Source organism: Kocuria sp. SM24M-10, assembly GCF_001027955.1.
In the GTDB taxonomy this organism is placed as follows: domain Bacteria; phylum Actinomycetota; class Actinomycetes; order Actinomycetales; family Micrococcaceae; genus Kocuria; species Kocuria oceani.
Genome location: NZ_LDNX01000083.1, coordinates 1 through 50,257 on the forward strand (window position 1 = coordinate 1; position 50,257 = coordinate 50,257).

Below are 50,257 nucleotides of genomic sequence, written 5' to 3' on the forward strand. Positions count from 1 at the left end.
TTGCTAAAGATTCTGCCCATCCCGCCGTGACGAAGCACGTTCATGTCGTCGATCGAGTCCGCCCCGGCGAGCATCCCCGCCACCAGCGCCATCACCTTGCTGCCCGCGTTCGCGCCCTTATCCGACGGGACCGTCAACCGGACCTGCGCGAGCTGATCGAGCCCTGCGGTGCGGGCCAGGCGGAGCATCGGGACCAGCCCTGCGGCCGACACAAGATTCGGGTCATCGAACTTCGCTGACACCGCAGCGGGAGCATGCTTGAATTGCACCTACGAGATGCCTCTCGGATCGGTCGAACAGAATCTTTAGCAAGCTCTATTCTTCCTGATCAGAGGGGCATTTCTGCGTCACGGCACCCGCTTGTCACCCAAGCTCATCGGTGGATCGAGGCTAAATGTGCGGCGCTACCGTGCTCGCTGCGGAAAACACCGTGGTGGGCATTGGGCGCCGCAGTTTCCAGACGATCGACATGGGCTTGGATCCTTCGTGCGATACGTAGTCGACAGGACCCAAAAACACATATGGCGAGGTGCCCGCCTCCTGCGTCGGAGATTCGCGGACGAACAGCATGATGTGGCTGTCTTGCGCGGTGTGGTGCTGATACCGCTGTCCCGCTGCGGACTCCGGAGTGGTCTGGTTCTGCGACTCCCAGTGGAAGAGCGTCTCAGGGATCGCATAGTCCTTGTACATGGTGTTGGGCGAGAAGTCCTTCTCCGACTTGTGGAGCGTGACGAGAAGCGCCTCACAGCGGGATGACGGAATCCAGGACACTCCTTCGCGCACGGTGCCGGGAGTGCGTTGTCCCTCTTCCCCCATGCCCAAACCGGCCAGAAGCTCTTCCCGGGTGTAGCGCGCATGGGTTTGCAGGGGGATGTCGGCATACCCATTACCCAGCGGTCGCGGTAGGTTGCGCGCGTTGTCAGCGGTGACGTCGATGAGCTGCGTCAGCTCGTTCCGCAGGATGGCGTGGGATCGCAGCAGATGGAGACCGATTTCCAGGTCGCCCGGCCCGCCGCTTTTCGGGCCTTGCGGCCAGAAGGAGTAGTAAAGCATGCGTGCCATTCGCTGCTCCCTGAGCGGCAGAGACAATACCGGCGGTGCATCCAATTGAAGTAGGAGCTCATAGGACCGGAGGCGGGCAGGGTCATCCACATTGAGAAACGCCTTGGCGCGCTGCAACAAAGTAAGGACTTCAACCTCCTGATCTGCGGTGGGCCACAGCACATCGGGGACCAATCCACCGGCACGACGGAGGGTGTTCCAGGTTGTCGGTCGACCGTCGAACTTGCTCCGGCGGTAGATGTCCGATGCCTCGGAGAGAGAGTCCGCCAGATACTGGCGCAAGGTGTAGGACTCAGGCACAGGCTGCTGCGCCGCTAGGTCCTTGATCTCGTCGACCACCTGCCTTGTGGTTAGCCGTAGCTGCCGCTTGACGTTGTTGAGCACCACGGACTGGGCGACCGTATCGAAGACGATCTGCGTGCCAGAGGGGAGAAAGGAAAAGCCGTCTTCCAAGTCCTTGGCCAGACGCGTCCGGCTCGACCCCGTTACGGCTCGGTATTTAAGATCGAATCGGAACTCTCGGTGCTGAAACCCAATGAAGTCCAAAACGGTCAGTACCGGCTTGTCGGGAGCCAGTCGCAGACCACGTCCCAGTTGTTGCAGGAATAACGTGGAGGATTGCGTCGGTCGCAGCATGAGAATGGTATCGACTTGCGGAATATCGAGACCCTCATTGAACAGATCGACGGCAAAGACGGCGCGCAGTTCTCCACGCTGCAGCGCCTTAAGCACAGACCGTCGCTCGTCGCTGGAACTCTCTCCAGACAGTGCCGCGGACGGCAGTCCGGACGCTGTGAACTTACGCGCCATGTACTCCGCATGTTTGACGGAGACGCAGAAGCCGATTGCTTTCATCCGGTGCGGATCGAGCACCTTGTCGTTGAGGGCCTGCAGGACCTTGGCCGTGCGTGCGTCATTGCCCGTGTACACGGCATCCAGTTCTTTGTCCTCGTACCGACCCCGCCGGAACTGAAGTGAAGACAGGTCGACGCCGTCTGAGACACCGAAGTAGTGGAACGGCGTCAGCAACTGCTGATCGAGGGCATCCCACAGGCGCAGTTCGCTGGCAATGCGGCCTCCAAAAAACTTCTCTGCGACGTTGACGCCGTCGCCGCGCTCTGGCGTAGCGGTGAGGCCGAGGAGTTCCTGAGGTTGGAAGTGCTCAATGATCTTGCGGTAGGTCGGAGCGTCGGCATGGTGGAACTCGTCGATGACCACCACGTCAAAGGACTCAGGCGCGAAGCGGTCCAGGCTCTTGGCATTGAGGGATTGAATCGACGCAAAGACGTGCTTGCCTCGGACTGGCTGATAGCCGTCGACCATGAGTTCTCCGAAGGCGCCGTCACGCAGCACCGTGGCATAGGTCTGACGCGCCTGCTCGAGAATCTCTCGGCGGTGAGCCACAAAAAGCAGCGAGAGCTCGTTGAGGGCGCCTGCCTGTAGCCGACGATAGTCCAAGGCTGCGACGATGGTTTTCCCCGTGCCTGTCGCGGCGACCACGAGATTCCGGTGGCGGTCGTGAATGACACGCTCGGCCTCCAACTCCTGGAGCATTTGAGCTTGGTAGGGGTAGGGCTGGACATCCAGGTGCGCGATGGACACGTCCGAAGACATCCGCCCGCCGCCTTCAGCGAGGGCCCTCGCGAGACGCTCGCTGTCGTCGTCCGGGTTGTATTGCTCAAAGCTCTCCGACGCCCAGTAGCTTTCGAAGGTCGCCTCGAACTTTTGAAGGAGCGCCGGCGTCGCGACGGAGGAGAGGCGCACGTTCCACTCGAGGCCGTCGAGCATGGCGGCGTGCGACAGGTTCGAACTACCGACATAGGCCGTGCTGAAGCCGGTCTTGCGGTGAAACATCCACGCCTTAGCGTGGAGCCGCGTATTGCGGGTCTCGTAGCTGACACGAACTTCCGCGCCGTACTTGCGCGCCAGCGCGTTGATTGCCTTGGCGTCGCTGGCACCCATGTAGACCGTGGTGAGTACCCGGAAAGGAACGCCACGGTCCTTCAAATCCTGCAGCTCCTTGTCCATGACGTGGAGCCCGGACCACTTCACAAAGGCGATCAGGAGATCCACCCGGTCGGCGCTTTCTAGCTCCTTCGCGATTTCCCGGCCCACTTGTGGCTCGTGGGGAGTGTTGGTGAGCAGTGCCGCGTCTGACAGGGGCGTTGTTGGCCTCTGCAAAGGCTTGCCGGCCTTTTGGGAGACGGCAATCAATTGGCGAGGACCTGGGGCAATGTAGAACGCTTCATCCGCTCCTTGGTCAAAAAGTTCAAGAATGCGATTTGCCTCGTCGACGCGATGCCCTGCTGGAACAGACTGCAGGTGCCTATGAATGCGATGCGCCAGGTAGCGGCTCAAGACATGGGGACTGTCCGCATCATCGACATCGTCGAGCGTCACCCTTTCGGGCGCCAACGTCGCTAGTTGCTGAGTAAGCTGCTCATCCTCGAGATGCTCGTACAAACCGGGTAAGAGTCGCTCGTTGGTAGTGGAGGGGATTGGGCGCATAGGCGCAGCCTAGATGCGATACAAGGTCTGACCCCGTCGAGGACAGGCCTTCGAGTGTCGCGGCTACGGTGCCCGAACGGAATCTGGGAATTGCTCCAGTCCCGGTTTCCAGGGCCGGGTGATGTGCGTTGAGCGCTCACCCCGTAGTCGGGATGAGTCTGGGCACTTCCACCTATGCCATCCTGCAGATCGAGTCCGTAGCCAGTACGCACGGATGGCCACGCCCTAGGCCACCGTGGAGGAATGTCCCCATAAGTGCGATCACGCACGGGGCGACACGCCACCGCTATTTGCAGTCGTAATGCGAAGATAGGAACACGCCCCCGACGGCGCCTCACCCCCCATTCTGGAGGCCCCCGATGCTTTTCGGACTCTTTTCCCGTGCCCGCACTGCTATTTCCATATCGCCCGCTGCCGGTGGCCCGCACCGGGCGACCGCCGCCTCCGTGGTTGTGGCAGGACTGCTCCTCGCTGGTGGCGTGATGCCTGCAGAAGCCGCGGGTACCTACAGCGCCCCGTTGCGCACCGCGGTGAAGTCCCTGCCGGTGGCTGCGGAGAACAACGCCGGTTACGACCGGGATCGTCAGTTCGGGGACTGGAACGACGCGAACCGCGACTGCCAGAACACCCGGGCCGAGGTGCTGCAGAACGAGTCCAAGGTCAAAACCAGCTTCACCACCGCTAAGCGCTGCACCGTCAAGGGCGGGCGCTGGGTCACTACCTGGGACGGGCGCGTGCACACCTCAGCCACCACCGTGCAGATTGACCACACCGTCCCCGTCCACGAAGCGTGGGGCTCCGGGGCCCGGTACTGGACGAAGTCCAAGCGCGTGGCGTTCTACAACGACCTCGGGGACCACCGGGCCCTGAGCGCACAGACCTCCAAGCTCAACTCGGCCAAGCAGGCCCGCGGCCCCGAGGCCTGGATGCCGCCCAGGCACCGCTGCGCCTACATCGGGGAGTGGGTGGCAGTGAAGATCCGGTGGGGCCTCAAGGTAGACAGCGCCGAGAAGGCTGCACTGGCGCGGATTGCAGGCTCCTGCCCCAACGTCACTCTCACCGTCAGAAAAGCCTGATCGGCGAATGATGGCCGTTTCTGGGCGCCCTTCTCGCTGATTATCGGCGCGCTGGACACCTGCGTACCCAACACGGTGGAGCACCGGCGGAAGGCTGGGACGGTTCTCTTGGCCGCTTCGGCGAAGCGACCACCGCTGTATGGCATGGCCTGGAATCATGATCTCCACGACCACCCCGACCTCGAACACCCAGGAGAGCCCCATGGACGCCGTCGTCCTCGAACGCCAGCACGAGATCCAGATCCGGCCCGTCCCCACGCTGCGCCCGGTGGGCCCCGGCGAGGTGCGCATCGGCGTGCACACCGTGGGCATCTGCGGCAGCGACGTCCACTACTTCACGCACGGGCGGATCGGGCCCTACGTCGTCGAGGCTCCGATGGTCCTCGGCCACGAGGCCTCCGGCACGGTGCTGGAGGTGGGGGAGGGCGTGGACCACCTGGCCGTGGGGGACCGGGTCTGCATGGAGCCGGGCATCCCCAATCCGCGCTCGCGCGCCGCGCGGCTGGGCATGTACAACGTGGACCCGGACGTGCAGTTCTGGGCCACGCCCCCGGTGGACGGCTGCCTGCAGTCCGAGATCATCCACCCCGCCGACTTCACCTACCGGCTGCCCGAGCAGCTCTCGCTGGAGGAGGGCGCCTTGATCGAGCCCTTCGCGGTGGCGGTGCACGCGGTGACCAAGGCCGCCCTGGCGCCGGGCGACGTCGTCGTGGTGGTGGGCGCCGGCACCATCGGGGTGCTCACCGCGATCGCTGCCGCCGCGAGCGGGGCGTCCCGGGTGTACATCTCGGACGTGGCACCGGAGAAGTTCGCCAAGATCGAGGCGTATCCGACCATCCACGCCGTGGACGTCTCCCGACAGGACCTCGGCGAGGTGGTGCGCGAGGCCACCGACGGCTGGGGCGCGGACGTGGTGTTCGAAGCCAGCGGCAGCCCGCACGTCTTCGGCGGCCTGTGGGAGATCCCCGCCCCCGGTGGAACCGTGGTCCTGGTCGGCATCCCGGTGGACCCGGTGCCGCTGGACGTCGCCGCCGCCCAGGCCCGGGAGCTGCGGATCGAGACCGTGTTCCGCTACGCCAACTCCTACCAGCGGGCCATCGAGCTCGCCGGGTCCCCGGCGGTGGACCTGGGTGCCCTGATCAGTGCCACGTATCCGTTCGAGGAGTCCGTGGCCGCCTTCGAGCGCGGCGCCGAGGGCCGGCCCACCGACACGAAGATCCAGATCCGGGTGGCCGGAGCCTGACCGTGGCTGCCGCCGCACGGAGCACGACGACGGAGGACCCCACCTCCCCGGTCCGGAAGCTGGTGGTCCCGGACCCGTCGAGCTCCGTGCGGTGGCACGAGCACGACTGGCCCCACCCCCTGGCCCGCTGGCACTACCACCCCGAGGTGGAGGTGCACCTGATCCGGGAGTCCTCCGGGACGGTCATGGCCGGCGACTGGGCCGGGCCCTTCGGCCCCGGCCACCTCAGCATCATGGGCTCCCGCCTGCCCCACAACTGGATCTCCCACCCCAACGCGTTCTCGAGGCTGTTCGCCAAGGCCACCGGTGTGGGCTTCAACCGCACGGGCACCCGGATGCGGCTCACCGAGGCCTGCCGGCTGCTGCGCGGCACCGACCTGCCGGTCTCGGACATCTGCTACCGGGTGGGCTTCACCAACCTGTCCAACATCAACCGGCACTTCCGCGCCACCACGGGCACCACTCCGTCCCGGTACCGGCGGCTCGACGAGGTCTGAGCGCGGCCGGCCCGGTGCGCCGTGGCCGGCCCGCCGGTGCGAGGATGGTCCGCATGTACTGGCGTCCGCGGAACCCGAACCGCTCGACCGACCGGGCGAAGTCCCGCCGGCTGCCCCGGCGGCTCGTGCAGCTCTACGCCGGCCTGGTGCTCTACGGCATTACCATGGCGCTGTTCGTGCGCGCGGAGCTCGGCGTCATCCCGTGGGACGTGCTCCACCAGGGGATCTCCCGGCAGCTCGGGGTGAGCATGGGCACGGTCGTCATCGCCGTGAGCCTGCTGCTGCTCCTGCTGTGGATCCCGCTGCGCGAGCGCCCCGGCATCGGCACCGTCAGCAACGCGGTGGTGGTCGGGCTGGTCCTCGATCTGACCCTGGCGGTGCTGCCCCCCGTCGAGTCGCTGCCGCTGCGGGTGCTGTTCGTGCTGGCCGGCGTGCTCCTCAACGCCGTGGCGACCGCCGCCTACATCGGCGTGCATCTGGGGCCCGGCCCGCGGGACGGACTGATGACCGGCCTGGTGCGGCGCACCGGAGGATCGGTGCTGATCGTGCGCACCTCGATCGAGGTGACCGTGGTGCTCGCCGGGTGGCTGCTCGGCGGCACCGTGGGCCTGGCCACGGTGCTCTACGCGCTGGCCATCGGCCCGCTGGTCCAGGTCCTGATGCCCCGGATGAGCGTCCAGCTGCGCCGCTGACGTCGCCGCCCGAGTTCCAGGGTTCGCGGCCCCTGTCGGTGCCGCGGTCCGGAGCGCCGGATCCACGGTGCCGAACGGACGATCCCCGCAAAGGGTGGCGGAGGATCGCCGTGGGGAACAGAATGGCCCTGCCGCCGGGGAACTGCCCCGGCCGCGCCTCGTCCGTGGGGGAACGGAGACGCACCATGCACCCAGGAACTCGATCACTCGCGCGCCGCAGCCCGTGGCCTGCCCGCCGGGGGCGCCTCACAGGGGCTCTCCTGGCGCTGCTCCTCGCACTGGGTGGTTCCGGCGCGGCCACCGCGGCGCCGTCCTCCGCCGTCGAGGCCACCGATCCGGCGGTCACCCGCCTCCAGGCTGATCTGCAGGTCCTGGCCGCCCAGGTGCCGGGGGAGCTGGGGCTCGTGCTGCTCGACCCGGCCGGTGCGGAGGTGGTGTCCCGCAACCCGGACCGCCCCTTCACCAGCGCCAGCCTGTACAAGCTCTTCCTGGCCCATGCGGTCCTCGACCGGGTGGACCGGGGCCAGATCGCCCTGACGGACACGGTGCCGGGCACCGCCTTCACCGTCCGGGAGGCCGTGGAGCGGATGATCACCTGGTCGGACAACGTCTCCGGCGCCGCCCTCGGGCGATGGCTGGGGTGGCACGAGGTCCAGGCGTTCGCCCAGGGGCAGGGCTTCGAGTCCACGACCTACGACCCGGACACCGGGGAGGCGGGGACCGTGGCCATGACCACCACGCCGGACGACGTGGCGGACTTCCTCGACCGGCTGCGGACGGGTGATCTGCTCGCCGAGGCGTCGACCACCCTGCTGCTCGGCTTCCTCACGGCCCAGGAGCTGGACTACGCCCTGTCCACGGGACTGTCCCCGGACGTGGAGTTCGCGCACAAGACCGGCCTGCTGATCCAGGTCTCGCACGACGCCGGGCTCGTCCGGCTGAACGGCAAGGAGTACGTGGTGGCCGTGCTGACGGACGGCTGGTCCGGCTACGACGACGCCAGGCCCTGGTTCCGGACGGCCGGGCAGGCGATCGACGCCTACGTGCACGCGGCCACGGTCTGACCTGTCCCCGTCCGGCGCTCGCCGGATGCGGCGGCGCTCGACCGGCACCCCGGCCCGTCGCCGGGCCGGGTGGGCGTGACCGCAGGCCCGCCCGCGACAGCCGGGGCGGTGTCAGTCGCGACGGATCCTGGGCGCCGGGGTGGTGCCGCAGGTCGCCGCCCGGAGCGCCGACGGCAGGATGCGGTCCGGCTGCAGGATCTGCTGCGGGCCCCCGGCGCCCAGCCACTCGCGAAGGGCGTGGAACCGGCGGTGGTCCTCCAGGCCGCTGAACCACGCGAGCGGGCCGATCTGATCGTTGGGGCCGTCGCGGCGGGCCACGGCGGCCACGCAGGCCAGTTCGCACCGTCCCAGGCAGGGTGAGTTGATGAGCACGGCCCCGGGGGTGGCCCTGATGGTCGAGACGATCTGCTGCTCGTGGTCCTCTCCGTCGGCCAGGCGGCGCAGGCCTGCGCAGCGGGATCCGGTGCACCAGGCGAGCACCGGGCCGCTGGCGTCGGCCGGGGTCTCGTTCTTCAGCGGCTTACGGGGGCGGGCTGTGCGGCGTGACATGGGTGGCTCCTTCCGAGGCCGTGGCGGCCAGTGGTCACCTGGTGGGCGCCCGTCGTCGTGGTCCGGCTGACGGGCGCCCCTGTCAGGAACGCGTCGGCTCAGTGGTCGTGGCCCTCGTGGGCGTCCCCTGCGTGGTCGTGGTCCTCGTGCCCGGCCTCCGCGGTGGCGGGGGACTCGGGCTCGCCGTCGACCACGGCGATCTCGGTGGGGGTCTCGGGCAGGTCGAAGCTGCCCACCACGGTGCCGGCGGCGATGTCCACCACGTGCAGCTTCCGCGCCGCGGCGTCGGTGACGTAGGCGCGGTCCCCGGCGACCTTGACGGCCGGGCCGGGCTCCTGCCACTCCTCGGGCTCCTCCCAGGGCTCGACGACGGCGACCTCGTGCAGCACGTCCCCGGTGTCGGCGTCGAGGATGTTCAGCTGCCCGTCGTAGGTGAGCACGAGGGCCTCGCCCTCGGGCCCGCGGGCCAGGGAGCGGAACCAGTAGGCCGAGCCGACGTCGACCGTGCGGATCTCATCGGTGCGGGTGTCGATCAGCCCGATCCGGGTGGGGCGCTCCTGCTCGGCGTCCGCGTCGGTCTTGTAGTCGGCCAGCACGACCGGGGAGCCGTGGGAGCCGAACTGGTTGCCCGAGCGCTGGTAGTCCTCCTGGACGGCGACCTTGCTGAAGGCGCCGTCGCGGTAGACCACCGGGCCGTTCTCGCAGCCCAGGGAGATCACGTCGCCCTGCGCGGTGGGGGCGGCCGCGGCCTCGCCGTGCACCCCGGGGCAGTCGGTGGTCTCGGCCACGACCTCGCCCGCGGGCGTCACGACCTGGACGGTGTCGCGGCTCTCCTCGGTGCCCTGGGTGAGCAGCAGGTTCCCGTCCGTCAGGGGTACGGCCACGCCGTGGTGGGCCGCCTCGGTGGCGTGGCGCTCCACCTCGCCGTCCTCCACGGAGCCGTCGGAGAAGGCGGTGGAGTCCAGGACCTGGATGGCTCCGCTGCCGTCGGCGAACAGCGCGGTCTTCCCTTCGTGCACCACCACGTGCGCGGCCTCGGGGGCCTCGAGGGTGGTGTCCGTGAGGGCGGGGGCCTGCTCGTAGTAGTGGGAGTGGTCGCCGTGGGCCTGGTCGATCAGCCCGGTGTCGAAGAGCCGGAAGACGTCGCTGTCGCTGACCAGCACGTGCCGGCCGTCCCCGGCGTTGTTCAGCCGCAGGAAGCCCTCGTGCTCGGTGGTCCCGAGGATCTCCCCGGACTCGGCGTCGAGGGTCATCAGGCCGCCGTCGTAGCTCAGCACCACGCGGGGCGTGAGGGAGGCGACCTCCTGGCGTTCCGCCGAACCGCCCGAGGCGGACGGGGAGCTCGAGGCCTCGGCCGGGGTCGTCGCGGCGGCGGAGTTCTCGGCGGCGGGCTCGGCCTCGGCCGTGCCGGGGGAGCAGGCGGACAGCGCCAGCGCGGCGACGACGAGTCCGGAGAAGGTCAGGGTGCGGGACGAAGTGTGCATGCTCGAACCATAGACGAGAATGATACCCATTCTCAATAAACATCGACGACGGATCGAAACCGGTCGGCGTGCCGTTGTAAACTGCGAATGATAATCATTACTGTGAGACAGTTGACGAGTGCGACCCGAGGAGAGAGCGTGCGCAGTGCCGCCCGTGTGGAGGTGGGGGACCTCGAGGTCTCCGTGGCCGGACAGCCGTTGCTGCACCGAGTGGACCTCCGGGTGCAGCCCGGGCAGCGGGTGGCCCTGCTCGGGGCCTCGGGCTCGGGCAAGTCCCTGACGGTGCTGGCGCTGCTGGGACTGCTGGGGCCCCAGTTCCGCGTGCAGGGCACGCTGCGGGTCGACGGCCGTGAGCTGCCCTGGCGCCAGGCTCCGGGCAGGCGCCCCGGCATGGCGGCGGTCTTCCAGGACTCCCAGGCCGCGCTGAACCCCGTGGTGCGCCTGGACCGTCAGCTGCTGCCCGCCGTGGCCCGCCGCCGCCGGACCGGTGCGGCGGAGGCCGGCCGGGTCGTGGCGGACCTGCTCCGCGAGGTCGGCTTCGAGGACCCCGAGCGGATCCTGCACGCCCATCCCTCCCAGCTCTCGGGCGGGCAGCGGCAGCGCGTGTGCCTGGCCCTGGCCATGGCCGCGTCACCGGACCTGCTGGTGGCCGACGAACCCACCACGGCCCTGGACATGATCAGTCAGCGCCAGGTCGTCGAGGCCCTGCGCCGCTGCACGGGACCGGGGCGCAGCGCGCTGCTGTTCATCACCCACGACCTCGCGGTCGCCGCCGACCTCTGCGACGCGGTCGTGGTCCTGGAGCAGGGGCGGGTCGTGGAGGCCGGCCCGATGCAGCAGGTGCTCCGGTCGCCCCGGGCGGCGTTCACCGCGGCCCTGGTCGCGGCGGCCCGCGCCGGCCTCCGGCCCGCCGCGGCCCCGCAGGAGCGGAACCTCCGCCCCGGTCTCCGACCCGTCGTGGCCCCGCAGGAGCCAGAACTCCGCACCGGCTCCCGGCCCGTCGCCGCGCCGCTGGGCGCGGCCTCGTGACCCGGCCGGCAGGGCCGACGACGCTGCGCGGCACCGGACTCACCCGGACCTACCGGACCCGCTCCGGGGAGGTGACCGCGGTGTCCGGGGTCGATCTCGAGGTGCGCGAGGGTGAGGCGCTGGGCGTGGTGGGCCCCTCCGGATCGGGCAAGTCCACGCTGCTGTCCCTGCTGCTGGCCGTGGAGCGCCCGGACCGGGGTGAGGTCCTCTTCGACGACATGCCCCTGATCGGCCGGCAGCGGATCCGGCGTGCCCGGCAGGCCGTGCAGTACGTTCCGCAGGATCCGGCGTCGAGCCTCGATCCGCGGCGCAGCGTCGAGCGCCAGCTGCTCGAACCGCTCCGGCGATTCCGCGTCCCGGGCGACCATGCACAGTTGGTGCGGGACGCTCTGGAGCAGGTCGGGCTCGGCGCCGAGCACCTGGGCCGGCGCGCCCACGAGCTCTCCGGCGGCCAGGCCCAGCGCGTGGCCATCGCCCGGGCGCTGGTGACCCGTCCCCGGATCCTGCTGGCCGACGAGGCGGTCAGCGGCCTCGACCTGCCGCTGCGCAACCAGGTGCTGGACCTGTTGCAGGACCAGCACGTCCGCAGAGGTCTGGGGCTGCTGTTCATCTCCCACGACCTCACCGCGGTCCGTTCCCTGTGCGAGCGCGCGCTTGTGCTCGACCGCGGACGGGTGGTGGAGGAGGGGCCGGCCGGCCGGCTCCTCGAGAGCCCCCGGCACCCGATCACCCAGGAGCTGGTGGACGCCGTCCCGCGGCTGCCCGCCTGAACCCCCGTGCCCTGCCGGCCGTCACCTCGTGGGTCCTGCTGACCCCGCTCGCCCTGCTCCTCGCCGCCGCCCCGCCGCGGGTCCTGCCCGCGCTCCGCGCCCCTCAGCTGTCCGCTTCCCCGACCACCGCACGATCCACCGACCACCACGCCGAAAGGGCTTCCTGATGCCTCCTCGCTCCTCCGTTCCCGTCCACCGCTCCTCCCACCGGGCCACCGGTCTCGGGCTGGCCGCCGTGAGCCTGCTGCTGCTCACCGGCTGCTTCGCCGGGGGCTCCGGCGGGTCGTCCGCGGAGGGTGCCGGTGCCTCCTCCGACGCCCGGGTCGCACTCGCCATGCTCCAGCCGCCGCGCTCGGGGCTGTCCCCGCTCAGCGACGACGCGTTCAAGCTCTCCCGCTGGTCCACCGCCGAGACCCTGGTCCGGCTGGACGAGGCCGGGGACGCCCAGCCGATGCTGGCCACCGCGTGGGAGCAGGTCGACGACACCACCTGGTCCTTCACGATCCGCGACGGGGTCACCTTCCACGACGGCACCGAGCTCACCGCCGAGAACGTGGCCGCCTCCCTGGACCGGGCCGTGACGGCCGAGCCGGCCCCGCGCATCCTCGACGGGGTGGAGATGTCCGTGGCGGCGGAGGGCGGCACCGTGCGGGTCACCACCGCCGAGACCGACCCGCTGGTCCCGCAGCGCCTGTCCAGCCCGCAGCTGTCCGTCCTCGCCCCGGCCGCCTACGAGGGGGCCGCGGTGGACCCGGTGGGCCACGGCACCGGGCCGTTCGAGCTCACCGCGGTCGACGGCACCTCCGGCGCCACCCTGGAGCGCTACGAGGACCACTGGGACGGCGCCGCGGCCGCGGCCGGCATCGACGTGTCCTTCGTGCCCGACGGCACCGCCCGGGCGGCCGCGCTGCGCACCGGGGAGGCCGACGTCGTCGAGGCCGTGCCGGTGGGCCAGGCCGCCCAGGTCGAGGAGGACCTCCTGGAGGAGGTGCCGATGCCGCGCACGAACACCCTGTACCTCAATACCGAGGACGGCCCGTTCGCCGATCCCGCCCTGCGGGCGGCGGCGCGGGAGGCCCTCGACCCGCAGGGCGTCGTGGACGGGGTCTACGAGGGCCGGGCCGACGTGGCCGCCGGCCTGCTCGGACCCGCGCTTCCCTACGCGGCGGCCGGCCGGGACACCGACGAGTACCGGCAGGCGCTGGAGGGCCGGGCGCAGGCCGCGGACCCGCAGGGCCGGAGGATCACCATCGGCACCTTCACCGACCGCGCCGAGCTGCCCGAGGTGGCCGTCCAGCTCCAGCAGCAGCTGGAGGCGGCCGGGTTCGAGGTCGAGCTGGAGGTGCGCGAGTACCAGTACATCGAGGCCGACGCCCTGGACGGGGCCTTCGACGCCTTCATCCTCTCGCGGGCCACGGTGCTCGACTCGGGCGACCCGGTGGCCTACATGGTCAGCGACTTCGGCTGCGAGGGCTCGTTCAACATCTCCCAGTTCTGCTCCGAGACCGTCGACGACGCCCTCGCCGCGGCGGAGCAGACCGCGCCGGGTGAGGAGCGCCAGCAGGCGATCATGGCCGCCGAGGCGGCGATCCTCGCCGAGGACGCCGCGATCCCGATGCTCCACGAGCGGGTCATCCAGGGCGAGCAGAGCGGCGTGGCGGGCGCGGTCCGCGACCCGCGCGAACGCGAGCTGATCACCGCCGAGACCACCGTCGCCGAGTGAGCCGACGCGGATGGGCGGCGGCCCTGCTCTCCCGCGCGGCGGCCTTCGCCGCCGTGGTCGTGCTGATCGGCGCCCTGCCGTGGCTGTCGGGCAACAGCCCGGAGTACACCGTCCTGCGCGCCCGCTACGCCGACCGGCCGGCCACCCCGGAGGTGCTCGCCCAGATCCGCACCGAGCTGGGCCTGGACGGAGGCCCGGTGACCGTCTTCGCCGGCTGGGCCTCCGGAGTGCTCACCGGGGACTTCGGGACCTCCTGGATCAGCGGCCGCCCGGTCTTGCCCGGGGTCCTGGACGCCCTCGGCGTCTCCCTGGCCCTGATGGGCGCCGCCCTGGCCGTCGCCCTGGTCGTGGCCGCTCTGGCGTGCGTCCCCACCGTGGTGAACGGGCTGGCCGGACGCCCCTCCCGCGGGGCCGGGGCGGCGGCGGCCGCGCTGACCGCGCTGCCGGAGTTCCTGCTGGCCGCCGTGCTGCTGGTCGTCGTGGCGGTGTGGTGGGGCTGGCTGCCGCCCTACGGGTGGGCCGGCCCCGAGCACATGGTGCTGCCGGCCCTGGCCCTGGGCCTGCCGGCGGGCGGGCTGATCGGGCGGCTGCTCAGCACCGCCCTGGCCGGAGCCCTCACCGAGCGCTGGGTGCACACCTGGGCCGTGGCCGGGCACTCCCGGGCCCGGATCGCCGCAGCCGCCGCGCGCCGGGCGCTGCCCGGGGTGATCGGGCAGATCGCCCTCGTCGTCGTCGGGCTCACCGGCGGCGCCGTGCCGGTCGAGGAGGTCTTCGCGATCCCCGGTCTGGGCCGGACCCTGCTCGGGGCCGCCGCCTCCCAGGACATCCCCGCCCTGCAGGCCGGGGTCCTGCTGCTGCTCGTCCTCGCCGCGGTCCTGGGCGCCCTGGCCGCCCTGATCCGCCGGTCGCTGCTGGGCCCGGCCGCCCGGTCCGGGGACCTGCCCGTCCCCGGGCCCCCGGCGGGCCGGGGACGGTCGTGGTGGGTGGTCCCGCTCGTCTCGGGGGCCCTGCTGCTGACCCTGGTCGTGGCCGGGCTGTTCCGGGACCCCTACACCTCCGCCCACGCCCGGCTCGAGGCGCCCTCCTGGGCGCTGCCGCTGGGGGCCGACGCCTCCGGGCGGGACGTGCTGGCCCGGGTGGGCCACGGTGCCCTGGACACCCTGGGCCTGGCCCTGCTCGTGGTCGCCGCCTGCCTGGTCATCGGCCTCGTCGTCGGGACGGCCGGGGTGTGGTCCACCGGCCCGGTGGAGGTCACCAACGCGGCGCCGCCGATCATCGCCGGCATCCTCGTCGTGGCGGTGGCCGGCCCCTCGGCGGCCGGAGCCGCCCTGGCCGTCACCCTGGTCAGCTGGGCGCCCTTGGCCGCCCACACCGCCGCCCTCGTCGCCGAGATCTCGGCCCGGCCCTACGTCCGGGTGCTGCCCCTGCTCGGCGCGGGCCGGGCCCGCATCCTGGCCGGCACCGTCCTGCCCACCCTGCTGCCGGAGGTGACCCGGCACGCGATCCTGCGCCTGCCCGGCACCGCCCTGGCCATCGCCGGCCTCGGCTTCCTCGGCCTGGGGCAGCAGCCGCCGGCCCCGGAGTGGGGGCTGCTGCTGGCCGAGGGCATCGGCTACGTCGAGCGCGCCCCCTGGACCGTGCTCGGTCCCGCCGCCGCCCTGGTGCTCGCCTCCGTGCTGGCCGTCTCCCTCTCCAGCGCCGACGTCGCGAGACGGGCGACCCGTGACGGGGTGGGAACCGCCGCCACGGTTCCCGATCCGGACCCCGTCCGGGAGCCAGTGGGATCCGCCGCGCCGGCGGGGTCGTCGGGCGGCTGAGCGCACCGGGGCCGCCGTGCCTGGGGGGGGGGCACGGTGCCGGGCCTGCCGGTGCGTGCGGTGGGTCCGGCGTCCTGACGGCCGGCACCGGCGGCTCACGACGGGAGGGCTCACCGGGTCGCGGCATCCCGCCGACGACGAACGGCCGCTGCCGGACCGAGGTCCGGCAGCGGCCGTTCGTCGTCGTGAGGTTCCCCGGCTCAGCCCTGACGGGCCTTCATCCGCGGGTTCTTCTTGTTGATCACGAAGGTGCGGCCGCGGCGGCGGACCACCTGGGCGCCGGGGACCTTCTTCAGGGCGCGCAGCGAGTTGCGTACTTTCATTCGTTCCTCCTGGTGGTGCTGGTGGTGGTGGTGCTGGTGGTCGGTCCGGTGGCGGGGTCCGGCACGGGCCCCTCGCGGTCAGTTCGGCGAGCTGATGCCGAACGGGTCGGTCAGTCCGGTGATCCCGGACAGCAGCTCCTCCTCCGTGAGCTGGCACGCGGTGAGCAGCGCGGTCATCTCGGCCGCGTCCAGGTCCGCGCCGGTGGCGGCCAGCACCGTGGCGTGCTCGGCTGGGCCGGCCGGCACCAGGTCCGCGCCGGCAGCGTCCGTGCCGGCCCCGGGCGCATCACGGAACCCGGGCCGGGGCTCCACCGGCCACGGCCCGGCGTTCTCCAGCCAGACCCGCGGACCGATCCCCTGGACGAGGATGCGGTGCTCCGGGACCACCGCCAGGCAGACGTGCCCGCGCAGCCAGCAGCAGCCCGCGGCCAGGGCGGACAGCGCGTGCCGGAAGCGCTCCGGGTGCAGCGGGCGCTCCACCCGGTGCACCACGGTGCTGAACGGTGAGGACGGCGCGCCCCGGGGCGGTTCCAGGCATCCGGAGGCAGCGCGGTGCAGGGCCTCGGCGGGACGGTGCCGTCCCGGGCGGACCTCCGCACCGTGTTCGACGACGTCCGCGTGCCGGGCCAGCTCCCGCAGCAGCTGGACGCCGCGGGCGCGCTGCTCGGCGTCGACGGGCACCAGGTCGGGGTCCGCCAGCAGCACCGTGTCGGCGAAGGCCAGCTCCTCGACGAGGAACTCCCCGCAGGTGCGCTCGTCCCCGTCCACGGCGGTGCAGCCGGCCTCCGCGAGGGTCTGTCCGTCCCAGATCCGGTCCTCCACCGCGGCCGGGGAGCAGGCGAGCACCGCCGACTCCACGACCGGCGGCCGGTCCAGCAGGTGCTGCAGGGCGCGGGTCGCCGTGGCGGCCGGCACCCCCGGCGACAGGCCCACGACCACGTGCTCCGCCCCGGCCTCCTGCAGGCGCGCGAGGGCCGGGACGAGGTCGAGGCGGACGGCGCAGCTGGGGCAGCCGTGCTCCAGCGGGGTCGTCTCCCGCTGGGGGGCGAAGCCCGGCCGGAGCGTCCGGCGGACCACCGTGCCGTCGTCGAGCAGGTCCTGCAGCACCACCACGGCGCGGGGGAGGGCCTCCGCGAGGGACGCGCAGGCCCGCCCGCGGCTGAGGGCGTCCAGGGAACTGACCGTGACAAGGCGCATGCCCGCCACCTTACATAAGAACCATTCTCAAACAAAGGAGACCTGTCGGTCGCCGGCGAATTGACCATCGTTCTCATTTTCTTGAGAATGGGTCTCATGAAACTGCGATCCACGCCGGCGGCCCCGGCTCCGGGGAACGGCCCGGCCATCCGCACGGAGGGCCTCACCGTGGCGTTCGGCGCCACGCCGGTGCTGCGCGGGGTGGACCTGTCCGTGGCCGACGGCGAGGCCGTCGCCCTGATGGGCGGCAACGGCTCGGGCAAGTCGACGTTCCTCAAGGCCCTGCTCGGCATCGTGCCCGTCGCGTCCGGTGAGGCCCGGCTGTTCGGCGCCGACGTCACCGCCCGCCGGACCGTGCCGTGGTCGAGCATCGGCTACGTCCCGCAGCGTGTCGGCGTCGGCGCCGGGGTGCCGGCCACGGCGCTGGAGGTCGTGTCCGCGGGGCTGACGGGCCACCGGCGGCTGCGCCCGGGCGCCGGCGCCCGGCGGGTCTGCCTCGACGCGCTCGAGCAGGTCGGCCTGGCCGACCGGGCGCGCGAGAGCGTGGCGATCTTCTCCGGCGGCCAGCAGCAGCGGGTGCTCATCGCCCGGGCGCTCGTGCGGCGCCCACGGCTGCTGCTGCTGGACGAGCCGCTGTCCGGGGTGGACCAGGTCTCCAAGGAGGCCATGGCCCGCATCCTGGCGCGGCTGCAGGCCGACGGCACCACGCTGCTCGTCGTGCTGCACGAGCTCGGCGAGCTGGCCCCGCTGCTGGACCGCGCCGTGGTGCTGCGCCACGGGCACATCGTCCACGACGGCAGCCCCCCGCGGCCGGCCCCGGGGCACGACGCCCCCGACCACGAGCACCTGCACCCGCACGGGGACGAGCCCGCCGCCGTTCCCGCCGCCCCCGATCTCCACGGAAAGCCGCAGCGACCATGATCGAGACCTTCACCGCCATGCTGGCCAGTCCCCTGATGCAGCGCGGCCTGCTGATCGCCGTGCTGGTCGGGGTGTCCGCGCCGGTGATCGGCACCTACCTCGTGCAGCGGCGCCTGGCCCTGCTCGGGGACGGCATCGGCCACGTGGCCCTCACCGGGGTGGCCATGGGCTGGCTGGCCGGCTCCGCGGCCGGGCTCACCGCGCACGACGCCCTGGCCGTGCCCGGGGCGGTGGTCGCGGCCGTCGTGGGCGCGGTGCTCATCGAGGTCATGCGCACCCGGGGGCGCACCAGCGGCGACGTCGCGCTGGCCCTGCTGTTCTACGGCGGCATCGCCGGCGGAGTGCTGCTGATCGGGCTGGCCGGCGGGACCTCGGCGAACCTCACCGGCTACCTCTTCGGCTCCATCGCCACGGTCACCACCCTGGACGTCTGGCTCACCGCCGGACTGGCCGCGGTGGTCCTCGGCGTCGGGCTGGGCCTGCGCCCGGCCCTGTTCTCCCTGTGCCACGACGAGGAGTTCGCCCTCGCCACGGGGCTGCCGGTCCGGGCCCTGAACATCCTGGTGGCCGTCACGGCCGCCCTCACCGTCTCCGTGTCGATGCGCGTGGTCGGCGTCCTGCTGGTCTCCGCGGTGATGATCGTGCCGGTCGCCGTCGCCCAGCTGCTCACCCGCTCGTTCGCCGGCACCATGGGCACGGCCATGGCCGTGGGGGCCGCGGTGTGCGTGACGGGCCTGTCCATCACCTACTTCCAGCCCCTGTCCCCGGGCGCCATGATCGTGGTGCTGGCCATCGGCTGCTACGTGCTCGCCCTGCTCGTCCGCCCCCTCCTGGGGCGCGTGCGGCCCCACGGCGGGCCCCACGGTGCTGAGGGCGCCCACCACGCCGAGGACGACCTCCAGCTGAGAGGAGCATGACCATGTCCCGGACCACCCGGCAGCGCTCCGCCCTGACCGAGCTGCTCGACCGCACCCCCGAGTTCCGCTCCGCCCAGCAGCTCCACGCCATGCTGGCGGAGGAGGGCGAGTCGGTCTCCCTCGCCACCGTCTACCGCAACCTCAGCGCCCTGGCCGAGGCCGGGGAGGTGGACGCTCTCGCCGCCCCCGGTGGCGAGATGCGGTACCGCCGCTGCGCCCGCACCGAGCACCACCACCACCTGGTGTGCCGCCGCTGCGGGCACACCGTGGAGGTGGCCGAGACGTCGGTGGAGCGGTGGGCCGCCCAGGCAGCCCGCCGGCACGGCTTCACCGACGTCTCCCACGCGATCGAGCTGCACGGGGTCTGCGACGCCTGTCGGTCGGCTGGGCGCTGAGCCTCCCAACTGCGGTGAATTGACAACCGTTCTCACTTTTCACGAGAATCGTTCTCATGATCCCGTCTCGCGCCCTCATCGCCCCGCTCTCCCTGGCCGCCGCCCTCGCGCTGTCCTCGTGCGCCGCCGACTCCGCCGACCCGTCGGCGGCCACCGCCGGCGGTGGATCGGGGGAGGCGCTGACCGTGCAGGCGTCCTTCTATCCGCTGCAGTACGTCACCGAGCGCGTCGGCGGGGACCTCGTGCAGGTGGAGTCGCTCACTCCGGCCGGGGCCGAGCCGCACGACCTGGAGCTGTCCCCCGCGGCGGTCGACGGGCTGCGCACCGCGGACGCGGTGGTCTACCTCTCCGGGTTCCAGCCGGCGGTCGACGACGCCGTGGCCCAGGCGGCCCCCGAGCACGCCCTCGACGCGGCGCACGCAGGGGTGGAGGGCGAGGAGGCCCACTCGGCGGAGGAGCACGGGGCCGCGGAGGACTCCCACAGCGCAGAGGCCCATGGTGCCGACGCCCACGGCGAGGAGGGGCACGCCGAGGAGGCCGGAGGTGACGGCCACGACCACGGCGGGGAGGACCCGCACTTCTGGCTGGACCCCGAGCGGCTCGCCGCGGTCGCCACGGAGGTCTCCCACGAGCTGGCCGAGGTCGACCCGGACAACGCCGCCACCTACGAGTCCAACGCCGAGCAGCTGACCACGGAGCTGGCCGCCCTGGACGAGGAGTTCACCGAGGGACTGGCCACCTGCCAGCGGGACACCATCGTGGTCTCCCACGAGGCCTACGGGTTCCTGGCGGACAAGTACGGCCTCGAGCAGGTGGGCATCGCCGGGCTCGACCCCGAGACCGAGCCCTCCCCGGCCCGGCTGGCCGAGATCGGCGAGGTCGTCGAGGCCGAGGGCGTCACCACGGTGTTCTCGGAGTCCCTGGTCAACCCGAAGGTCGCCGAGACCCTGGCGGCCGAGCACGGGATCGAGACCGCGGTGCTGGACCCGGTGGAGGCCCAGGCCGACGAGAACGCCGACTACCAGCAGGTCATGCGGGACAACCTCGAGGCGCTGCGCACCGCGCTGGACTGCGCGTAGGGCGGCGGCGCTCCGCGCGGGTCCGGTCCGCGACCGCTCCCCGGCGGCGTAGCGTAGGACGTCCGGGATCGGCCAGCACACGGCCGTCCCGCCGAACGCCGAACGCCAAGGAGACAACGCCCGTGGAACCCCTGCCGCTGGAGCCCCTCACCCGATTCCTCGCCGTGGACCGCGCCGAGGACCTCTCCGGGCTGGCCTCGCGGATCCCCGGCTCGGGCTTCCTGTGCTTCTACCCCAACGACGAGGAGTACGCCGGCTTCGTCGACGGGACCGGGCGGCTCTGGCTGCGCGGCGACGACGCCAGCCCCGCCCGGGAGCTGCTGGAGGTGCTCGAGCCGCCGTTCCGCATCGCCTATCCGGTGGCCCCGGCCGTCACCGGCGACGAGGAGGCGGTGGTCGCCGCCGGGGTGCTGCAGACCCCCGAGGAGCTGGAGGACTACCGGACCCGCTTCGCCGACCTGGAGGGCGGCGTGGACCTCGACCACCAGGCCCACGCCGTGGACGCGAACGGCCAGCACTGGACCCTGATGGTCGGGCCCGACCCTACGACGGTGCTCGCCCTGTGCGTCGGCCGCGACGAGGACGGCAACCCGTTCTCGGAGCAGATCCCCTTCGACGCCGAGTCCCTGCCGCTGCCGATCACCGTCGTCGAGCTCGACTGAGCACCGCCCTCCGGGCGAGCCCGGGACAAGGAGCACCCGCCATGGCCCTCGACCGCGCCAGCGCGACCTTCCTGCAGGAGCTGGCCGACGCCACCCCGCCGGGCACCCCGCCGATGTGGGAGATGACCCCGGCGCAGGCCCGCGCCACCGGAGCGGACCGGCGCGCCCGCTACGGCCCCGGCCCGGACATGCACCGGGTCGAGGAGCACGTCCTGGACGGGCACGACGGCGGCGCCTTCCGGGTGCGCGTCCTCGTTCCCGGCGCGTCCCCGGCCGCGGTGCTGGTCCACCTGCACGGCGGCGGCTGGGTCCTCGGGGACATCGACGGCTACGACACGCTGGGGCGGCTGCTCGCCGCACGGTCCGGTGCGGCCGTCGTGCTGGTGGAGTACCGCAAGGCCCCGGAGCACCCGTTCCCCACCCCGGTGGAGGACAGCTGGACGGCCCTGCAGTGGGCCGCCGAGCACCGGGAGGCGATCGCCGGAGCCCCGGTGCCGCTGTTCGTGGCCGGGGACAGCGCCGGCGGCAACCTGGCGGCGGTGCTCACCCACCGGGCCCGCGACCGCCGCGGCCCGGAGCTGGCCGGGCAGGTCCTCGTGTACCCCGTCACCGACGCAGACCTGACCCGGCCCTCCTACCGGGAGCCGGAGCACCAGGCCTTCCTCCCCGCCGAGTCCATGCGCTGGTTCTGGGAGCACTACGTCCCCGAGGAGAGCGCTCGCGGACACCCCGAGGCCTCACCGCTGCGCGCCGGATCCCTGGGCGGCCTGCCGCCGGCCCTGGTCCTCACCGCGGAGCACGACGTGCTCCGCGACGAGGGCGAGGCCTATGCCCGGCGGCTCGCCGAGGAGGGCGTCAGCGTGGTGCACCACCGCTGGCCCGGCCAGATGCACGCCTTCTTCTCCCAGGTCAACATCCTCCCGGCCAGCGCGGAGGCCCTCGACCTCGTCGCGGCCCATCTGCGGGAGCGGACCGCGCCGTAGCGGCGGGCCGGGCGGCGCCGATCCGCACCCGGCACCGTGCGATGTGAACGTCTTTTAATCGTTCGCGGGTACGCTGTCAAATATGTCGAACATCGGGCGTTTACTGGACATCGAATCCATCCGTCTCGACGAGTCGGTGGACGACTGGCGTGCCGCCATCACGTGTGCCGGCGGGCTGCTCGAGCGGCAGGGGGCGATCAGCGACGAGTACACCCGGGCCATGATCGCCGGCGTCGAGGAGAACGGCCCGTACATCGTCGTCGCCCCCGGGTTCGCCTTCGCCCACGCCCGGCCCTCGGAGGCCGTGCACCGCACGGCGATGTCCTGGGTCCGGCTGGCCCGCCCGGTCGAGTTCGGGCACGCGTCCAACGACCCCGTGACCCTCGTCGTCGCCCTCTCCGCGAAGGACCAGAAGGAGCACCTGCAGGCCATGCGGCAGCTGGCCACCCTCCTCGCCTCGCCGGGGACCCGGACGGCCCTGGACCGGGCGGCGACGCCCGAGGAGGTGCTCGCCCTGCTCACGGAGGACGCCCCGGCGTCCCGCCCGGGGGCGGCGGCGACCGGATCGGCGTCCTCGTCGACGACGGAGGTGGCACCGGCCGCACCGGCCGAGCCGGCGCCCGCGGTGACGGAGGCGGCCACCGAACCGGCGACCGAGCCGGTCACGGAGAGCCGCAACAAGATCCTCACCGTCTGCGGCAACGGGCTGGGCACGAGCCTGTTCCTGAAGAACACCCTGGAGCAGGTGCTCGACCGCTGGGGCTGGAGCCCCTACCTCACGGTCGAGGCCACCGACACCATCTCCGCCCGCGGCAAGGCCAAGGAGGCCGACGTGATCCTCACCTCCGGGGAGATCGCCCGCGCCCTGGGGGACGTGGGCGTGCCTGTCAAGGTGATCGAGAACTTCACCAGCACCACCGAGCTCGACGCCGCCATGCGCGACCTCTACGACGTCTGAAAGCAGGCCCGCAATGAACTGGCTCGTCAGCATCCCCGAGTTCCTGGTCAGCGAGATCCTGGCCGTCCCCGCGTTCCTCATCGGCATCATCACCGCGGTCGGCCTGGTGGCCCTGCGCAAGAGCACCGGCCAGGTCATCGGCGGAGCCATCAAGGCCACCCTCGGCTTCCTGCTCATCGGCGCCGGGGCCATCCTCGTGGTGGCCTCCCTGGAGCCCCTGGGCGTCATGATCCTGGGCGCCACCGGCGCCCAGGGCGTCATCCCCACCAACGAGGCCATCGCCGGGATCGCCCAGGCCGAGTACGGGGCCCAGGTGGCGTGGCTGATGATCCTCGGCTTCGCCGTCAGCCTCGTGCTCGCCCGGTTCACCCCGCTGCGCTACGTCTTCCTGACCGGGCACCACGTCCTGTTCATGGCGACGCTGCTGACCATCATCCTGGCCACCGCCGGCTACGACGGCTGGGTGACCGTGTCCCTGGGGGCCCTGCTGCTGGGCATCCTGATGGTGTCCCTGCCGGCCCTGGTCCACCCGTGGACCCGCCGGATCACCGGCGACGACAGCGTGGCCATGGGCCACTTCGGCACCGCCGGGTACATCGCCGCCGGGGCGGTGGGACAGGTGGTGGGCAAGAACAGCCGCTCCACCGAGGACGCGAAGCTGCCGGAGGGACTGCGCTTCCTGCGCGACTCCATGGTGGCCACCGCACTGTCCATGGCCATGATGTACGTGGTCCTCGCCGTGCTCTTCCTGGTCCGGGCGGGGTCCGAGGAGGCCTTCACCGCCTTCGAGGGCGGCGCCACCGGCGTGGGCAACTACATCATGATGTCGATCACCCAGGGGCTGCAGTTCGGCGTGGCAGTGGCCGTGATCCTCTTCGGCGTGCGCACCATCCTGGGCGAGCTGGTCCCGGCGTTCCAGGGCATCGCGGCCAGGGTCGTCCCCGGGGCGATCCCGGCCCTGGACGCCCCGATCGTCTTCCCCTACGCGCAGAACGCCGTGCTGCTGGGCTTCATCGCCAGCTTCGTGGGAGGCCTGATCGGGCTGTTCGTGCTCTCTGTGTGGCTCAACCCCGCCATCGGCGTCGCCCTGATCCTCCCGGGCCTCGTCCCGCACTTCTTCACCGGCGGCGCGGCCGGCGTCTACGGCAACGCGACCGGCGGGCGCCGCGGGGCGCTCGCCGGCGGCTTCGTCAACGGCCTGCTCATCACGTTCCTGCCCGCGTTCCTGCTCTCCGTCCTGGGCACCTTCGGCTCCGAGAACACCACGTTCGGCGACGCCGACTTCGGCTGGTTCGGCATCGCCGTCGGCTCCGCGGCCAAGATCGGGTCCGTCGGCGGCATCGTGGTGATCCTGCTGATCGGCCTCGCGGTGCTGGGGCTGGCCGTCCTGGTGCAGCGCCGGGTGGTCGACGCCGGGTGGGACCCGTCTCCGGGCCGGCCCTGGCCCGGCGCGGCGGGTGAGCGGGAGACCGCGGCGGTGGCCGCCTCCGGCCCCACCCTCGCGCACCCCAAGATCGCCCCGCCGAAGGGCGCCCCCGCACCCCCGCCGCCGCCGAGCTGAGCCGGCGGCCCCCGGGTGCGCTGCGAGCCCGGTGCGCAGCGGGGTGGGCGGCTCAGGAGTTGTGACCGCGGGCGGCCACGCTCCAGCGCTCCAGGAGCTCGCCGTCGCGCACCACGGCCACGTCGTCGACGAGGTTCATCGTGATGCACACGTGGTTGGGGACCACCCGCAGCCGGTCCCCGAGGGCGGGCAGCGGGCGGTCCTCGGGCCACACGACCGTGGCGTGGTGCTCGGACAGCGCGGTGATCCGCGCGTCCGGGTGGTCGAGCAGCCGCCCGTGGCCGGTGGCCCAGGCCGGCCGGTCGGTGCCGAGGACCTTGCTGCCGGCGTCGAGCACGATCCGCCGCGGGACCCCGTGGCCGCCCTCGTGCCGGCTGACCACGGTCGAGGCCACGGTGAGGGCCACGTCCTCCCAGGCGCACCGGCCCAGCTCCAGCTGCTGGGCGTCGCCGAAGACGTAGACGCCCGGGCGCGCCTCGGTGGCGGCGGAGCCCTCGGTCAGCAGCGCCGAGGGGGTGGAGCCGCCGCTGCGGCGCAGCACCTCGAATCCGGCGTCCCGCATCTTCTGGGAGGCCCGCTCCAGGGCCTGCTGCTCCTGGGCGGCGGCCTCGGCCGGCATGCCCGGGGCGTAGCTGTGGCCGGGGAAGGTGAAGACCCCCTCCACGCGCAGCCCGGCCCGGAGCGCGGCGCGGGCCACGTCCGCGGCGGCGTCGGGGCGGACCCCGCTGCGGTGGTGGCCGCTGTCGATCTCCACGAGCACGGCGACGTCCCCGGCCGCGTCCCCGAGCTGCTCGCCCATGGCCGCGGCGGCCTCCGCGGAGTCCACGCCGGCGCTGATCCGCGCCGTGGCGCTCAGCCGGCGCAGACGCTCCGCCTGTCGCGGCCCCACCCACAGCGGATAGGCGAGGAACAGGTCCTGCGCCCCGTGGGCGGCGAAGACCTCGGCCTCCCCGATCGTGGCCACGGTCAGGCCCGCCGCGCCCGCGGCCAGCTGCAGCGCCGCGATCTCCGGGACCTTGTGCGTCTTGGCGTGCGGGCGCAGGGCCAGCCCCTTCGCCCGCATCGCCGCGGCCATCCGCTCGATGTTGCGCCCGAGCACGTCCCGGTCGATCAGGACGTCCGGGGTGTCGACGGCTTCGGGAATGCGGTCCATGGGGCTCCTCGCCGGTGCAGCGCTCGGGTGGGTCCCGCCCATCGTAGGTCCGCGGCCGGCCCGCGGCTCAGACGAGCAGCCGGCCGAGGCCCGGCCCCAGCAGCAGGAGCGTGGGGACGACCACGAGCGCGGCGGCCGCCCCGATCACCCCCGCGGTCCGCCCGGGGGGCAGCGGGGGCATCGCCAGGCGCAGGATGCGGTCCCGGGCCTCGTCGGCCAGCGTCCGTCCCGGGTCCGCGGCGGACGGGTGCACCGGTCCACCCTCCCCTGCGGCGTGGAACGCCAGTCCCGGCCCGCCGGCGCTGACCAGCGCGATGGCCCGTGCCAGCACGTCGTCGTCGACGGAGCGCCGTGCGTGGTCGTCCGCGAGCATCTCCACGAGCAGCCCGACCTCGCGCTGGGCGCGGCGGGCGATCGGGAACCAGGGCAGCGAGGACTTCCAGGCCCGGAACAGGACCAGCACGATGTCGTGGCGCTGATGGGCGTGGGCCCGCTCGTGCTCGACGACGGCGGACAGCTCGTCCTCCTCCAGCAGCGAGACCAGTCCCACGGAGAGCACGGTCAGCGTGGTGAACGCCCCCGGCAGGCAGTAGGCCACCGGGGCCGGGTCGTCGAGCAGCCGGGTGCCCGGTGCGTCCGGCAGAGGAGTGCTGAGCAGCAGGACCAGCTGGGCGTGGCGGCGGCGTTCGCGCTCGGCCCGCAGCACGGTGACGAGCAGGTTCAGCAGCAGGTGCCCGCCCAGCAGCAGCGCGCCCGCGAGCGCGAGGACCTGGAGCGGCCCGAAGGCCCGTCCGAGGTCGTGGCCCTGGAACTGTGCGGAGAGGCTGATCCCGCTGCTCACCAGGTCCGGGCCGAACGGGGCCAGTCCGAACGTGACGAGGGCGCCGAGCATCGACAGCCCGCCGGCCAGGGCGACCGCCTGCCACAGCACCAGCGCCGTGGCGGGCGCTCGGGCGGGCCACCGTGCCCGGGCCAGCAGGACCGGGACGGGCCAGGCCAGGGCCACGGCGAGCGCCGCGAGCACCAGCGAGGTGGCGACCACGCGGTCAGCTGCCGCCGAGCAGACGGCGCAGGGTCTGGGCCTCCTCGGGGCTGACCTGCCCGACGAAGCGCTCGAGGACGGCGGTGCGGTCGTCCGAGGAGCCGAGCACCTCGTGCATGAGGTTGGCCATGTGCTCCTCGCGCGAGGCCGCCGCGCGGTACCGGTGCGGCCGGAAGGCGCGGTCACGCTGGACGAAGCCCTTGCGCTCGAGCCGGGAGAGGACGGTGAGCACGGTGGTGGCGGCGCGCGGGCGGGAGCCGTCCCCGGCGTCGGGGAGGCGGTCCTGCAGGTCGTAGGCGGACAGGGGCGCGGCGGCCTGCCAGAGGATCTCCATGATGGATCGCTCCAGTTCGCCGAGGGGAGCCGCGCGCTTGGGGTCGTTTCGTGCCACGGCCCGATTGTAGCGCGGACCGCCGGATGTTCTACAGTGTGTAGAAGTAGTTCTACGGTCTGTAGAAAAGTTGGGGGAAGCAGCCGATGGATCCTCTGGAGATCGCCCGCTGGCAGTTCGGGATCACCACCGTCTACCACTTCGTCATGGTCCCGCTCACGCTCGGGCTCGGACTGCTGGTGGCGCTCATGCAGACGATGTGGGTGCGCACCGGCGACGAGCGCTGGCTGCGGATGACCCGGTTCTGGGGCAAGCTCTACCTGATCAACTTCATCATGGGCGTGGCCACCGGGCTGGTGCAGGAGTTCCAGTTCGGCATGGCCTGGAGCGAGTACTCCCGGTTCGTGGGCGACGTCTTCGGCGCCCCGCTGGCGATGGAGGGCCTGCTCGCGTTCTTCTTCGAGTCCACCTTCCTGGGCCTGTGGATCTTCGGCTGGGACCGGCTGCCGAAGAAGGTGCACCTCGCCACCCTGTGGACCGCCGTGCTCGGCTCCGTGGTCTCGGCGTTCTTCATCATCGTCGCCAACTCCTGGATGCAGCACCCGGTGGGCGTGGAGCTGGTCGACGGCCGCCCGGTGATGAACGACGTCTGGGCGGTGCTGACCAACAACACGGCCCTGGTGGCCTACGCGCACACGCTCGCCGGCGCCGTGGCCGTGGGCGCCGCCTTCCTGGTGGGCATCGCCTGGTACCAGCTGTGGCAGCGCCGCCGGGACGGCATCGACACCGTGGACGAGCGCGGCGCCGTGGTGGTGGGGGAGCGGGCCGACATCCCCGGACGGGACCGCACCGACCACGGCGTGTGGCTGTCCAGCCTGCGGATCGGGGCGGTCGTGGCCGTGCTCGGCTTCGGCGCCGTGGCCGCCAGCGGTGACGTGCAGGGCAAGCTGATGTTCGAGCAGCAGCCGCTGAAGATGGCCGCCGCCGAGGCCGCCTGCCACGACGGCACGAGCTTCTCCGTGCTGGCGGTCGGCCCGCTCGGCGGCCAGGACTGCGACGAGGTGGTCAACGTCGTCGAGATCCCCGGGCTGCTGTCCTTCCTGGCCCACGGGGACTTCGACACCGAGGTCAAGGGCGTCAACACCCTGATCCCGGAGTACGAGGCCGCCTACGGCACCCATCTGCCGGACGACCCCATGTACGGCGAGCGCGCCGGGCAGGAGATCGACTACCTGCCGCTGATGGAGGTCACCTACTGGGGCTTCCGCCTGATGATCGGCTTCGGGGTGCTGGCCGCCGCCTTCGCCGCCCTGACACTGTGGATCACCCGGAAGGGCACCGTGCCCGCCTCCAAGCCGATGATGTGGGTCGCCGTGGCCTCCATCCTCGCGCCGTTCGGCGCCAACATCGCCGGGTGGGTGTTCACGGAGATGGGCCGGCAGCCGTTCGTGGTGGCGCCCAACCCCAACCCCAGCGGCGTGGACGGGGTGTACATGTACACCGCCGCGGCCGTCTCCCCGGGGATCAGCGGGCAGGAGGTGATCTTCTCGCTGGCCGTGCTGGGGCTGATCTATGCCGTGCTGCTCGTGGTGGAGGTCATGCTCCTGGTCCGTTACGTGCGCGGCGGGGTCGCCTCCGCGATGCCGGAGCTGGCGCACGACGACCACGACGACCACGGGCAGGGCCACGACGGCGCCCGCGGCCGGGGCGACGACGTGCTCGCCTTCGCCTACTGACCCCGGCGCCCTGCCGCCCCGACCCCGACGCACCGACCCTGACACGCGCGCCCGCCCGGCGCAGAAAGCCTGCCGACATGGACTTCCTCCCCACCCTCTGGTTCATCGCCATCGCCGTGCTGTGGACCGGGTTCCTGCTCCTCGACGGCTTCGACCTCGGCGTGGGCATGCTCATGCTCACCAGCACCCGGGACGAGCGCGAGCGCCGCCAGATGCTCAACACCATCGGCCCGGTCTGGGACGGCAACGAGGTGTGGCTGATCACCGCGGCGGCCGGGCTCTTCGCGGCCTTCCCGCTCTGGTACGCCTCGCTGTTCTCCGCCCTGTACCTCCCGCTGGTGTTCGTGCTCGTGGGGCTGATCTTCCGGGCGGTGTCGATCGAGTACCGCGGCAAGGGGCACAGCGACCGGTGGCGGCGGTGGGCCGACCGGGGTCTGGGCACCGGCTCCTTCCTGGCCGCGTTCGGCCTCGGAGCCGCCCTGGCCCTGACCACCACGGGCCTGCCGATCGACGCCAACGGCGACCGCGTGGGCGGCGCCTTCGCCTGGTTCACCCCCTACGCGCTGCTCGGCGGCCTCGCCGCGGTGGGCTTCTGCCTGGTCCACGCCGCCGCCTTCCTCGGGCTGAAGACCGACGGACCCGTGCGGCGGCGCGCCCGGCGCCTGCTGGTGCGCTCCGGGCTGCCCGCGCTGCTCCCGCTCACCGGCTGGGTGGTGGCGGTGCAGCTGCTCAACGGCGGGTCCTGGACCTGGCTGCTCGTGGGGGGTGCCGTCGTGGCGGGCCTCTTCGGCTGGGCCAGCGCCCGCCTGGGCCATGAGGGGCGGGCCTTCGCCGGGACGTCGGCCGTGCTCGTCCTCGGTGTCGGATCGATCTTCGCCAACGTCTACCCCGTGGTGCTGCCCTCCACACTGGACCCCGCCTGGCACCTGACGGTCGCCAACGCCTCCAACAGCGACTACACGCTGGGGGTGCTGACCGTGGTGGCCGGCCTCGGCCTGCCCCTCGTGCTGCTCTACCAGGGCTGGAGCTACTGGGTCTTCCGCCGCCGCCTGACCACCGACCACCTGCCCGCGGCCCACGCGGTGCGGGCGGCCGTGGCCCCACCGGCCGGCGCCGCGTCGCCCGGCACCACGTCCCGGGAGCACCGGCCGGCCGGCGGCCCCGAGGACGCGCGCCCGGCATGAGACGACCTCCTCTCGGCCCGGGCGCAGCCGCGGCCGTGCTCGTCCTCGGCGTCCTGGCGGCCTTCAAGGCGCTGGCCCTGGTGCTGCTGGCCGAGGCGGTGGCCCGCGGCGTCGTCGGGGTGCTCGATGACCATCCCGACGCCTGGCGGGGCGCCCTCGTCCTCGGCGTCCTCGCAGGGCTCCTGCGGGCCGCGACCACGTGGGCGGGCCAGTACGTCGCCGTCCGCGCCGCGGGAGAGGCCAAGCGCGGCCTGCGCCGGGAGCTGGCCCGCCGGGTCCTCGCCGGCGGCGGCCACGACGTCGGGGCCACCACCGTCGTCGGGACGGTCGGGCTCGACGCCCTGGACGACTACTACGCGCGCGTGCTGCCCGCAGTGGTCACGGCCGCCACCGTGCCGCTGCTGGTGGGTCTGCGCATCCTGTCCGCCGACTGGGTGAGCGCGCTGATCGTGGTGCTCACCGTGCCCCTGGTGCCGCTGTTCATGGCCCTGGTCGGCCTGCACACCCAGGACCGGGTCGACGAGTCCTCCGCCGTGCTGCAGCGCCTCTCCCACCACCTCGTGGAGCTCGCCCGGGGTCTGCCCGTGCTCGTGGGCCTCGGCCGGGTGCAGGAGCAGGCCGCCGCCCTGCGGGAGGTCTCCGAACGGCACCGGGAGACCACCCTGCTCACCCTGCGCACCGCCTTCCTCTCCTCGCTCGTGCTCGAGCTGATCTCCACCCTCTCGGTCGCCGTCGTCGCCGTCTTCGTGGGGGTCCGGCTGGTGCACGGCGACCTGGACCTGCTGACCGGGCTCGTCGCGCTCCTGCTCGCCCCCGAGTGCTTCGCGCCCTTCCGGGACCTCGGCGCCGCCTTCCACGCCTCCCAGGACGGGCGGGCCGCCCTGCGCCGCGCGGACGAGATCGTCGCGGAGCCGGTGCCCGAGGACGTCCGCCGGGCAGGGCCCGCACCGTCCGTCCCCGGCCCGCCGGCCCTCCGGATCCGCGGTCTGGGCGTGCACCACCCCGGCCGTCCCGTGCCCGCCCTGTCCGGGATCGACGTCGAGCTCCCCGGCGGGTCGGTGCTCAGCGTGGAGGGACCCAGCGGCAGCGGGAAGTCCACCCTGCTCGGCGTGCTCGCCGGCACCGTGCCGGCCCGGTCCGGCAGCGTGGAGGGCGTCGACCCGTCCGCCGTGGCCTGGGTACCCCAGCACGTGCACACCGTGGCCGGGACCGTGCTGGACGAGGTGCTGCTCCACGCCGAGAGCGAGGCCGCCGCCCGGGAGGCCCTCGCCCGGGTCGATCTCGCCCGGCTGTCCGGGGCGGACCCGGACCGGCTCAGCCCCGGGGAGCTGCGCCGGCTGGGCCTCGCCCGCGGGCTGGCCCGTGTGGCCGCCGGCGCCCGGCTGCTGCTGCTGGACGAGCCGACCGCCCACCTCGACCCCGCCGGCGCCCGCCGCGTCGAGGCGCTCGTCGACGAGCTGCGCGGCCGGGTCACCGTGGTCCTGGCCTCCCACGAGACGGAGGTGACCGCGCTCGCGGACCAGCAGCTCCTGCTCGGGGCCGCGGCCGCGCCCCGCGCCGAGGGCGGCTCCGGCGCGTCGCCGGCTCCGGGGACCGCCGCCCCGTCCCGTGCCGACGGCCCGCTTCCCGCACCGGGGACGGCGCCGCCGGCGGCCCCCGGCGAGGGGCCGCACGACGCCCTGCGGGAGCTGGCGGCGTTCCTGGCCCCGGCCCCGTGGCGGACCGCCGGCGCGGTGGCCCTGGGCACCGCCGCGGCCCTGTTCGCCGCCGGGCTCACCACGCTCTCGGGCTGGCTGATCGTGCGCGCCGGCGAGCAGCCCGGGATCATGTACCTGATGGTCGCCATCGTCGGCGTCCGCTTCTTCGGCATCGGCCGCGCCGTGCTGCGCTACGCCGAGCGGCTGCTCAGCCATGACGCGGTGCTCGCCTCGACCACCGAGCTGCGGGCCCGGGTCTGGGCGGGACTGGCCGTGCGCGGGGTCGCCTCCCGCAGCCTCGCGACCGGCGGCGCCGCCCTGGACCACCTCGTCGCCACCGCCGACCGGGTGCGCGACCTCGTGCCCCGCGTCGTGCTGCCGCCGCTGATCGGGGTCGGCACCGCGGCCGGCGCGGGGATCACGGTCGCGGCCCTGCACCCCGGCGCGCTGCCCGCGCTGGCCGTCGCGCTCGTCGGCGGACTGCTCGTCGGGCCGCTCCTGGCGCTGCTGGCCGACCGCTCCGCCGCCCGCGGCGCCACCGTGCTGCGCTCCGGAGTGCTCCGCCGGTTCGCCGCGATGGTGGCCGCCGCGGACGAGCTGCGGGCCAACGGGCGCGCCGCGGCGATGCTCTCCGAGCTCGAGGCCCTGGAGCAGGACGCCGAGCGCGCCGCCCGCCGCAGCGCCTGGGCGCTGGGCCTGGGCAGCGCCACGGCGGTGCTGGCCTGCTCGGTGTCGTCCGTGCTGATGCTCGCGGCCACCGCGGACCCGGCGCGCGAGGGCGTCCTGGCCGGGCCCGTGGTCGCGGCCCTCGTGCTGCTGCCCTTGGGGCTGCTCGAGCCGATGCTCGGGGCGGTGGACGCGGCGCAGCAGTGGCCGGCGCTCTCGGCGTCGCTGCGCAAGCTCCGCCCGCTCACCGCGGCGGCCCGCGAGGCGGCCGACGACGATCCCGGCCTCCCGGACGGGACGGGGACCGCGCCGCCGGCCGTCCACGAACTCGCCCTGCACGGACTCGCAGTCACCTGGCCCGGGGCGCCCGCCCCGGCGTTCCGCGGGCTCGAGGCCTCCGTGCGGCGCGGGCAGTGGCTCGTGGTCGAAGGACCCTCCGGGGCGGGGAAGTCGACCCTGCTCGCCGCGCTGCTCGGCCACCTCCCGGCGGCCGAGGGCTGGTGGTCCGTCGACGGCACCGACAGCCGGGAGCTCGACGCCGCCGGGCTGCGGCGCAGCGTGGCCTGGTGCCCGCAGGAGGCGCACCTGTTCGACTCCACCCTGCGCGGCAACCTGCTGCTGGCCCGCGACCGCGAGGACCGGCCGTCCGACGCGGAGCTCCGCGCCGTCCTGGAGCGGGTGGGCCTGGGCCCCTTCCTGGCCGAGCTGCCGGAGGGACTCGGCACCCGGGTCGGTCCCGGCGGGGCCCACCTGTCCGGGGGCCAGCGGCAGCGCGTGGCGGTGGCCCGGGCCCTGCTCACCCGCGCCGGCGTGGTCCTGCTCGACGAGCCCACGGCCCACCTGGACGCTCCCGCGGCGCGGTCGCTGCTGGCCGACCTGCGGCAGGGGCTGGCCGACCGCGTCGTCGTCCTCGTCACCCACCACCTCGCCGAGGCGGCCGCCGGGACGGACGCCCGGCTGCGGCTGCCGGGCACCCACCCTGCGCGGACACCGGAGCCGACGGCCGCCCAGGCGGTGCCGGCCGCCGGCTGACAGCCGGGGGGCCGGTCCTGCGCCGGCGTCAGGCGGCGGGCACGAGGTCCGCGCGGTCGGTGAACTCCAAGCCGTGCGCCTCGCTCACCGAGCGGTGGGTCACGTGGCCGGCCATGGTGTTCAGCCCGGCGGCCAGGGCGGGGTCGGCCGCCAGGGCCGCGGTGACGCCCTGGTCGGCCAGGGCCTCGGCGTAGCGCAGCGTGACGTTGGTCAGCGCGTAGGTCGAGGTGTTCGGCACCGCCCCGGGCATGTTCGCCACGCAGTAGAAGATGGTGTCGTGCACCGGGAAGACCGGGTCCTGGTGGGTGGTCGGCCGGCTGCCCTCGAAGCACCCGCCCTGGTCCACGGCGATGTCCACCAGCACGCTGCCCGGCTTCATGGCCGCGACCATGGCGTCGGTGACCAGCTTCGGGGCCTTGGCCCCGGGGATCAGCACCGAGCCGATGACCAGGTCCGCCTCGGTGACCGACCGCTCGATCTCGAGCCTGTTGGAGGTGACCGTGCGCAGCCGCCCGGCGTACCGGTCGTCGAGCTCGCGCAGGCGGTCCACGTTCACGTCCAGGACGGTGACCTCCGCGCCCAGTCCCACGGCCATCGCCGCGGCGTTGGTGCCGGCCACCCCGGCGCCGATCACGGTGACCTTGGCCGGGCGAACGCCGGGCACCCCGCCCAGCAGCACGCCCTTGCCCCCGGCAGGGGCGGTCAGGGCGGCGGCCCCGGCCTGCACGGACAGCCGACCGGCGACCTCGCTCATCGGGGCCAGCAGCGGCAGCCGCCCGTCGGCGGTCTGGACGGTCTCGTAGGCGATGGCGGTGACCCCGGACTCCAGCAGCGCCGCGGTGAGCTCGGGCTCGGCGGCCAGGTGCAGGTAGGCGAACAGCACCAGACCCTGCCGGAACCGGTGGTACTCGGAGGCCACGGGCTCCTTGACCTTCAGCACCAGGTCGGCGCGGGCCCACAGCTCGTCGGCGTCGGTCACGAGCTCGGCCCCGGCCGCGGTGTAGTCCGCGTCGGGGATGCCCGAGCCGGTGCCGGCGCCGGTCTCCACGAGGACGGTGTGGCCGTGGGCGACCAGTTCGTGGACCCCGGAGGCGGTGATGGCCACGCGGCGCTCGTTGTTCTTCACTTCGCGGGGGACGGAGACGATCATCGGGGGCCTTCTTCCGCAGGAACCGTAGACTGGGTGACAACAAACTACGGTTTTCGCCCGGGCCGGTGGGGTTTTTCGACGATTCTTCGGCGATCGGCGCAGAACTGGAGGAATGATGGCGGATGTGACGCGCGACACGCGGCGTTCACCGCAGGATCTGCGCCCGGGCCCCGAGCTGGACGAGCTGGACCGGCGGCTGCTGGCGCTGCTGCGGGAGAACGCCCGGATGACCAACCAGGCGCTCAGCGAGGCTCTCGGGGTCGCCCCGTCCACCTGTCTGGCCCGGATGAAGAACCTGCAGCGGACCGGGGTGATCCGCCGGTTCACCGTGGAGGTGGAGCCGCGGGCGATCGGGCGCAGCATCGAGGCGCTGATCAGCGTGCGGCTGCGCCCCGGCGCCCGGCACCTCATGTCGGCGTTCGGGGAGGGGCTCAGGTCGGTGCCGGAGGTCTCCCAGTTCTTCTTCCTGGCCGGCGCCGACGACTTCCTCATCCACGTCACCGCCCGGGACACCGACCACATCCGCCAGTTCGTCCTGGAGCACCTGTCCTCCAACCAGGCGGTGGCCGCCACGCAGACCAGTCTGGTGTTCGAGCACGTCCAGGGGTCGGTGGAGCCCTGAGCCGCCGGCCCCGCGGCGCCGCTCAGAGGGCCTGCACGAGGACGAGCACCGCGCCGGCGGTGGAGGCCGCCAGCCCCACCCGGCGCACGAGGGCCTTGTCCAGACGCCCGTTCACGACACCGGAGAGGGCGAAGCCGAGCAGCATGGCCGGGAGCAGCACGGCGGCGAACCGCAGGATCTCCCTGTCGATGGAGCCCACCGCGGTCAGCGCCGTGAGGGACATCAGGGCGCCGACCAGGAAGAAGGCGCTCATGGTGCCGCGCATGCGGGCGGGGGAGGAGCCGTGCCAGACGAGCGCCATGGGCGGGCCGCCGATGGACGTGGCCGTGCCCATCAGCCCGGAGGCGGCCCCGGCGGCGGCGACGGCCGCCGGGCGCGGCCGGGGCTGCCAGCCGCAGACGCTGAGCAGCACGGCCAGCAGGACCGTGCCCGCCAGCGTGAGCGCCAGGGCCTGCGGGGGGAGTGCCGCCACCAGCAGGGCGCCCGCCGCCGTGCCCGGCACGCGTCCGAGCAGTGCCCAGCCCGTGCCCCGGAGGTCCACCGAGGTGCGGTCGCGCAGCACGCCGAGCACGGTGAGCCCCGCCGCGAGCAGCACGATGGAGCCGGGCAGCAGGCTGGGGTCCAGCAGGGCGATCACCGGGGCGGCGAGCATGCCGAGGCCGAAGCCGATCGCGCCCTGGAGGCAGGATGCCACGCACACCACGAGAGCCACCAGGGCGAGCTCCAAGCCGGTCATCGATCACCTTCCGGTCACAGGGCGTCGGACGCAGTGTGGCGCCGTCGTGCACTCCACTCTGGCAGTGATGCGTGTTTCGCGCAATTGTGCACCCGGTGTACCCGCTCGTTTTCCCGAGTATCGGCGGAGGTGCGCGCAAGTTCGGGCGCGTGTCCTGCGTACTTGCAGGTCTCCAGTGACTCGAGGGGCCGACGGCGCAGCGCTTCGCCGTGGTCCATTTCACCGACATGTGTTGCGCGAATCACGCAGATGTGCCAGCATCCTACTCAGATCGCGCAAACAGGTGACCGGCATCACGTCGACACGGCCTGGTCGCGCACCATCTGAGATCACCCGTACGGCGGCCTCCGGCCGCGCCGGCACGCGGTGTCGTTCCCCAAGGAGGCGGACCATGTCGACGAAAACACCCACTGCTCCGGTCACTGCGCAGCAGCCCTACCCGGAACAGCACGCGCTGCCCCGCGGACTGGGGCTCATCACCTCCATCGGTCCCGGTCTCGTCCTGGCCATGACCTTCCTGGGCACCGGAGACCTCGTCAGCTCCTCGGTCTCCGGCGCCAACTACGGCTACGCGCTGCTCTGGACGCTGGTGCTCTCGCTGATCGCCCGCGCCTTCATCATCTCGTCGATCGCCAAGTACACGCTGATGAACCGGTTCGGGGACACCCAGATCCTCGAGGGCTTCCACCGGATCCTGCCCTGGTTGCCGGGGCTCATGGCCACGGTGGCGCTGATCGCCGGTTTCGTCATCCAGGCGACCTTCCTCAAGGCCTCCGCGATCGGTCTGTACCAGCTGACCGGCGGCACCTGGGGCGGCACCTGGGGCAACTTCGTGTGCGCCCTGGTGGTCATGGCCGTGACCCTGTTCATGGTGACCCGGAAGCGCGCCTTCGTCATCCTCGAGTACTTCGCCCGCATCGCGACGGTCGCCATGATCCTGGCGTTCGTCTACGCCCTGGTGCAGCTGGGGCACATGGACGTCGGCGGCTTCTTCCGCGGCATGGCCTTCGAGATGCCGCCGAACTCGGCGGACAGCGCCTTCGCGCCGATCGTGGTGGCCAGCGCGACCATCGGCACGATCGCCGGCAACATGCCGAACATGCTCTACTCCGGGTTCATGAAGGACAAGGGCTGGGTGGGGCCGCGCTACCGCCGCATCCAGCAGCTGGACCTCATCGCCGGCATGGCCCCGCTGCTCGTGATCAATCTCCTCTTCTGGATCGTGGCCGCCGAGTTCTCCCGCGACAACCCCGGCTTCGTGATCAACACGGAGGGTGACCTGTCCGAGATGATGGGCGTCATCGTGGGCCCCCTCGGCCCGGCGCTGCTGTGGCTGTGCATCCTGCTGGCCGCCATGACCAGCTTCCCGCCGCAGTCCCGCGGCTTCGCGCAGCTGGCCGTCAACGGCATCCACCTGAGCACCCGCAAGGGCAAGAAGTGGCTGGGCCGCGACGAGCAGGACCCGCTGTTCAAGCGCATCCAGATCGGCGGCTTCATCGTCCTGCCGCTGCTGGCCTCCCTCCCCGCCGCGCCGAACCTGATCGCCCTGAACATCGTGGGCACCAGCGTCGCCACCGTGATGAGCCTGCCCTTCATCGTGGTCGGCATCCTGGTGCTGACCAGCAGCAAGAAGTTCATGGCCGACTACGCCGTGAACAAGTGGTGGCAGACCGCGCTGCTGGCGGTCCTGGGGATCATCGCCGTCGTGGTGGGCTTCCAGATCGCGATGAACATCCCGGACATGTTCGCCACGGCCTTCTCGGGCGAGTAGCGCTCCTCCCGCCGGACCTCCCGCACGGCGGGAGGTCCGGCACTCGTTCCACCAGCACCGACCAGAAGAGGACATTCCCTGCCATGAGCACCACGACCGGCACCTACGACACCATCACCACCGACGGGCGGCTGCGCACCGAGGGGGACCTCGCCTACGCCTATCTGCCCGCTCCCACGGTGCAGAGCCACGCGGCCAACCTCATGACGCTGCCCGACGGACGCCTGGGCTGTGTCTGGTTCGGCGGCACCCAGGAGGGCGTGCCGGACATCAGCGTCTGGTTCTCCACGCTCGCCCCAGGAGCCGAGGCGTGGTCCGCGCCGCGGCAGCTCTCCGACGACCCCACCCGCTCCGAGCAGAACCCCATCCTCTTCCCCACCCCCGACGGCGACCTGTGGCTGCTCTACACCGCCCAGCACGCCGGCAACCAGGACACCGCCGAGGTCCGGCGCCGGATCTCCTCCGACAGCGGCGAGACCTGGGGCCCGGTGGAGACGCTGTTCCCGCCGAGCGAGGCCGGCGGGGTCTTCGTCCGCCAGCCCCCGGTGGTGCTCTCCTCCGGCCGGTGGATCATCCCGGTCTTCCGCTGCCTGTCGGTGCCCGGGCGCAAGTGGGTGGGCGACCACGACGACAGCGCCGTGATGATCTCCGACGACCGCGGGGCCACCTGGCGCCAGGTGCTGCTGCCGGGCAGCACCGGGTGCGTGCACATGAACGTGCAGGAGCTCGGCGACGGCACGCTGCTGGCCCTGTTCCGCAGCCGCTGGGCGGACGCGATCTATGCGTCGCGCTCCCGCGACGGCGGGCAGGCCTGGGACGAGCCCACCCCCACGGAGCTGCCGAACAACAACTCCTCCATCCAGTACGTCCGCCTGGCCGACGGCCGGCTGGCGCTGGTCTACAACCACCGCCGGGCCGAGGCGTCGACCGAGCGCCGCCTGTCCCTCTACGACGAGATCGACGACGACGGGCTGGCGCCCGAGCAGGCCGCGGCCGTCGAGCCCGTGCCGGTGGACGGCGAGCGCACCGCCTTCTGGGGCACGCCCCGGGCCCCCATGACCCTGGCGCTCTCGGACGACGACGGACGCAGCTGGCAAGTGCTGCGCGACCTGGACGTGGGGGACGGGTACTGCCTGTCCAACAACTCGCGGGAGGGGCTGAACCGGGAGTTCTCCTACCCGAGCATCCACCAGGGACCCGACGGGGCGCTGCACATCGCCTACACCTACTTCCGGCAGGCCATCAAGTACGTCCGCGTGGACCTCGGCCGGAGCGAGCCGTGACCGCCCCGCACGCCCTGGTCACGGGGTGCAGCTCCGGGATCGGCCGCGCCGTCGCCCAGGCGCTGCTCGACGACGGCTGGCGGGTGACCGGGCTCAGCCGACGCCGCCCGGACCTGGCCGGGGACCTCACCTGGCTGCCCGCGGACCTCTCCCGCACCGAGCAGCTGCGCGCGGTCGTCGAGGGCGTCGACGACCTCACCGCGGTGGTGCACGCCGCGGGGTTCCAGCGCGCCCAGCCGCTGGGACGGCTCGAGGACGGCGCCCTGCGCGAGATGCTCGCCGTCCACGTGGAGGCGGCCGCCACCCTGGTGGACGCGCTGAGCGGGCGGATCGCCGAGGGCGGCCGGGTCGTGCTCGTCGGCAGCCGCACCGCCACCGGGGCTGCCGGCAAGAGCCAGTACGCGGCGACCAAGGCGGCTCTGGTCGGCATGGCCCGCAGCTGGGCGATGGAGCTGGCGCCCCGGCGGATCACCGTCAACGTCGTCGCCCCCGGGCCCACGGACACCCCCATGCTCCACGACCCGGGGCGCGCGGCCGTGCCCCCGGCCGTGCCCCCGCTCGGGGAGCTAGTCGATCCGGCCGACGTCGCGGCTCTGACCGGGTTCCTGCTGGGTCCGCACGGCCGGTCGATCACCGGGCAGGTGCTCACCGTGTGCGGCGGGGCCTCCCTGTAGACCTGGTGCCGGGAACGGCAGGACGCCCCACACCGTGCGGTGTGGGGCGTCCTGCCGTTCCCGGGGCATCCCCACGCCGGCCCCGGGATCCCGGAGGGGCCGGCGTGGGGCGCGGTCAGCTGCCGCGGGCCTGGTCCAGGTGCTGCCGGGCGGCCTGCTCGAGGTGGGTCAGGTCCGAGGCGATCGTGACGAAGGTGAAGCCCTGCGCGATGCGCTGCCGGGCGATCTCGCCGCCGGGGGTGTGGATCGCCGGGATCTTGCCGGCCGCGCGGGCCGCGGTGAGCACCCGGTCGATCGCCGCGTCGAAGACCTCCTTGACGTCCGGGTCGTTGGGGAACCTCCCGCCCACGGCCAGGCACAGGTCCGACGGCCCGACATAGACGCCGTCCACGCCCTCCACCGCGCAGATCTCCTCCACGTTCTCCAGCCCCTGCGGCGTCTCGATCATCACGAGCACCAGCACGGCCGCGTCCGACTCCGCCGGGACGGGGCCCACGCGCAGCCCCGAGCGCATCGGGCCGTACGAGCGGGACCCCGCCCCCGGATAGCGGGCCGCGCGCACCGCGGCCGCGGCCTGCTCGGCGGTGTCCACCATCGGGACGATCACGCCGCGGGCTCCCGCGTCGAGGGCCTGGCCGATGACCGCCGGGTCGTTGGCCTCGACCCGGACGATGCCGGCGGGGCCGTGCCCGGCGTCGATCGCCATGAGGTTGTGCAGGATCCCCGAGTAGCCCATGAGGCCGTGCTGGCCGTCGAGGGCGATGTAGTCGTAGCCGGTCATGGCCAGGCGCTCGTTGGAGATCGGGGAGTCGAGCACCGACCAGTACCCCAGGGTCACCTCCTTGCTCTTGGCCTTGCGGATGACGTCGGTCGCGGGATGGGTCACGTCGGTGCCTGTCTTTCGTCTCGATCGGTTCTCGGTGTCCGGGGCGCTGAGGAGCCGTACGCCGCCGGGGTGTGCGCGGTGTGCGCCGTGCTCAGCGGTTGTAGGCGGGCATCGGGCCGCGCAGGGACGCCCCCACGCGCTCGCAGGCCTCGAGGACGGAGGCGTCGAGCGGGCCCCGGGCCAGCACGTCCAGGTTGGCCGTCAGCTGGTGCGGCTTGGAGCCGCCGAGCAGCACGGAGCCCGTGGCCGGCCGCGAGACGAGCCAGCGCAGCGCGAGCTCGATCAGCGGCATGCCGGCGTCCTCGGCGATCCCGGTCAGCTCTTCGATCGCGGCGAAGAGCTGCTCGTCCCAGTACCTCTCGCGGTACATCTCGGCGAGGCGGGAGTCCTGGAAGCGGCCGTCCTGCGGGGCCGAGTTGAAGCGGTGCCTGCCCGTGAGCAGCCCCCCGCCGAGCGGGTTGTACACCATGGTGTGCAGACCGGTGGTCCGCGCGAACTCGACGTACTCCTCCTCGATCCGCCGTGCCAGGAGGTTGTAGAGCTGCTGGGCGACGACCGGGCGCGGCGCGCCGTTGCGGTCGGCGGCCGCGTTGACCTCGGCGATCTGCCACGCCGCGAAGTTCGAGACCCCGAGGGCGCCGATCCGGCCCTCGTCGACGAGGGCCGCGACGGTCTGCAGGGTCTCGTCCAGGCCGGCCTGCCGGTCGGGCTGGTGCAGGTAGAAGAGGTCCACGCGCTCCGCCCGGAGGCGCCGCAGGCTGCCCTCGAGCGAGCGCCGGAGGCCCTGCTCGGACAGCGGGGAGTGCTCGCCGGCGTCCGGGTGGGGCATGCCCGCCTTGGTCGCGAGCACCACCTGGTCGAGGCGTCCGGCCAGCAGCTCCCCGAGCATCGTCTCCGTGGCCCCTCCGGCGTAGCCGTTGGCGGTGTCCACGGCGTTGATGCCGGCCTCGAGAGCGGTGTCCAGCATGGCGGCGGCGGCCTCGCGGCCGACGGTGTCGCCGAAGGTCATGGTGCCCAGCATCAGCGTGGACATCGGCCGGTCGATGCCGGTGAGGTGGACGGTCTCCATGGTGGTTCTTCTCCCTCGGGTGGGCGGTGCTGCACGACTCGATTGTTGCGTCTTTCACGGTGCCATGGTTGCGCGAAGTGCGCAACTGGTTTAGCGTGAAACGCGCAAAGACGATTGATCCGACGGACGGAGGGAGTGGCATGCGCGTCCTGGCCCTGGCCGACGACCTGTCCGGCGCCAACGAGGTCGCCGCGGTCCTGGCGGCACTGCCGCAGCACACGGACGGCGACCCGGTCCGCCCCGCGCCGTCCGTGTCCGCCACCGTGCGCGTCTCGCCCCGGCCGGCAGCCTCCGACGACGCCGCGGTCACCGTGGTCAACACCGACAACCGGCGTGGCACGCCCTCCCAGGCCGCGGGCCGCCTGCGCGCGGTCCTCGCCGCGGATCCCGCCGGCCCCGGGCGGACGCTGTTCCTGAAGTTCGACTCGTTGCTGCGCGGCCACATCGGGGCGCAGCTGCAGGCTGTTCCGGGCGCCGCCCCGGTGCTGTTCTGCCCGGCCGTTCCCGAACTGGGCCGCACGGTCCGGGACGGGGTGCTGCACGTGGACGGCACGCCCCTGGTGGAGACCGGGCTCTGGGCGGCCGAGCGGCAGGCGCCGGCGCGGACCGTCGCCGCGCAGCTGGCCCCGGCGCCGACCCGTCTCCTGGACCTCGGCACGATCCGGGGCGCCGGGCTGGCAAAGGCGCTGGCGCGGGCGGCCGCGGACGGCGCGGTGGCCGTCTGTGACGCAGAGTCCGCCGGGGATCTCGAGCGGATCGCCGCCGCCGGCCTGGCACAGGGCTTCGTCCTGGCCGGTGCCGCTGGGCTGGCCGCGGCTCTGGGGCGGCAGCTCGGCCTCCGGGAGTCCGGGCCGCTCGAATCGCTCGGGCCGCACGAGCCGCCGCAGCCGCGCCGGGCCGACGTGCTGATCGTGCTCGGCACCGCCAGTGCGGCCGCGCGCCGGCAGGCCGAGCAGCTCGCCGCCGCCGGTGTGCCCGTCCACCGGCTGCGTCCGGAGCAGATCCACGGATTTGCGCTCGAGCACCGGGGCACGGTCGCCGTGACCGTGGACGCCGCCGTGGATCCCACCATCTCGGACGCGCTCACCGCCGCGCTCACCGCGCTGGTGGAGCGTCACCACGCGGACCGGCACCTGGTGCTGAGCGGCGGGGAGACGGCCCAGGCCGTCCTGGCCGCCCTGGACGTCACCGAGCTCGTCCCGCTGCTCCAAGCCCATCCCGGTGCGGTGGTCAGCGTCGCTGCCGACGGCCGCCTCGTCACCACCCGCCCCGGCAGCTACGGGGCGCCCGACAGCCTGCTCCGGATCCTCACCGCCATGCACTTCCTGCAGGACACCACCCGAAAGGTCCCATCATGAGCTCTCCGTCCATCGCCGTCGCCACCGGCCGCCTGCTCGACGACTCCGCCGTGAGCACCCCCTATGTCGCCGTCACCATGGGCGACGGCGCCGGGATCGGCCCCGAGGTCACCGTGGCCGCCGTGCTGGACGAGTCGATCCTCGCCGAGTGCCGCCCGGTGGTGGTCGGCGACGCCTCCCGCCTGCGGGCCGCCGCCGAGACCATCGGCCGGACGATCGAGCTGCGCCGCATCGACGCGGTCGAGGACGCCGTCTTCGACGGCCGCACCGTCAACGTGTTCGACCTCGGGCTGCTGCCCGAGGACCTCCCCTGGGGCGAGCTGTCCCCGGTGGCCGGGGACGCGGCCTACCAGTACATCAAGGTGGCCTCCGAGCTCGCGATGGCCGGGAGGGTGCAGGCCATCTGCACCGCCCCGCTGAACAAGGAGGCGCTGCACGCCGGCGGGCACGTCTACCCCGGGCACACCGAGCTGCTGGCCGCCCTGACGGAGACCGAGGAGGTCTCCATGATGCTCTCCACCCCGAAGCTGCGCGTCATCCACGTCACCACGCACATCGGGCTCATCGACGCCGTGGCGAAGATCGAGCCCGGACTGGTGCAGCGCACCATCGAGCGCGGGCACGAGGCCCTCGTTCGCGCGGGCATCCCGCAGCCGCGGATCGGCGTGGCCGCCATCAACCCGCACGCCGGTGAGAACGGCCTGTTCGGCTACGACGAGGAGGCTCAGAAGATCGCCCCGGGCGTGGAGGCCGCCCGCGCCAACGGGGTGGACGCCGTGGGCCCGCTGCCCGCGGACACCCTGTTCTTCCTGGCCGGTCGCGGCGACTACGACCTGGTGGTGGCCATGTACCACGACCAGGGGCACGGGCCGGTGAAGGTCCTCGGGATCGAGGCCGGCGTGAACATCACCGTCGGGCTGCCGGTGATCCGCACCTCCGTGGACCACGGGACGGCGTTCGACATCGCGGGCAAGAACATCGCGGACTCTCGTAGCATGGTCGAGGCCCTGCACCAGGCCGCCGAGATGGCGACCCGCTGATCGGGCCGTCCCCGAGAACGAGCGGAGCCCCCATGACGATGCCGGCCAAGATCAGGCGGGAGAAGATCTACGACCTGGCGAAGACCAGCGGGCTGGCGTCGGTCGAGGAGCTCTCCGCGCGCTTCGAGGTCACGGCCTCCACCATCCGGCGCGACCTGGCCCTGCTCAACGAGCAGGGCCGGCTCGCCCGGACCTACGGCGGGGCGATGCCGCTGGATCCGCACCCGGAGGCGTCGCTGCGCCAGCGGGTCGGGGAGGCCTACGAGGAGAAGCAGTCCCTCGCCGGGTGGGCCGCGAAGCAGGTGCGGGCCGGTGAGCACGTCCTGCTCGACGGCGGTTCCACGGTCGGGGCGCTGGCGCACGAACTGCGCAGCCACCAGGACCTCGACGTCACCACGATCGGGATCAACACGCTGCAGGAGCTCAACGGCTGCCCCGGCATCCGGCTCTCCTGTCTGGGCGGGCAGCTCCGGGAGACCAGTCAGAGCTTCTACGGCCCGCTCACCGAGCTCGGCCTGGCCCGCATGACGTTCGACCGTGTCTTCCTCGGGGCCGACGCCGTCACGGCCGAGAACGGGATCTGCGAAGCGGACCACATGCAGACGCGGCTCAAGGAGCTCATGGCCGCCCGCAGCACCCACGTCTACGTGCTGGCCCACTCCGCGAAGATCGGCGCCCGCCCCTTCCACGCGTGGGCGGACCTGCCGCTGCCCTGGACGCTCGTGACGAACGCGGACGCCCCGGCTGACCAGGTGCAGCGGATGCGCGAGCGCGGGATCGCCGTGGAGCTCCTCGCCCCCGCCCGGGCCTGAGCGCCCGTCAGAGGGCCTGCACCAGGACGAGCACCGCGCCGGCGGTGGAGGCCGCCAGCCCCACCCGGCGCACGAGGACCTTGTCCAGGCGCCCGTTCACCACGCCCGAGGTGACGAAGCCGAGCAGCATGGCCGGGAGCAGCGCGGCGGCGAACAGCAGGACCTCCCGGTCGATGGAACCCACCGCCGTCAGCGCCGTGAGGGACACCAGGGCGCCGACCAGGAAGAAGGCGCTCATGGTGCCGCGGACCCGGGCCGGGGAGAAGCCGTGCCAGACCAGGGCCATGGGCGGGCCGCCGATGGCGGTGGCCGTGCCCATGAGTCCGGAGGCGGCCCCCGCGGCGGCGACCGCCGCCGGGCGCGGCCGGGGCTGCCAGCCGCAGACGCTGAGCAGCACGGCCAGCAGGACCGTGCCCGCCACCGCGAGGGCCAGGGCCTGCGGGGGCAGCGCCGCCACCAGCAGGGCCCCCGCCACCGTGCCCGGCACCATCCCGAGCAGCGCCCACCCGGTGCCGCGGAAGTCCACGGCGGTGCGGTCCCGCAGCACGCCGAAGACGGTGAGCCCCGCCGCGAGCAGCACGATGGAGCCGGGCAGCAGGCTGGGGTCCAGAAGGCTGATCACCGGGGCCGCGAGCATGCCGAGGCCGAACCCGATCGTGCCCTGGAGGCAGGACGCCAGGAACACCACGAAGGCGGCGAGGCCGAGCTCCAGCCCGGTCACCGATCGACCCCGATCACCGGACGGAGGCGCCGAGCACGTCGTCGGCCGGGGCGCCCGGTCGCCCGGCGCCCGGGGACCGCGGGATCAGCGCCACGGCCCCGGCGGCCACCAGGGCCACGGCGGCGAAGACGACGAAGTTCCACTGGAACGGCAGCGCCATCGCGCCGATCCAGCCGCCGATGAGCGGGCCGGAGATCGCCCCGATCCGGGCGAAGGACAGCGCCCAGCCGGTGGCGGTGGCCCGGGCGTAGGAGGGGTAGTAGTCGGCCACCCAGCCGGTGAGCACCAGCGAGGTGGAGATGGAGCCGATCCCGGCGAGGGCGACGAAGACGTAGTTGACCCAGATGCTGTTGGGGAACATCAGCAGCAGGATCCCCGCCCCGCCCAGCAGGTAGAAGGTCATCAGGATCAGCTTCTTGCCGTAGGCGTCGGCGGCGCGGCCCAGGGCGATGCCGCCGGCGGCGGAGGCGAGGCTGAAGACCACCAGGAACATCAGGGCCGGGCCCAGGGCGTAGCCGGCCGAGCGCATGATCGAGGGCAGCCAGGTGTTGAGCCCGTAGACCAGGACCATGCCGCAGAACAGCGAGATCCAGAAGAAGACGGTGGGCCGCAGCCAGTCGCGCGAGAACATCGCCGCGAGGGACTGCCGCCACCCCGCGGACCGCGGCGCCTCGGCCGGGGCCCAGTCACCGGGCACGTACGGCTCGACGCCCAGCCGGGCGGCCACCCGGGTGGCGTCCTCCGCACGGCCCTTGCCCACCAGGTACTCGAGGGACTCGGGCACGAGCCGGGCCAGCACCGGCAGCAGGAGCACCGGCACGAACCCGGCGCCCACCACCCACCGCCAGCCCAGCGTGGGCAGCAGCAGCAGCGCCACCAGCGCCGCGACCAGGATGCCCAGGGAGTAGCCGGAGTACATCAGCCCGTAGTTGAAGGAGCGCCGGCGCGGGGCGGAGTACTCGATGGTCAGGGCCGCGGCCACCGGGATGATCCCGCCCATGCCCAGCCCGCCGAGCAGCCGGAAGAGACCGAACAGCTCCGGGGTCGGGGCGAGGGCGGCGCCCAGCTGCATCGTGGTGAAGATCGCGACCGAGGCCAGCAGCATCCTCCGGCGCCCCACCCGGTCGGACAGCGTCCCGATGACCATCGCGCCGATGAGCATGCCGATCAGGGCATACGATCCCAGGCCGCCGAGCTCCAGCGGGGTCAGGTCCCAGGCGCGGTACTCCGCCAGGGCGGGCAGCACGGCGCCGAGCACGCCGACGTCGTAGCCCTCTGCCAGGATGGCCAGCCAGCAGGCGAGCAGCACGCGGCGGGTGGTGCGCTGCGGCACGGGCCAGGGGACGGGGGCGGATGCGGTCATGCGGGAGGCCCTTCGGCGAGGAGGCGCACCGGCCCGGCGGCTGCGGGACGGGGCCGGTGGTCCGGACCACTCGATTCTAGGGAACGATCTCCGCGGGACCGTTGTTGTCATGACGCAGTTGTATTCTCGTTCAAGCGTCGCGCTATCGCGGGCGCGCTGCACCGACCCCTGACCAGGACCGTGACATGACCTCCACCTCGTCGTCCGCACGGACGATCTCCGCCCTCCCGCCCGTCGAGGGCACGCCCGTCGACGCCGCGGGCGGTGGCGACGTCCGCCGCATCGGGGTGGACATCGGCGGCACAGCCATCAAGTACGCGCTCGTGGACCCGGTGCGCGGCGTGGTCGTCGGGCCGCTGCGGCGGATCCTCACGCCGTCCCCGGCCACGCCGGACGCCGTTGTCTCCGCCCTGCGGGCGGCGCTGGCGGAGCTGAGCGCCGGGCCCGACGCCGTGGACCCGCGCAGTCCCGTGGGCGTGGGCGTGCCGGGCATCATCGACCGCGGCATCACCCGCTCCGCCGTGCACCTGGACGACTCCTGGCTCGGCCGGCACGCCGGCCAGCTGCTCAGCGCCGGGCTGGACCGCGACGTCGCCGTGCTCAACGACGCCGACGCCGCCGGGCTGGCCGAGGCCCGCTTCGGGGCCGCCCGGGGGGTGGGCGGCACCGTCCTGATGATCACGCTGGGCACCGGCATCGGCTCGGCGCTGTTCCACGACGGGCAGCTGCTGCCCAACACCGAGCTGGGCCACGTGGACCTGGGCGGCCGGGACGTCGACGGCTGGGCCGGCGCCTCCGCCCGCGTGGCGGAGGGCCTCGACTGGCCGACGTACACGGGCCGGCTCCAGCGCTACCTCGCCCACCTGGAGACCCTCGTCTCCCCGGACCTGATCGTGCTGGGCGGGGGCATCAGCGAGCGGCACCAGCAGTTCCTGCCGCAGCTGCGGTTGCGCGCCCGGATCGTCCCCGCCCAGCTGCGCAACGCGGCCGGCATCATCGGCACCGCCCGCCAGGCGCACCTCGGCCGCTTCGTGATGCAGTAGCTCCCGGCGGGCCTGTCGCCGTCCGCGCAGCGCCGCTACGGTGAGCGGACGACGACGCCGACCCGCAGGAGGCTGGACCCATGACCGAGAACCCGCTCACCGACGCCGAGACGGCCCTGCTGCGCCGCTCCGTGGAGCTGGCCGCCGCGGCCCGGGAGGCCGGCAACCACCCGTTCGGGGCCCTGGTCGCCGACGAGTACGGCGAGATCGTGGCGGAGGCGTGGAACAACGCGCTGCCCCCGGACGGGGACCCGACCCAGCACGCCGAGCTGCGCGCCGTCGCCGCCGCGGTCCGGGCGATCGGGCCCGAGCAGATGCGCCGGGCCACGCTGTTCACCAGTGCGGAGCCCTGCGCCATGTGCACCGGCGCCGCGTACTGGACGGGGGTGGGCCGCATCGTCTACGGCCTCGCGGAGTCCTCGCTGCTGGCGCTCACCGGCGCGCACGAGCAGAACCCCACCCTGGACCTGCCCTGCCGGGAGGTGCTGCGCCACGGTCAGCGGGAGATCGCCGTGCTCGGCCCGCTGCTCGAGGACGAGGCCGCCCGGGTGCACGACGGGTACTGGGTCTGACCCGGGACCGCTCCGGGCCGTCCGGTCCGCCTCGCCGTCCGCGGCCCAGGCGGCGAGGCGGACGCATTCCGGTGGGTCAGTGCCGCACCGCGGCGGGACGCCCGGCGGTGAGCGCGCCCAGCGCGCCGGCGGCCAGCAGACCCGTCAGCACCAGCCCGACCACCCCGGCCAGGGCCACCGGGACGCCGGCGGTCTCCCCGTAGCCGGCGAGGACCGCGCCGGCGAGGGCGTGCGGCGCCGCGGCCTCCGCGAACGAGTAGGCCAGGGCCACCGACTCCAGTCCGTCCGGAGCGGAGGAGGCCACCGCGGAGAGCGCGGCCGCGCACAGCAGGCCGGCACCGGTCACGCCCAGTGCCCCGCGGCGGGCGCGGGCCGGGGCGAGCGGGCGGGTGTCGACGGCGGCCAGCCCCGGGGCCACGGCCAGGACCAGGGACAGGACGGCCACGGTGATCACGGCCTCCCCGACCCCGATCAGGGCGTGCACCCCCAGCATGGAGGCGGCCAGTCCGCCGGCGTCCACCGGTACGGTGCCGCCCACGGCGTACAGGCCGGAGAAGACCAGGGCGGCCGCCGGCACGGACAGCACGGCACCGAGCCCTGCCGCCGTGCGCGGCGCGGACCGGCCGAGCGGACGGGTCAGGAGCCTGCCCACGGCCCAGGCCACGGCCACCCCGACGACGGCCATCAGCGTCACGTTGGTGCCCAGGGCGGTGAGCCCGCCGTCGGCGAAGACGAGTGCCTGCACGGCCAGCACCACGGTCACCGAGAGCACGCCGAGCCACGGGCCCAGCAGCGCCGCGGCCAGGGCGGCGCCCAGGAAGTGACCGCTGGTGCCCGGCAGCACGGAGTAGTTGACCATCTGGGCGGCGAAGACGAAGCCCGTCACGGCCGCGGCAAAGCCCAGTCGGTGGACGGACGCCTGCTGCCTCACCTGCCAGGCGGCCACGGACACCCCGGTCAGCGCCACGGCGGCCGTGGTCGTGCTGACTGCCGGGTCGAGGAAATGGTCCGGAACGTGCATCGGGGAACCGCCCTTCGGGATCGCACTGGACCGGTCTCGGGTGAGACCGGTGCGATCCCGATGGTGCCAAGCCCGTGTTTCGCCGGGATGACGGACGGCGTCGGCAGGTGACGATGACGGACGACGACGGGCAGTGCCGCCGGACGGCGCCCGTGGGCGGCCCGGGTCGTGGGACGTGTCCGGACGACCGGCGGACCGGCCACGGTGTCTCGGGGGACGTCGGGCGGGTTGCCGGGAACCCGGGTCAGGGCCCGTCAGGCGGGGTGCGGGGGCTCCTCGGGCCGGCAGGAGTCGTCGCCCACGTCCTCGGCGGCGTCGACGGCCTCGGCCATGGCGTGCAGGAAGGCGGTGACGGTGGCGGCCTGGTCCGGGTCCAGGGCCCGGGCGGCGGCCAGCATGCGTTCGTGCATCCGGCCCAGGGTGGTGCGCACCTCGCAGTCGGCCTCGGCGGTGGCCACGATCACCAGGGCGCGGCGGTCGGTGGGGTGCGGGCGGCGGGCGACGTGGCCGGTGCGGGTGAGCCGGTCCAGCAGGGTGGTGGTGGAGGCCGAGGAGATGCCCAGCCGGGCGGCGAGGTCGCGGGGGCTCATCGGGGTGCCGGCGCGGTGGGCCTCGAGCAGGTAGCGCAGGGCCAGGACGTCCTTCTCGCCCATGCCCATGGAGTCCTTGGTGCGCCGGCGCATCGCGGTCTCGGCGGTGCGGTAGGCGCGCAGGGCCTCGAGCACCTGCACCGGTCCGGGCCCGGCGGCGTCGTCGGTGCCGTACCAGTAGCCGGAGGAGGTGGG

At 73.1% G+C, this 50,257-nt stretch carries 45 protein-coding genes and 1 pseudogene; 29 read left to right on the forward strand and 17 right to left on the reverse strand.

The window, feature by feature from the left end:
• Both ABL57_RS09625 and ABL57_RS09630 read right to left on the reverse strand, forming a co-directional pair.
• Positions 1 to 269: pseudogene (locus tag ABL57_RS09625) on the reverse strand (IS1380 family transposase); the annotation flags it as partial.
• Between the two features lie 121 nt (positions 270 to 390).
• The gene (locus ABL57_RS09630; protein ID WP_047803253.1) at positions 391 to 3,570 is read right to left on the reverse strand and encodes a DUF3427 domain-containing protein; all 3,180 of its coding nucleotides are present in this window, start codon (positions 3,568 to 3,570) and stop codon (positions 391 to 393) included.
• A 482-nt stretch (positions 3,571 to 4,052) separates the two neighbouring features.
• On the opposite strand from ABL57_RS09630, the gene ABL57_RS09635 reads away from it, so the two are divergent.
• The 5 genes from ABL57_RS09635 (at position 4,053) to ABL57_RS09655 (ending at position 8,142) form a co-directional block, all read left to right on the forward strand.
• A complete protein-coding gene (locus tag ABL57_RS09635; protein ID WP_238986024.1) occupies positions 4,053 to 4,646 on the forward strand; it encodes an HNH endonuclease family protein in 594 nt (197 codons plus the stop codon).
• Between the two features lie 157 nt (positions 4,647 to 4,803).
• Positions 4,804 to 5,889 carry an NAD(P)-dependent alcohol dehydrogenase gene (locus ABL57_RS09640; RefSeq protein WP_152683350.1) on the forward strand — a complete coding sequence of 362 codons (1,086 nt, stop codon included), beginning with the start codon at positions 4,804 to 4,806 and terminating at the stop codon, positions 5,887 to 5,889.
• A gap of 2 nt (positions 5,890 to 5,891) precedes the next feature.
• Complete coding sequence (locus ABL57_RS09645) at positions 5,892 to 6,386, forward strand: AraC family transcriptional regulator (RefSeq protein WP_047803255.1); 495 nt, start codon at positions 5,892 to 5,894, stop codon at positions 6,384 to 6,386.
• A 53-nt stretch (positions 6,387 to 6,439) separates the two neighbouring features.
• Positions 6,440 to 7,078 carry a YitT family protein gene (locus tag ABL57_RS09650; RefSeq protein ID WP_047803256.1) on the forward strand — a complete coding sequence of 213 codons (639 nt, stop codon included), beginning with the start codon at positions 6,440 to 6,442 and terminating at the stop codon, positions 7,076 to 7,078.
• Between the two features lie 185 nt (positions 7,079 to 7,263).
• Positions 7,264 to 8,142, forward strand: a complete 879-nt coding sequence (locus ABL57_RS09655; RefSeq protein ID WP_047803257.1) for a serine hydrolase — start codon at positions 7,264 to 7,266, stop codon at positions 8,140 to 8,142.
• 111 nt (positions 8,143 to 8,253) lie between these two features.
• Here the strand turns inward: ABL57_RS09655 and ABL57_RS09660 are convergent, their stop codons facing one another.
• Both ABL57_RS09660 and ABL57_RS09665 read right to left on the reverse strand, forming a co-directional pair.
• Complete coding sequence (locus tag ABL57_RS09660) at positions 8,254 to 8,691, reverse strand: hypothetical protein (protein WP_047803258.1); 438 nt, start codon at positions 8,689 to 8,691, stop codon at positions 8,254 to 8,256.
• 98 nt (positions 8,692 to 8,789) lie between these two features.
• Entirely contained in the window at positions 8,790 to 10,175 is a 1,386-nt protein-coding gene (locus tag ABL57_RS09665; protein WP_047803259.1) for a hypothetical protein, read from the reverse strand.
• A 138-nt stretch (positions 10,176 to 10,313) separates the two neighbouring features.
• Here ABL57_RS09665 and ABL57_RS09670 point away from each other — a divergent pair, with 138 nt between their 5' ends.
• The 4 genes from ABL57_RS09670 (at position 10,314) to ABL57_RS09685 (ending at position 15,514) form a co-directional block, all read left to right on the forward strand.
• A complete protein-coding gene (locus ABL57_RS09670) occupies positions 10,314 to 11,204 on the forward strand; it encodes an ATP-binding cassette domain-containing protein (protein ID WP_160310785.1) in 891 nt (296 codons plus the stop codon).
• 80 nt (positions 11,205 to 11,284) lie between these two features.
• Positions 11,285 to 11,974 carry an ABC transporter ATP-binding protein gene (locus ABL57_RS09675; RefSeq protein ID WP_238986025.1) on the forward strand — a complete coding sequence of 230 codons (690 nt, stop codon included), beginning with the start codon at positions 11,285 to 11,287 and terminating at the stop codon, positions 11,972 to 11,974.
• 166 nt (positions 11,975 to 12,140) lie between these two features.
• A complete protein-coding gene (locus ABL57_RS09680) occupies positions 12,141 to 13,697 on the forward strand; it encodes an ABC transporter substrate-binding protein (RefSeq protein WP_047803260.1) in 1,557 nt (518 codons plus the stop codon).
• A complete protein-coding gene (locus tag ABL57_RS09685; protein WP_082157348.1) occupies positions 13,694 to 15,514 on the forward strand; it encodes an ABC transporter permease subunit in 1,821 nt (606 codons plus the stop codon). Before ABL57_RS09680 ends, ABL57_RS09685 begins: the two co-directional genes overlap by 4 nt.
• A gap of 200 nt (positions 15,515 to 15,714) precedes the next feature.
• Here the strand turns inward: ABL57_RS09685 and ykgO are convergent, their stop codons facing one another.
• Positions 15,715 to 15,837, reverse strand: a complete 123-nt coding sequence (ykgO, locus tag ABL57_RS09690; protein ID WP_026544400.1) for a type B 50S ribosomal protein L36 — start codon at positions 15,835 to 15,837, stop codon at positions 15,715 to 15,717.
• Between the two features lie 78 nt (positions 15,838 to 15,915).
• Positions 15,916 to 17,034, reverse strand: coding sequence for a GTP-binding protein (locus ABL57_RS09695; RefSeq protein ID WP_047803261.1), 1,119 nt, complete (start codon positions 17,032 to 17,034; stop codon positions 15,916 to 15,918).
• 96 nt (positions 17,035 to 17,130) lie between these two features.
• On the opposite strand from ABL57_RS09695, the gene ABL57_RS09700 reads away from it, so the two are divergent.
• The 8 genes from ABL57_RS09700 (at position 17,131) to ABL57_RS09735 (ending at position 24,510) form a co-directional block, all read left to right on the forward strand.
• Positions 17,131 to 17,955 (forward strand): metal ABC transporter ATP-binding protein, encoded by an 825-nt coding sequence (locus tag ABL57_RS09700; RefSeq protein WP_047803262.1) that lies wholly within the window; start codon positions 17,131 to 17,133, stop codon positions 17,953 to 17,955.
• Complete coding sequence (locus ABL57_RS09705) at positions 17,952 to 18,872, forward strand: metal ABC transporter permease (RefSeq protein ID WP_047803263.1); 921 nt, start codon at positions 17,952 to 17,954, stop codon at positions 18,870 to 18,872. Before ABL57_RS09700 ends, ABL57_RS09705 begins: the two co-directional genes overlap by 4 nt.
• A 2-nt stretch (positions 18,873 to 18,874) precedes the next feature.
• Positions 18,875 to 19,267 carry a Fur family transcriptional regulator gene (locus ABL57_RS09710; RefSeq protein WP_369821345.1) on the forward strand — a complete coding sequence of 131 codons (393 nt, stop codon included), beginning with the start codon at positions 18,875 to 18,877 and terminating at the stop codon, positions 19,265 to 19,267.
• Between the two features lie 56 nt (positions 19,268 to 19,323).
• Positions 19,324 to 20,346: a metal ABC transporter substrate-binding protein gene (locus ABL57_RS09715; protein WP_047803265.1), complete on the forward strand. Its 1,023-nt coding sequence runs from the start codon at positions 19,324 to 19,326 to the stop codon at positions 20,344 to 20,346.
• Between the two features lie 122 nt (positions 20,347 to 20,468).
• The gene (locus tag ABL57_RS09720) at positions 20,469 to 21,008 is read left to right on the forward strand and encodes a hypothetical protein (RefSeq protein ID WP_047803266.1); all 540 of its coding nucleotides are present in this window, start codon (positions 20,469 to 20,471) and stop codon (positions 21,006 to 21,008) included.
• Between the two features lie 41 nt (positions 21,009 to 21,049).
• Positions 21,050 to 21,991, forward strand: coding sequence for an alpha/beta hydrolase (locus tag ABL57_RS09725; protein WP_082157349.1), 942 nt, complete (start codon positions 21,050 to 21,052; stop codon positions 21,989 to 21,991).
• A gap of 82 nt (positions 21,992 to 22,073) precedes the next feature.
• On the forward strand, positions 22,074 to 22,949 hold the full coding sequence (locus ABL57_RS09730) for a PTS sugar transporter subunit IIA (protein WP_047803267.1): 876 nt from the start codon (positions 22,074 to 22,076) through the stop codon (positions 22,947 to 22,949).
• Positions 22,950 to 22,962: 13 nt separating this feature from the next.
• Positions 22,963 to 24,510 (forward strand): PTS ascorbate transporter subunit IIC, encoded by a 1,548-nt coding sequence (locus ABL57_RS09735; RefSeq protein ID WP_047803268.1) that lies wholly within the window; start codon positions 22,963 to 22,965, stop codon positions 24,508 to 24,510.
• Between the two features lie 52 nt (positions 24,511 to 24,562).
• On the opposite strand, the gene ABL57_RS09740 is transcribed toward ABL57_RS09735, so the two are convergent.
• From ABL57_RS09740 to ABL57_RS09750, 3 genes are all read right to left on the reverse strand, one after another.
• Entirely contained in the window at positions 24,563 to 25,663 is a 1,101-nt protein-coding gene (locus ABL57_RS09740) for an alanine racemase (protein WP_047803269.1), read from the reverse strand.
• A 67-nt stretch (positions 25,664 to 25,730) separates the two neighbouring features.
• Positions 25,731 to 26,705 carry a M56 family metallopeptidase gene (locus ABL57_RS09745; RefSeq protein ID WP_047803270.1) on the reverse strand — a complete coding sequence of 325 codons (975 nt, stop codon included), beginning with the start codon at positions 26,703 to 26,705 and terminating at the stop codon, positions 25,731 to 25,733.
• A gap of 4 nt (positions 26,706 to 26,709) precedes the next feature.
• A complete protein-coding gene (locus ABL57_RS09750) occupies positions 26,710 to 27,096 on the reverse strand; it encodes a BlaI/MecI/CopY family transcriptional regulator (RefSeq protein WP_255396089.1) in 387 nt (128 codons plus the stop codon).
• A gap of 86 nt (positions 27,097 to 27,182) precedes the next feature.
• Here ABL57_RS09750 and ABL57_RS09755 point away from each other — a divergent pair, with 86 nt between their 5' ends.
• The 3 genes from ABL57_RS09755 to cydD all read left to right on the forward strand — a co-directional run bounded on the left by ABL57_RS09755 (position 27,183) and on the right by cydD (position 33,351).
• Positions 27,183 to 28,772: a cytochrome ubiquinol oxidase subunit I gene (locus ABL57_RS09755; RefSeq protein WP_047803272.1), complete on the forward strand. Its 1,590-nt coding sequence runs from the start codon at positions 27,183 to 27,185 to the stop codon at positions 28,770 to 28,772.
• A gap of 77 nt (positions 28,773 to 28,849) precedes the next feature.
• Positions 28,850 to 29,956, forward strand: coding sequence for a cytochrome d ubiquinol oxidase subunit II (cydB, locus tag ABL57_RS09760; protein ID WP_047803273.1), 1,107 nt, complete (start codon positions 28,850 to 28,852; stop codon positions 29,954 to 29,956).
• Positions 29,953 to 33,351, forward strand: coding sequence for a thiol reductant ABC exporter subunit CydD (gene cydD, locus ABL57_RS09765; RefSeq protein WP_047803274.1), 3,399 nt, complete (start codon positions 29,953 to 29,955; stop codon positions 33,349 to 33,351). Before cydB ends, cydD begins: the two co-directional genes overlap by 4 nt.
• A gap of 28 nt (positions 33,352 to 33,379) precedes the next feature.
• Here the strand turns inward: cydD and ald are convergent, their stop codons facing one another.
• Positions 33,380 to 34,501, reverse strand: a complete 1,122-nt coding sequence (gene ald, locus ABL57_RS09770) for an alanine dehydrogenase (RefSeq protein ID WP_047803275.1) — start codon at positions 34,499 to 34,501, stop codon at positions 33,380 to 33,382.
• A gap of 115 nt (positions 34,502 to 34,616) precedes the next feature.
• Here ald and ABL57_RS09775 point away from each other — a divergent pair, with 115 nt between their 5' ends.
• Positions 34,617 to 35,123, forward strand: coding sequence for an Lrp/AsnC family transcriptional regulator (locus ABL57_RS09775; RefSeq protein ID WP_047803295.1), 507 nt, complete (start codon positions 34,617 to 34,619; stop codon positions 35,121 to 35,123).
• 22 nt (positions 35,124 to 35,145) lie between these two features.
• Here ABL57_RS09775 and ABL57_RS09780 read toward each other — a convergent pair whose 3' ends face one another.
• Complete coding sequence (locus ABL57_RS09780; RefSeq protein ID WP_047803276.1) at positions 35,146 to 35,859, reverse strand: sulfite exporter TauE/SafE family protein; 714 nt, start codon at positions 35,857 to 35,859, stop codon at positions 35,146 to 35,148.
• Between the two features lie 391 nt (positions 35,860 to 36,250).
• Here ABL57_RS09780 and ABL57_RS09785 point away from each other — a divergent pair, with 391 nt between their 5' ends.
• The 3 genes from ABL57_RS09785 (at position 36,251) to ABL57_RS09795 (ending at position 39,587) form a co-directional block, all read left to right on the forward strand.
• Positions 36,251 to 37,630, forward strand: a complete 1,380-nt coding sequence (locus ABL57_RS09785; protein WP_047803277.1) for an Nramp family divalent metal transporter — start codon at positions 36,251 to 36,253, stop codon at positions 37,628 to 37,630.
• Between the two features lie 83 nt (positions 37,631 to 37,713).
• Positions 37,714 to 38,913, forward strand: a complete 1,200-nt coding sequence (locus ABL57_RS09790; protein ID WP_047803278.1) for an exo-alpha-sialidase — start codon at positions 37,714 to 37,716, stop codon at positions 38,911 to 38,913.
• The gene (locus ABL57_RS09795; protein WP_047803279.1) at positions 38,910 to 39,587 is read left to right on the forward strand and encodes an SDR family NAD(P)-dependent oxidoreductase; all 678 of its coding nucleotides are present in this window, start codon (positions 38,910 to 38,912) and stop codon (positions 39,585 to 39,587) included. Before ABL57_RS09790 ends, ABL57_RS09795 begins: the two co-directional genes overlap by 4 nt.
• Positions 39,588 to 39,702: 115 nt before the next feature.
• On the opposite strand, the gene ABL57_RS09800 is transcribed toward ABL57_RS09795, so the two are convergent.
• Positions 39,703 to 40,473, reverse strand: a complete 771-nt coding sequence (locus tag ABL57_RS09800) for an HpcH/HpaI aldolase/citrate lyase family protein (RefSeq protein WP_047803280.1) — start codon at positions 40,471 to 40,473, stop codon at positions 39,703 to 39,705.
• 91 nt (positions 40,474 to 40,564) lie between these two features.
• Entirely contained in the window at positions 40,565 to 41,542 is a 978-nt protein-coding gene (locus ABL57_RS09805) for an aldo/keto reductase (RefSeq protein ID WP_047803281.1), read from the reverse strand.
• Positions 41,543 to 41,682: 140 nt separating this feature from the next.
• Between ABL57_RS09805 and ABL57_RS09810 the strand changes: the two genes are divergently transcribed.
• The 3 genes from ABL57_RS09810 to ABL57_RS09820 are packed head-to-tail and all read left to right on the forward strand — an operon-like array spanning position 41,683 to position 44,752.
• Positions 41,683 to 42,900, forward strand: coding sequence for a four-carbon acid sugar kinase family protein (locus ABL57_RS09810; RefSeq protein WP_047803282.1), 1,218 nt, complete (start codon positions 41,683 to 41,685; stop codon positions 42,898 to 42,900).
• Positions 42,897 to 43,940 carry a 4-hydroxythreonine-4-phosphate dehydrogenase PdxA gene (pdxA, locus tag ABL57_RS09815; protein ID WP_047803283.1) on the forward strand — a complete coding sequence of 348 codons (1,044 nt, stop codon included), beginning with the start codon at positions 42,897 to 42,899 and terminating at the stop codon, positions 43,938 to 43,940. The genes ABL57_RS09810 and pdxA overlap by 4 nt, the downstream gene beginning before the upstream one ends.
• Positions 43,941 to 43,972: 32 nt before the next feature.
• Positions 43,973 to 44,752 (forward strand): DeoR/GlpR family DNA-binding transcription regulator, encoded by a 780-nt coding sequence (locus ABL57_RS09820; RefSeq protein ID WP_047803284.1) that lies wholly within the window; start codon positions 43,973 to 43,975, stop codon positions 44,750 to 44,752.
• A gap of 7 nt (positions 44,753 to 44,759) precedes the next feature.
• Here the strand turns inward: ABL57_RS09820 and ABL57_RS09825 are convergent, their stop codons facing one another.
• Together ABL57_RS09825 and ABL57_RS09830 are read right to left on the reverse strand one after the other, a co-directional pair.
• Positions 44,760 to 45,473, reverse strand: coding sequence for a sulfite exporter TauE/SafE family protein (locus ABL57_RS09825; RefSeq protein ID WP_047803285.1), 714 nt, complete (start codon positions 45,471 to 45,473; stop codon positions 44,760 to 44,762).
• 13 nt (positions 45,474 to 45,486) lie between these two features.
• Positions 45,487 to 46,836 carry an MFS transporter gene (locus ABL57_RS09830; RefSeq protein WP_047803286.1) on the reverse strand — a complete coding sequence of 450 codons (1,350 nt, stop codon included), beginning with the start codon at positions 46,834 to 46,836 and terminating at the stop codon, positions 45,487 to 45,489.
• Between the two features lie 185 nt (positions 46,837 to 47,021).
• On the opposite strand from ABL57_RS09830, the gene ppgK reads away from it, so the two are divergent.
• Together ppgK and ABL57_RS09840 are read left to right on the forward strand one after the other, a co-directional pair.
• Positions 47,022 to 47,879: a polyphosphate--glucose phosphotransferase gene (ppgK, locus tag ABL57_RS09835; RefSeq protein ID WP_082157351.1), complete on the forward strand. Its 858-nt coding sequence runs from the start codon at positions 47,022 to 47,024 to the stop codon at positions 47,877 to 47,879.
• An 80-nt stretch (positions 47,880 to 47,959) separates the two neighbouring features.
• The gene (locus tag ABL57_RS09840; protein WP_047803287.1) at positions 47,960 to 48,451 is read left to right on the forward strand and encodes a nucleoside deaminase; all 492 of its coding nucleotides are present in this window, start codon (positions 47,960 to 47,962) and stop codon (positions 48,449 to 48,451) included.
• A 76-nt stretch (positions 48,452 to 48,527) separates the two neighbouring features.
• On the opposite strand, the gene ABL57_RS09845 is transcribed toward ABL57_RS09840, so the two are convergent.
• Complete coding sequence (locus ABL57_RS09845; protein WP_047803288.1) at positions 48,528 to 49,472, reverse strand: energy-coupling factor ABC transporter permease; 945 nt, start codon at positions 49,470 to 49,472, stop codon at positions 48,528 to 48,530.
• Between the two features lie 254 nt (positions 49,473 to 49,726).
• Positions 49,727 to 50,257, reverse strand: a 531-nt coding sequence (locus tag ABL57_RS09850; RefSeq protein WP_047803289.1) for a MarR family winged helix-turn-helix transcriptional regulator, incomplete at its 5' end; no start/stop codon positions are given.

Coding starts and splice junctions, on each gene's coding strand:
- ABL57_RS09820 (WP_047803284.1), top strand. CDS start 43,973: ATGACGATGCCGGCCAAGATCAGGCGGGAGAAGATCTACGACCTGGCG.
- ABL57_RS09700 (WP_047803262.1), top strand. CDS start 17,131: ATGAAACTGCGATCCACGCCGGCGGCCCCGGCTCCGGGGAACGGCCCG.
- ABL57_RS09740 (WP_047803269.1), bottom strand. CDS start 25,663: ATGGACCGCATTCCCGAAGCCGTCGACACCCCGGACGTCCTGATCGAC.
- ABL57_RS09640 (WP_152683350.1), top strand. CDS start 4,804: ATGATCTCCACGACCACCCCGACCTCGAACACCCAGGAGAGCCCCATG.
- ABL57_RS09755 (WP_047803272.1), top strand. CDS start 27,183: ATGGATCCTCTGGAGATCGCCCGCTGGCAGTTCGGGATCACCACCGTC.
- ald (WP_047803275.1), bottom strand. CDS start 34,501: ATGATCGTCTCCGTCCCCCGCGAAGTGAAGAACAACGAGCGCCGCGTG.
- ABL57_RS09810 (WP_047803282.1), top strand. CDS start 41,683: ATGCGCGTCCTGGCCCTGGCCGACGACCTGTCCGGCGCCAACGAGGTC.
- ABL57_RS09710 (WP_369821345.1), top strand. CDS start 18,875: ATGTCCCGGACCACCCGGCAGCGCTCCGCCCTGACCGAGCTGCTCGAC.
- ABL57_RS09805 (WP_047803281.1), bottom strand. CDS start 41,542: ATGGAGACCGTCCACCTCACCGGCATCGACCGGCCGATGTCCACGCTG.
- pdxA (WP_047803283.1), top strand. CDS start 42,897: ATGAGCTCTCCGTCCATCGCCGTCGCCACCGGCCGCCTGCTCGACGAC.
- ABL57_RS09655 (WP_047803257.1), top strand. CDS start 7,264: ATGCACCCAGGAACTCGATCACTCGCGCGCCGCAGCCCGTGGCCTGCC.
- ABL57_RS09705 (WP_047803263.1), top strand. CDS start 17,952: ATGATCGAGACCTTCACCGCCATGCTGGCCAGTCCCCTGATGCAGCGC.
- ABL57_RS09790 (WP_047803278.1), top strand. CDS start 37,714: ATGAGCACCACGACCGGCACCTACGACACCATCACCACCGACGGGCGG.
- ABL57_RS09735 (WP_047803268.1), top strand. CDS start 22,963: ATGAACTGGCTCGTCAGCATCCCCGAGTTCCTGGTCAGCGAGATCCTG.
- ABL57_RS09840 (WP_047803287.1), top strand. CDS start 47,960: ATGACCGAGAACCCGCTCACCGACGCCGAGACGGCCCTGCTGCGCCGC.
- ABL57_RS09650 (WP_047803256.1), top strand. CDS start 6,440: ATGTACTGGCGTCCGCGGAACCCGAACCGCTCGACCGACCGGGCGAAG.
- ABL57_RS09730 (WP_047803267.1), top strand. CDS start 22,074: ATGTCGAACATCGGGCGTTTACTGGACATCGAATCCATCCGTCTCGAC.
- ABL57_RS09695 (WP_047803261.1), bottom strand. CDS start 17,034: ATGCGCCTTGTCACGGTCAGTTCCCTGGACGCCCTCAGCCGCGGGCGG.
- ABL57_RS09630 (WP_047803253.1), bottom strand. CDS start 3,570: ATGCGCCCAATCCCCTCCACTACCAACGAGCGACTCTTACCCGGTTTG.
- ABL57_RS09725 (WP_082157349.1), top strand. CDS start 21,050: ATGGCCCTCGACCGCGCCAGCGCGACCTTCCTGCAGGAGCTGGCCGAC.
- ABL57_RS09680 (WP_047803260.1), top strand. CDS start 12,141: ATGCCTCCTCGCTCCTCCGTTCCCGTCCACCGCTCCTCCCACCGGGCC.
- ABL57_RS09635 (WP_238986024.1), top strand. CDS start 4,053: ATGCCTGCAGAAGCCGCGGGTACCTACAGCGCCCCGTTGCGCACCGCG.
- ABL57_RS09845 (WP_047803288.1), bottom strand. CDS start 49,472: ATGCACGTTCCGGACCATTTCCTCGACCCGGCAGTCAGCACGACCACG.
- ABL57_RS09830 (WP_047803286.1), bottom strand. CDS start 46,836: ATGACCGCATCCGCCCCCGTCCCCTGGCCCGTGCCGCAGCGCACCACC.
- ABL57_RS09660 (WP_047803258.1), bottom strand. CDS start 8,691: ATGTCACGCCGCACAGCCCGCCCCCGTAAGCCGCTGAAGAACGAGACC.
- ABL57_RS09665 (WP_047803259.1), bottom strand. CDS start 10,175: ATGCACACTTCGTCCCGCACCCTGACCTTCTCCGGACTCGTCGTCGCC.
- ABL57_RS09775 (WP_047803295.1), top strand. CDS start 34,617: ATGGCGGATGTGACGCGCGACACGCGGCGTTCACCGCAGGATCTGCGC.
- ykgO (WP_026544400.1), bottom strand. CDS start 15,837: ATGAAAGTACGCAACTCGCTGCGCGCCCTGAAGAAGGTCCCCGGCGCC.
- ABL57_RS09780 (WP_047803276.1), bottom strand. CDS start 35,859: ATGACCGGCTTGGAGCTCGCCCTGGTGGCTCTCGTGGTGTGCGTGGCA.
- ABL57_RS09785 (WP_047803277.1), top strand. CDS start 36,251: ATGTCGACGAAAACACCCACTGCTCCGGTCACTGCGCAGCAGCCCTAC.
- ABL57_RS09715 (WP_047803265.1), top strand. CDS start 19,324: ATGATCCCGTCTCGCGCCCTCATCGCCCCGCTCTCCCTGGCCGCCGCC.
- cydD (WP_047803274.1), top strand. CDS start 29,953: ATGAGACGACCTCCTCTCGGCCCGGGCGCAGCCGCGGCCGTGCTCGTC.
- ppgK (WP_082157351.1), top strand. CDS start 47,022: ATGACCTCCACCTCGTCGTCCGCACGGACGATCTCCGCCCTCCCGCCC.
- cydB (WP_047803273.1), top strand. CDS start 28,850: ATGGACTTCCTCCCCACCCTCTGGTTCATCGCCATCGCCGTGCTGTGG.